General features: G+C 67.9%; 52 protein-coding genes (1 of these 52 running past the window's edge). 22 read left to right on the forward strand and 30 right to left on the reverse strand.

The features are described from left to right. Positions 1 to 180 precede the first annotated feature (180 nt). Positions 181 to 2,181, forward strand: a complete 2,001-nt coding sequence (locus H7H34_RS19470) for a M23 family metallopeptidase (protein WP_208996835.1) — start codon at positions 181 to 183, stop codon at positions 2,179 to 2,181. A 98-nt stretch (positions 2,182 to 2,279) separates the two neighbouring features. On the opposite strand, the gene clpB is transcribed toward H7H34_RS19470, so the two are convergent. From clpB to H7H34_RS19500, 6 genes are all read right to left on the reverse strand, one after another. Beyond that, positions 2,280 to 4,880, reverse strand: a complete 2,601-nt coding sequence (gene clpB / locus H7H34_RS19475) for an ATP-dependent chaperone ClpB (protein WP_120270247.1) — start codon at positions 4,878 to 4,880, stop codon at positions 2,280 to 2,282. Positions 4,881 to 5,113: 233 nt separating this feature from the next. Beyond that, entirely contained in the window at positions 5,114 to 5,905 is a 792-nt protein-coding gene (locus H7H34_RS19480) for a DUF4167 domain-containing protein (protein ID WP_185926160.1), read from the reverse strand. A gap of 405 nt (positions 5,906 to 6,310) precedes the next feature. Then, positions 6,311 to 7,192, reverse strand: coding sequence for a peptide chain release factor N(5)-glutamine methyltransferase (prmC, locus tag H7H34_RS19485; RefSeq protein ID WP_371811430.1), 882 nt, complete (start codon positions 7,190 to 7,192; stop codon positions 6,311 to 6,313). Further along, positions 7,189 to 8,262, reverse strand: a complete 1,074-nt coding sequence (gene prfA, locus H7H34_RS19490) for a peptide chain release factor 1 (protein ID WP_185926161.1) — start codon at positions 8,260 to 8,262, stop codon at positions 7,189 to 7,191. The genes prmC and prfA overlap by 4 nt, the downstream gene beginning before the upstream one ends. Before the next feature lie 73 nt (positions 8,263 to 8,335). Further along, positions 8,336 to 10,603: a phosphoenolpyruvate--protein phosphotransferase gene (gene ptsP, locus H7H34_RS19495; RefSeq protein WP_185926162.1), complete on the reverse strand. Its 2,268-nt coding sequence runs from the start codon at positions 10,601 to 10,603 to the stop codon at positions 8,336 to 8,338. An 85-nt stretch (positions 10,604 to 10,688) separates the two neighbouring features. Further along, positions 10,689 to 11,939, reverse strand: coding sequence for an aspartate kinase (locus H7H34_RS19500; protein ID WP_120270178.1), 1,251 nt, complete (start codon positions 11,937 to 11,939; stop codon positions 10,689 to 10,691). A gap of 166 nt (positions 11,940 to 12,105) precedes the next feature. On the opposite strand from H7H34_RS19500, the gene ubiG reads away from it, so the two are divergent. Both ubiG and H7H34_RS19510 read left to right on the forward strand, forming a co-directional pair. Beyond that, a complete protein-coding gene (gene ubiG, locus H7H34_RS19505) occupies positions 12,106 to 12,870 on the forward strand; it encodes a bifunctional 2-polyprenyl-6-hydroxyphenol methylase/3-demethylubiquinol 3-O-methyltransferase UbiG (protein ID WP_120270177.1) in 765 nt (254 codons plus the stop codon). A 38-nt stretch (positions 12,871 to 12,908) separates the two neighbouring features. Further along, positions 12,909 to 13,604 carry an alpha/beta fold hydrolase gene (locus H7H34_RS19510; protein WP_185926163.1) on the forward strand — a complete coding sequence of 232 codons (696 nt, stop codon included), beginning with the start codon at positions 12,909 to 12,911 and terminating at the stop codon, positions 13,602 to 13,604. A 16-nt stretch (positions 13,605 to 13,620) separates the two neighbouring features. Here the strand turns inward: H7H34_RS19510 and H7H34_RS19515 are convergent, their stop codons facing one another. From H7H34_RS19515 to H7H34_RS19525, 3 genes are all read right to left on the reverse strand, one after another. After that, positions 13,621 to 14,097: a VOC family protein gene (locus H7H34_RS19515; protein WP_185926164.1), complete on the reverse strand. Its 477-nt coding sequence runs from the start codon at positions 14,095 to 14,097 to the stop codon at positions 13,621 to 13,623. Positions 14,098 to 14,171: 74 nt separating this feature from the next. Then, the gene (locus H7H34_RS19520) at positions 14,172 to 14,525 is read right to left on the reverse strand and encodes a DUF1428 domain-containing protein (RefSeq protein WP_120270175.1); all 354 of its coding nucleotides are present in this window, start codon (positions 14,523 to 14,525) and stop codon (positions 14,172 to 14,174) included. 66 nt (positions 14,526 to 14,591) lie between these two features. Next, entirely contained in the window at positions 14,592 to 15,002 is a 411-nt protein-coding gene (locus tag H7H34_RS19525; protein WP_120270174.1) for a VOC family protein, read from the reverse strand. A gap of 116 nt (positions 15,003 to 15,118) precedes the next feature. On the opposite strand from H7H34_RS19525, the gene H7H34_RS19530 reads away from it, so the two are divergent. Next, complete coding sequence (locus H7H34_RS19530) at positions 15,119 to 15,571, forward strand: MarR family winged helix-turn-helix transcriptional regulator (protein ID WP_185926165.1); 453 nt, start codon at positions 15,119 to 15,121, stop codon at positions 15,569 to 15,571. Positions 15,572 to 15,608: 37 nt separating this feature from the next. Here the strand turns inward: H7H34_RS19530 and H7H34_RS19535 are convergent, their stop codons facing one another. The 4 genes from H7H34_RS19535 to H7H34_RS19550 all read right to left on the reverse strand — a co-directional run bounded on the left by H7H34_RS19535 (position 15,609) and on the right by H7H34_RS19550 (position 18,217). Further along, positions 15,609 to 16,109 carry a DUF1178 family protein gene (locus H7H34_RS19535; protein WP_185926166.1) on the reverse strand — a complete coding sequence of 167 codons (501 nt, stop codon included), beginning with the start codon at positions 16,107 to 16,109 and terminating at the stop codon, positions 15,609 to 15,611. Then, the gene (locus H7H34_RS19540; protein WP_120270171.1) at positions 16,106 to 16,984 is read right to left on the reverse strand and encodes a carbon-nitrogen hydrolase family protein; all 879 of its coding nucleotides are present in this window, start codon (positions 16,982 to 16,984) and stop codon (positions 16,106 to 16,108) included. The genes H7H34_RS19535 and H7H34_RS19540 overlap by 4 nt, the downstream gene beginning before the upstream one ends. A gap of 47 nt (positions 16,985 to 17,031) precedes the next feature. Then, the gene (grxC, locus tag H7H34_RS19545; protein WP_067224747.1) at positions 17,032 to 17,301 is read right to left on the reverse strand and encodes a glutaredoxin 3; all 270 of its coding nucleotides are present in this window, start codon (positions 17,299 to 17,301) and stop codon (positions 17,032 to 17,034) included. Between the two features lie 106 nt (positions 17,302 to 17,407). After that, a complete protein-coding gene (locus H7H34_RS19550) occupies positions 17,408 to 18,217 on the reverse strand; it encodes a ComF family protein (RefSeq protein WP_371811456.1) in 810 nt (269 codons plus the stop codon). 217 nt (positions 18,218 to 18,434) lie between these two features. On the opposite strand from H7H34_RS19550, the gene H7H34_RS19555 reads away from it, so the two are divergent. Continuing rightward, on the forward strand, positions 18,435 to 19,361 hold the full coding sequence (locus tag H7H34_RS19555) for a methyltransferase domain-containing protein (protein WP_185926168.1): 927 nt from the start codon (positions 18,435 to 18,437) through the stop codon (positions 19,359 to 19,361). A gap of 73 nt (positions 19,362 to 19,434) precedes the next feature. Here H7H34_RS19555 and H7H34_RS19560 read toward each other — a convergent pair whose 3' ends face one another. The 5 genes from H7H34_RS19560 to H7H34_RS19580 all read right to left on the reverse strand — a co-directional run bounded on the left by H7H34_RS19560 (position 19,435) and on the right by H7H34_RS19580 (position 22,590). Then, positions 19,435 to 19,650 (reverse strand): Flp family type IVb pilin, encoded by a 216-nt coding sequence (locus H7H34_RS19560; RefSeq protein WP_245165134.1) that lies wholly within the window; start codon positions 19,648 to 19,650, stop codon positions 19,435 to 19,437. 55 nt (positions 19,651 to 19,705) lie between these two features. After that, entirely contained in the window at positions 19,706 to 20,104 is a 399-nt protein-coding gene (gene mutT / locus H7H34_RS19565; RefSeq protein ID WP_120270169.1) for an 8-oxo-dGTP diphosphatase MutT, read from the reverse strand. After that, positions 20,101 to 20,961, reverse strand: a complete 861-nt coding sequence (locus tag H7H34_RS19570) for a GNAT family N-acetyltransferase (protein WP_185926169.1) — start codon at positions 20,959 to 20,961, stop codon at positions 20,101 to 20,103. The genes mutT and H7H34_RS19570 overlap by 4 nt, the downstream gene beginning before the upstream one ends. Positions 20,962 to 20,975: 14 nt before the next feature. After that, positions 20,976 to 22,208: a bifunctional glutamate N-acetyltransferase/amino-acid acetyltransferase ArgJ gene (gene argJ / locus H7H34_RS19575; protein WP_185926170.1), complete on the reverse strand. Its 1,233-nt coding sequence runs from the start codon at positions 22,206 to 22,208 to the stop codon at positions 20,976 to 20,978. A 73-nt stretch (positions 22,209 to 22,281) separates the two neighbouring features. After that, positions 22,282 to 22,590, reverse strand: coding sequence for a putative antibiotic biosynthesis monooxygenase (locus tag H7H34_RS19580; RefSeq protein WP_245165135.1), 309 nt, complete (start codon positions 22,588 to 22,590; stop codon positions 22,282 to 22,284). 277 nt (positions 22,591 to 22,867) lie between these two features. Between H7H34_RS19580 and H7H34_RS19585 the strand changes: the two genes are divergently transcribed. Then, positions 22,868 to 23,533, forward strand: a complete 666-nt coding sequence (locus H7H34_RS19585) for a TetR/AcrR family transcriptional regulator (protein ID WP_245165137.1) — start codon at positions 22,868 to 22,870, stop codon at positions 23,531 to 23,533. Between the two features lie 13 nt (positions 23,534 to 23,546). Here H7H34_RS19585 and H7H34_RS19590 read toward each other — a convergent pair whose 3' ends face one another. Continuing rightward, positions 23,547 to 24,422: a peptidylprolyl isomerase gene (locus H7H34_RS19590; protein ID WP_185926171.1), complete on the reverse strand. Its 876-nt coding sequence runs from the start codon at positions 24,420 to 24,422 to the stop codon at positions 23,547 to 23,549. A gap of 299 nt (positions 24,423 to 24,721) precedes the next feature. Between H7H34_RS19590 and secA the strand changes: the two genes are divergently transcribed. Then, positions 24,722 to 27,499, forward strand: coding sequence for a preprotein translocase subunit SecA (gene secA, locus H7H34_RS19595; RefSeq protein WP_120270165.1), 2,778 nt, complete (start codon positions 24,722 to 24,724; stop codon positions 27,497 to 27,499). A 93-nt stretch (positions 27,500 to 27,592) separates the two neighbouring features. Further along, positions 27,593 to 28,774 (forward strand): adenylate/guanylate cyclase domain-containing protein, encoded by a 1,182-nt coding sequence (locus H7H34_RS23785; protein WP_185926172.1) that lies wholly within the window; start codon positions 27,593 to 27,595, stop codon positions 28,772 to 28,774. 79 nt (positions 28,775 to 28,853) lie between these two features. On the opposite strand, the gene H7H34_RS19605 is transcribed toward H7H34_RS23785, so the two are convergent. Both H7H34_RS19605 and H7H34_RS19610 read right to left on the reverse strand, forming a co-directional pair. Then, the gene (locus H7H34_RS19605; RefSeq protein WP_185926173.1) at positions 28,854 to 29,477 is read right to left on the reverse strand and encodes a L,D-transpeptidase; all 624 of its coding nucleotides are present in this window, start codon (positions 29,475 to 29,477) and stop codon (positions 28,854 to 28,856) included. 69 nt (positions 29,478 to 29,546) lie between these two features. After that, on the reverse strand, positions 29,547 to 30,476 hold the full coding sequence (locus tag H7H34_RS19610; RefSeq protein WP_185926174.1) for a sugar kinase: 930 nt from the start codon (positions 30,474 to 30,476) through the stop codon (positions 29,547 to 29,549). Between the two features lie 166 nt (positions 30,477 to 30,642). Here H7H34_RS19610 and H7H34_RS19615 point away from each other — a divergent pair, with 166 nt between their 5' ends. Further along, positions 30,643 to 31,425 (forward strand): alpha/beta fold hydrolase, encoded by a 783-nt coding sequence (locus H7H34_RS19615; protein ID WP_185926175.1) that lies wholly within the window; start codon positions 30,643 to 30,645, stop codon positions 31,423 to 31,425. Positions 31,426 to 31,508: 83 nt separating this feature from the next. Here H7H34_RS19615 and ppa read toward each other — a convergent pair whose 3' ends face one another. From ppa to H7H34_RS19635, 4 genes are all read right to left on the reverse strand, one after another. Continuing rightward, positions 31,509 to 32,045 (reverse strand): inorganic diphosphatase, encoded by a 537-nt coding sequence (ppa, locus tag H7H34_RS19620; protein WP_120270161.1) that lies wholly within the window; start codon positions 32,043 to 32,045, stop codon positions 31,509 to 31,511. A gap of 129 nt (positions 32,046 to 32,174) precedes the next feature. Further along, the gene (gene thpR / locus H7H34_RS19625; protein WP_120270160.1) at positions 32,175 to 32,768 is read right to left on the reverse strand and encodes an RNA 2',3'-cyclic phosphodiesterase; all 594 of its coding nucleotides are present in this window, start codon (positions 32,766 to 32,768) and stop codon (positions 32,175 to 32,177) included. Positions 32,769 to 32,944: 176 nt separating this feature from the next. Next, the gene (locus H7H34_RS19630) at positions 32,945 to 33,997 is read right to left on the reverse strand and encodes an aldo/keto reductase (RefSeq protein ID WP_185926176.1); all 1,053 of its coding nucleotides are present in this window, start codon (positions 33,995 to 33,997) and stop codon (positions 32,945 to 32,947) included. 142 nt (positions 33,998 to 34,139) lie between these two features. Beyond that, positions 34,140 to 34,775 (reverse strand): arylesterase, encoded by a 636-nt coding sequence (locus tag H7H34_RS19635; protein ID WP_185926177.1) that lies wholly within the window; start codon positions 34,773 to 34,775, stop codon positions 34,140 to 34,142. 101 nt (positions 34,776 to 34,876) lie between these two features. Here H7H34_RS19635 and H7H34_RS19640 point away from each other — a divergent pair, with 101 nt between their 5' ends. From H7H34_RS19640 to H7H34_RS19660, 5 genes are all read left to right on the forward strand, one after another. Continuing rightward, the gene (locus H7H34_RS19640) at positions 34,877 to 35,590 is read left to right on the forward strand and encodes an ABC transporter ATP-binding protein (RefSeq protein ID WP_185926178.1); all 714 of its coding nucleotides are present in this window, start codon (positions 34,877 to 34,879) and stop codon (positions 35,588 to 35,590) included. Between the two features lie 2 nt (positions 35,591 to 35,592). Then, complete coding sequence (locus H7H34_RS19645) at positions 35,593 to 38,175, forward strand: ABC transporter permease (protein ID WP_185926179.1); 2,583 nt, start codon at positions 35,593 to 35,595, stop codon at positions 38,173 to 38,175. A gap of 162 nt (positions 38,176 to 38,337) precedes the next feature. Next, a complete protein-coding gene (locus H7H34_RS19650) occupies positions 38,338 to 39,093 on the forward strand; it encodes a hypothetical protein (protein WP_120270155.1) in 756 nt (251 codons plus the stop codon). A 238-nt stretch (positions 39,094 to 39,331) separates the two neighbouring features. Next, positions 39,332 to 40,117: a Bax inhibitor-1/YccA family protein gene (locus H7H34_RS19655; RefSeq protein ID WP_185926180.1), complete on the forward strand. Its 786-nt coding sequence runs from the start codon at positions 39,332 to 39,334 to the stop codon at positions 40,115 to 40,117. 247 nt (positions 40,118 to 40,364) lie between these two features. Further along, positions 40,365 to 42,422, forward strand: coding sequence for a S8 family peptidase (locus H7H34_RS19660; RefSeq protein ID WP_185926181.1), 2,058 nt, complete (start codon positions 40,365 to 40,367; stop codon positions 42,420 to 42,422). A 164-nt stretch (positions 42,423 to 42,586) separates the two neighbouring features. On the opposite strand, the gene H7H34_RS19665 is transcribed toward H7H34_RS19660, so the two are convergent. Beyond that, on the reverse strand, positions 42,587 to 42,985 hold the full coding sequence (locus H7H34_RS19665; RefSeq protein WP_120270152.1) for a DUF2794 domain-containing protein: 399 nt from the start codon (positions 42,983 to 42,985) through the stop codon (positions 42,587 to 42,589). Positions 42,986 to 43,506: 521 nt separating this feature from the next. Between H7H34_RS19665 and H7H34_RS19670 the strand changes: the two genes are divergently transcribed. Continuing rightward, a complete protein-coding gene (locus H7H34_RS19670; RefSeq protein WP_185926182.1) occupies positions 43,507 to 44,028 on the forward strand; it encodes a GNAT family N-acetyltransferase in 522 nt (173 codons plus the stop codon). 30 nt (positions 44,029 to 44,058) lie between these two features. On the opposite strand, the gene H7H34_RS19675 is transcribed toward H7H34_RS19670, so the two are convergent. Continuing rightward, the gene (locus H7H34_RS19675) at positions 44,059 to 44,637 is read right to left on the reverse strand and encodes an NAD(P)H-dependent oxidoreductase (RefSeq protein WP_185926183.1); all 579 of its coding nucleotides are present in this window, start codon (positions 44,635 to 44,637) and stop codon (positions 44,059 to 44,061) included. Positions 44,638 to 44,737: 100 nt separating this feature from the next. Between H7H34_RS19675 and H7H34_RS19680 the strand changes: the two genes are divergently transcribed. The 4 genes from H7H34_RS19680 to H7H34_RS19695 all read left to right on the forward strand — a co-directional run bounded on the left by H7H34_RS19680 (position 44,738) and on the right by H7H34_RS19695 (position 48,387). After that, on the forward strand, positions 44,738 to 45,361 hold the full coding sequence (locus H7H34_RS19680) for a TetR/AcrR family transcriptional regulator (protein ID WP_185926184.1): 624 nt from the start codon (positions 44,738 to 44,740) through the stop codon (positions 45,359 to 45,361). Positions 45,362 to 45,497: 136 nt separating this feature from the next. Beyond that, entirely contained in the window at positions 45,498 to 46,532 is a 1,035-nt protein-coding gene (locus H7H34_RS19685) for a TRAP transporter substrate-binding protein (RefSeq protein ID WP_120270149.1), read from the forward strand. A gap of 20 nt (positions 46,533 to 46,552) precedes the next feature. Then, the gene (locus H7H34_RS19690; protein ID WP_120270148.1) at positions 46,553 to 47,071 is read left to right on the forward strand and encodes a TRAP transporter small permease; all 519 of its coding nucleotides are present in this window, start codon (positions 46,553 to 46,555) and stop codon (positions 47,069 to 47,071) included. Beyond that, positions 47,068 to 48,387, forward strand: a complete 1,320-nt coding sequence (locus H7H34_RS19695; RefSeq protein WP_120270147.1) for a TRAP transporter large permease — start codon at positions 47,068 to 47,070, stop codon at positions 48,385 to 48,387. Before H7H34_RS19690 ends, H7H34_RS19695 begins: the two co-directional genes overlap by 4 nt. Positions 48,388 to 48,431: 44 nt before the next feature. Here the strand turns inward: H7H34_RS19695 and H7H34_RS19700 are convergent, their stop codons facing one another. After that, positions 48,432 to 50,117, reverse strand: a complete 1,686-nt coding sequence (locus H7H34_RS19700) for an acyl-CoA dehydrogenase family protein (protein WP_185926185.1) — start codon at positions 50,115 to 50,117, stop codon at positions 48,432 to 48,434. 205 nt (positions 50,118 to 50,322) lie between these two features. On the opposite strand from H7H34_RS19700, the gene H7H34_RS19705 reads away from it, so the two are divergent. Further along, positions 50,323 to 51,180 carry a YihY/virulence factor BrkB family protein gene (locus H7H34_RS19705; protein ID WP_120270145.1) on the forward strand — a complete coding sequence of 286 codons (858 nt, stop codon included), beginning with the start codon at positions 50,323 to 50,325 and terminating at the stop codon, positions 51,178 to 51,180. A 15-nt stretch (positions 51,181 to 51,195) separates the two neighbouring features. On the opposite strand, the gene H7H34_RS19710 is transcribed toward H7H34_RS19705, so the two are convergent. Beyond that, positions 51,196 to 52,089 (reverse strand): DMT family transporter, encoded by an 894-nt coding sequence (locus H7H34_RS19710; protein ID WP_209006264.1) that lies wholly within the window; start codon positions 52,087 to 52,089, stop codon positions 51,196 to 51,198. A 241-nt stretch (positions 52,090 to 52,330) separates the two neighbouring features. Here H7H34_RS19710 and H7H34_RS23790 point away from each other — a divergent pair, with 241 nt between their 5' ends. Then, positions 52,331 to 54,292 (forward strand): methyl-accepting chemotaxis protein, encoded by a 1,962-nt coding sequence (locus tag H7H34_RS23790; protein ID WP_185926186.1) that lies wholly within the window; start codon positions 52,331 to 52,333, stop codon positions 54,290 to 54,292. A 218-nt stretch (positions 54,293 to 54,510) separates the two neighbouring features. After that, a complete protein-coding gene (locus tag H7H34_RS19720) occupies positions 54,511 to 55,695 on the forward strand; it encodes an NAD(P)/FAD-dependent oxidoreductase (RefSeq protein ID WP_185926187.1) in 1,185 nt (394 codons plus the stop codon). Between the two features lie 51 nt (positions 55,696 to 55,746). Here H7H34_RS19720 and H7H34_RS19725 read toward each other — a convergent pair whose 3' ends face one another. Beyond that, positions 55,747 to 56,062, reverse strand: partial view of a metallopeptidase family protein gene (locus H7H34_RS19725; RefSeq protein ID WP_185926188.1) — the 3' portion only. The gene runs 122 nt beyond the window's last position; only the last 316 of its 438 coding nucleotides appear in the window; its start codon lies off the right edge, out of view; the stop codon is at positions 55,747 to 55,749.

The raw sequence follows: 56,062 nt of genomic DNA on the forward strand, positions 1-56,062 counted from the left end.
GGCGCGGATTCTTTTGAAAGGTTCGGGCCCGCCCGGGAGACCTTCTCCCGCCGGCCCCCTCAAGGATAGGCATCGCGCCGGGCGCCGGGGCAGGCGTATGGCTGCGAGAAGCAGGGACGGGCCGCGAAACGCGGCCCGCAAGAAGGAACGTAGCGGCTGCTGCGCCGACGGGCGCTGGCGGTGGCTTTCGAGCACGACGAGAAGGACGGAATGCATCTCGGCGCGACACACCGCAATTCTCTGGACCTTGGCGACGAACCGCCGCTCATGGTCCATGACGAGCGCGACCAGCTTCCCGACCGCCGCAGGGTCAGCCTGCGCTGGCTGACCGGCTCGGTCCTGACCGGTCTCACCTCGGTGACCCTGATGGGCGGTGCCCTGTTCGCGGCGCTCGACGGACAGTACCAGGTCTCCGCAGCCCCCTCGCGGGGCGACCAGCCGGAAGCGACGACCTCGCGCGTTGTCGGCGGCAACGGGTCCACCAAGGGCGACCGCGTCATTCGCGCCGCCGCGCAATATTCCAACCGGCATGTCATCCCGGTCTCGACCCTCAACCGCATCGACGGCCGCGATCATATCAAGCTGCGCCCCTATGCGCTGGTCACCGCGACGCTGGCCACCCGCGCATCGCGCGAGGCCTCGGAGGAGATCCCTCCGTTCAATCCGTTGCAGCTGTTCTCCGATGCCAACGTGATCCCGGCCCGCGCCGTCAGCGATGCCGTCTATGACGCCCGTGTCGAAGGCGAAGTGACGATCAGCACCCGGGACTTTCCGGTCGACAATCCCCTGGCCACCACCGATGGCGGCTATGAGGAGCTGGAGATCGAGCAGTTCGTGCGCCAGTCGGCACACTTCCTGTCGGGCAACGCGGTGAGCGATGCCAGCGGCCCGGTCATCGACCCCGGCCGGTTCGACTTCAACCTGGCGCAGCAACCCGAACTGTCGCGCCTCAGCGTTCGGATCACTCCGGAAAACGTCTCCTTCGTCTCCAAGAGCGAAGCCTCGGACATTTATGCCGGCATGGAAGAGAAGATCGTGCCGGTAACGGGCGAAGAGAGCTTCCAGGAAGAGCTGATGGCGAACTATGCCACGGAGGAGGAAGCGGCCAGCATCGTCGACGCCTTCGCCCGCGAGTTCGGGATCGAGAAGCTCGACATGGGCCAGCGGCTGCGCATCGCCCTTGCGCCGAGCCCGGACGAGACCGGCCGCTTGCAGCCGCAGCGCGTCAGCCTCTATGCCGATACCGAGCACCGCGCGACGATCGCCCGCTCAGACACCGGCGAGTTCGTCTCCGCGCAGGCACCCGACACGTTCCTGGCGGACGCCTTTGCCGAGGCCGACCGGGTCGGCTATGCCGGCACCACCCCGACCATCTACGACAGTCTCTACCAGACGGCCCTGGAGCAGGAGATGCAGCCGGAGATGATCTCCGATCTGGTGCGCATCTTCTCCTTCGACGTCGACTTCAAGTCACGGGTCAAGCCGGGCGATTCCTTCGAGGTCTTCTACGGGCTCGAACAGGACAGCGACAACGTTCCGGCCGAAATCCTCTATACGGCACTGACCACGCGCAGCACGGCGCGCCGCTTCTACCGCTTCCGCACGCCCGACGACGGCTTGGTCGACTTCTATGACGAGACAGGAAAGAGCGCGAAGAAGTTCCTGATGCGCAAGCCGCTGTCCGGCGGCCAGTATCGTTCCGGCTTCGGCATGCGCCGCCACCCGATCGTCGGCGTGATGCGGCTGCACAGTGGCGTCGACTGGTCGGCTCAGCGCGGAACGCCGATCATGGCCGCCGGCAATGGCGTCGTGACCAAGGCGCGGTGGGTCTCCGGTTATGGCCAGCGCATCGAGATCCAGCATGCCAATGGCTACGAGACCACCTACAGCCACCAGACGAGCTTCGCCGACGGCATCCGCGAAGGCGTCAAGGTGCGCCAGGGCCAGGTAATCGGCTATGTCGGCTCGACCGGCCTGTCGACCGGCCCGCACCTTCACTACGAGGTCAAGGTGAACGGCCGCTTCGTGAACCCGATGCGTATCCGCCTGCCGCGCGGCCGCGTGCTGGAGGGCGACCTGCTGGCGGCGTTCCACCGCGAGCGCGAGCGCATCGACGCACTTGTCGAGCGTGCCGCCGGCCCTTCGCGCATCGCTTCGGCCTCGGCCTCGGCGATCAACTGACGCTCGGCTCCGCTCCGCGAGCCCATGATCGAGACATGCAAAAAGGCCCGGGCATCGCTGCCCGGGCCTTTGTCTTTGGTGCGCCGTGGAACGACCGGTCAGGCCGCGGCGCTCGCCGATCCCGCCACCTCGAAGAGCAGGCGGTCGGATCCAGCGCTCGCTTCGACCGTCTGGCCGTCGGCAACACGCCCGCCCAGGATCATCTCGGCCAGCGGATCCTGCACCTCGCGCTGGATCACCCGCTTCAGCGGCCTTGCGCCATAGGCAGGGTCGTAGCCCTTCTCGGCCAGCCAGTCGCGGGCGCTGGCATCGAGCACCAGTCCGATCTTCCGGTCGGCAAGCAGCGTCTCCAGCCGCTTGAGCTGGATGTCGACGATCGCTGCCATCTGCGAGCGCTGCAGGCGGTGGAACAGGATCTGGTCGTCCAGCCGGTTGAGGAATTCCGGCCGGAACGACGAGCGCACCACAGCCATCACCTGGTCCCGCACCGCCGAGGAGTCTTCCCCGTCCGGCTGAGCCACCAGATACTCGGCCCCCAGGTTGGAGGTGAGAACGATCAGCGTGTTGCGGAAGTCGACCGTCCGGCCCTGGCCATCGGTCAGCCGCCCGTCGTCGAGCACCTGCAGCAGCACGTTGAACACGTCGCCATGGGCTTTCTCGATCTCGTCGAACAGCACGACCTGATAGGGCCTGCGCCGGACCGCCTCGGTCAGCGCGCCGCCCTCCTCATAGCCGACATAGCCGGGAGGTGCGCCGATCAGCCGGGAAACCGAGTGCTTCTCCATGTATTCCGACATGTCGAGGCGGACCATCGCCGTCTCGTCGTCGAACAAGAACTCGGCCAGCGCCTTGGTCAGCTCGGTCTTGCCCACGCCGGTCGGCCCGAGGAACAGGAACGAGCCGATCGGCCGGTTCGGGTCCTGCAGGCCTGCGCGCGCACGGCGCACGGCGGTGGACACCGCATGCACCGCTTCCTGCTGGCCGATGACGCGCCGTGCCAGCTCGTCTTCCATGCGCAGCAGCTTCTCGCGCTCGCCTTCCAGCATCTTGTCGACCGGGATGCCGGTCCAGCGGGAGACCACATGGGCCACATGGTCCGTGGTCACCGCTTCCTCGACCATCGCCCCATCGGTGCCGCCGCGCTCCTCGGCCTCGGCAAGGGCCCGCTCCAGCCCCGGAATGACGCCATAGGCGAGCTCGCCCGCCTTCGCCAGGTCGCCCTGACGCTGCGCCTTCTCCAGGTCGATGCGGGCCTGCTCCAGCTGCTCCTTGAGCTTCTGTTCGGACGACAGCTTCTCCTTTTCGCCCTGCCAGCGGGTGGTGAGGGCATCCGACTCCTCTTCCAGGTCCGCCAGTTCGCCTTCCAGCTTGTCCAGCCGGTCGCGGGCCGCCGGGTCGGTCTCCTTCTTGAGAGCCTCGCGCTCGATCTTCAGCTGGATGATCCGCCGGTCGAGCTCGTCCAGTTCCTCCGGCTTGCTGTCGACCTGCATGCGCAGGCGGCTCGCCGCCTCGTCGATGAGGTCGATCGCCTTGTCGGGCAGGAACCGGTCGGTGATGTAGCGGTTCGACAGGGTCGCGGCCGCCACCACGGCCGAATCCGTGATTCGCACCCCGTGGTGAAGCTCGTACTTCTCCTTGATGCCGCGCAGGATGGATATCGTGTCCTCCACCGTCGGCTCATCGACGAAGACGGGCTGGAAGCGCCGCGCAAGCGCTGCGTCCTTCTCCACATACTTGCGGTACTCGTCGAGGGTCGTGGCACCGACGCAATGCAGCTCGCCGCGCGCAAGCGCCGGCTTCAGCAGGTTGGAGGCATCCATCGCGCCATCCGCCTTGCCGGCACCGACAAGCGTGTGCATCTCGTCGATGAACAGGACGATGCCGCCGGCCGCCGACTGAACCTCGGACAGCACGGCCTTGAGCCGCTCCTCGAATTCGCCGCGATACTTCGCACCCGCGATCAGCGACCCCATGTCGAGCGCAAGCAGCTTCTTGTCCTTCAGGCTCTCCGGCACGTCGCCGTTGACGATTCGCAGTGCGAGCCCCTCGGCAATGGCCGTCTTGCCGACGCCCGGATCGCCGATCAGCACCGGGTTGTTCTTGGTCCGGCGCGACAGGACCTGCATGGTTCGCCGGATCTCGTCGTCACGGCCGATCACCGGGTCGAGCTTGCCGTCCCGGGCGACCTGCGTCAGGTCGCGCGCATATTTCTTCAGCGCGTCGTACTGCCCTTCCGCCGAGGCGCTGTCGGCCTTGCGCCCCTTGCGCAGGTCGTTGATCGCCTCGTTGAGCCGGACAGCCGTGACCCCGCCATCGGCGAGCGCCTTGCCGGCAGCGCTGTCCTTGATGATCGCCAGCGCGACCAGCAACCGCTCGACGGTGACATAGGAATCGCCCGCCTTCTCGGCGAGCTTCTCGGCCTGGTCGAACACCTGCGCCAGAGCCGGCGCCAGATACAGCTGACCGCCGCCGCCCGAGACCTTCGGGAGACCGGCAAGCGCCTTTTCGGTGGCTGCCAGCACGTCGCGCGAGCGCCCGCCCGAACGGTCGATCAGACCGGCCGCGAGCCCTTCGGGATCGTCGAGCAGAACCTTCAAGAGGTGTTCGGGCGTGAACTGCTGGTGAGACTGTCCCAGCGCCTGGGTCTGCGCCGACTGGACGAAGCCCCTCGCCCGTTCGGTGTATTTCTCGAAATCCATCATGACCTCCAGATCCGGCCGCCCCCCGCAGCGAAGCGGCCTTTTCGGAATGCGGACCCGTCATGGCATCCGCACGGCCCCTCAAGGGCCGTACCCAGCATATAGTGTTGCATTTCGAGCACAAAAGAGGGGGAGAGTGCGGATAGCTGCGCCGCAACGCAAAAGGGCCGCAGCATGGTGCCGCGACCCTTTCGAAACTCTGGCGTCAGGGAGCCCTGGCGTACCGGCGAGGGTCAAGCCTCTGTCGCGGCCGGCTCGGCTTCCGCCGGCTTTCGGCTGCGCGGAGCGCGCCGGGCCCGCGGCTTCTTCTCTTCGGCAGCTTCGCCGGAACCTTCGGCCTCGGCCGCAGGCTGGGCACTGCCGTTCGCCGCTTCGTCCGAAGCATCGCCTTCGCCCTGGGCGGTGCGGCTGCGGCGCAGACCACGACCACGAGCACCGCGCACACGGCGCCGGCTGCGGTCGTCGCCTTCGCCCTCGCCCTCGGTGCCGTCATCGTCGCTGTCGGCGCTCTCGCCGGGCAGCGACTTGCTGTTGATCACCGGAATGTCGTCGACGAAAGGCTGCGGAGCATCCACCGGCATCACCGACTTGCCCGAAGGGGCTGCCGCCTCACGATCCCGGTCGCGGCGCTCACCGCGGTCATGACGCTCGCCGCGCTCGCTGCGCTCGGTGCGATCATGACGCTCGGCGCGCTCCGCACGCTCGTTGCGCTCCTCGAGCTCGTCCGCCTCGTCCTCTGCCTCGTCGCCACGCGGCAGAACCACGGGCTGATGCATGCTCTGCTGAGCTGCGGCGATGATGCGCAGGTAATGCTCGGCGTGCTGGAGATAATTCTCGGACATCACGCGGTCGCCGGCAGCGGCGGCGTCGCGCGCCAGCTGCTGGTACTTCTCGGCGACATGGTGCGCGGTCCCGCGGATCTTCACATCGGGGCCGTTGGACTCATAGGTCCGCGAAAGCGGATTCGGTCCCTTGCGGCCACCACGACCGCGGATGCGCTTGTTGCTCTGATTTCCTGGTCTCATTCTGCCGTTAACTCTCAAGAACGGCGACCGGCAAATCCGGTCAGGAGTCCGGTCCACCATCGGGACCGGCGCCATGAAACGCAACTGCACAAGGCCTGTGTTGCGTGGGCCGATCAAGACAGACCTTCGGCGGGACGCGATACGACTGACGCCGTTCATTCCCGCTGGATTTTAAGGGTTCATCTTGAACAGACCGATGCCGAGCAACCCCGGGACCATCTGGTCCACCGGGCATCTTTGCCGACGGTTAGTTCCGTCGTGCGATGCGAGATCTGGCCGGAACGAAAACTATCGTACTGCCTACCCGTGGCTTCGAATGCCACCCCCGTCGGGTCTCGGCGAGGTGAACCTAGCCCTTTCCGCCAGGTTTTCCAAGCGTCTTTTTCACAAGCACTGTATCTGCCGCTATTTTGCAACACATGCTGCGCGCACAACCCGATCCTGCCCGGCAAGATCTTGAAATACTTGAATATCCTCAAGACCGGCCGATCTGGCCATTTCCGACACGGCCCCTGCCTGCGATGCACCGATTTCCAGAAAAAGCGGCGCGAATCGTCCAAGCAGTGCCCGCGTCTGAGGCAGGATCACCCGGTAGGCATCCAGACCATCTTCGCCGGCAAACAAGGCAGCGCGGGGATCGTGGTCCCTCACCTCTCGGGAGAGCTGAGATTCTTCCGTAAGGGAAATATAGGGCGGATTCGAGACAAGGAAATCCATGCCCGGCGCGAGCATCGAGGCAAAGTCTCCCAGACACGGCAGGAACCGCTCGCCGACGCCGTTCCGCACGGCGTTGTCGCGGGCCGTTGCCAGCGCCCCCGGCGCCATGTCCGTGGCCACGGCAACCGCGTTCGGCAGCTCGCTGAGCAGGGCGATGGCGATAGCCCCGCTTCCCGTGCCCAGATCCGCGAACCGGTAGGGATGCTCACGCCCCTGCGCGCCTGCGCACCAGTCGAGGACCGCCTCCACCAGGCGCTCGGTGTCGGGACGCGGCTCCAGCACGTCGCACGACAGGGCGAAGGTCAGCCCCCAGAATTCGCGAAGGCCCAGGATGCGGCCGACCGGCTCGCCAGCCAGCCGCCGGGCGATATGACTGAGCGCCCGCGCGAGCTCCTCGTCTGTGAGCTCGCGGTCGGGATCGGTAAGGGGAACGACCGGCTCCACACCGGCGGCTGCGGCAACCAGAAGCCGCGCGTCCAGCGCCGCCGTCTCCACGCCCGCCGCCACAAGGCGCGCCCGCGCCTCGCGGCAGAGCGCGCCGATCCGACGGTCGTCCGGACCTGCGCTCACAGTCCTTCCGCCGCCAGCAGGGTTGCCTGATGGTCGAGCGCCAGCGGCTCGATCACATCGTCCAGCGCCTCGCCGCTGACCACCTCGGGGAGCTTGTAGAGCGTCAGGCCGATCCTATGGTCGGTCACCCGGCCTTGCGGAAAGTTGTAGGTGCGGATGCGTTCGGACCGGTCGCCCGACCCCACCTGCAGCCGGCGCGCCTCGGTCCGCTCGCTCGCCAGCCTTGCGCGTTCCTCGTCGAAGATGCGGGCGCGCAGCAGCTGCAAGGCCTTGGCCTTGTTCTTGTGCTGCGAGCGCTCGTCCTGCACCGCCACCACGATGCCGGTCGGCATATGAGTGATGCGCACGGCCGAATCGGTGGTGTTGACGTGCTGGCCGCCGGCGCCCGAGGCGCGGAACGTATCGATGCGCAGATCCGCATCGTTGATCTGGACGTCGACGTCCTCGGCCTGCGGCAACACCGCCACCGTCGCCGCCGAGGTGTGGATGCGCCCGCCCGATTCCGTCTCCGGCACGCGCTGCACCCGGTGGACGCCCGATTCGAACTTCAGCCGGGCGAAGACCTGGTCGCCGGTCACCGACGCGATCACTTCCTTGAAGCCGCCAACCTCGCCCTCGCTCGCCGAAACGATCTCGACCTTCCAGCCTTTCAGCTGCGCATAGCGCTGATACATGCGGAAAAGATCGCCGGCAAAGAGCGCCGCCTCGTCGCCGCCGGTTCCAGCCCGCACCTCGAGGATGACGTTGCGATCGTCCGCCACATCCTTGGGCAGAAAGCCGATGCGGACCTCCTGCGCCAGCGCCTCGACGCGTTCGCGCAAGTCGTCCAGCTCGAGCTCGGCAAGCTCGCGCATTTCCGCATCCGCCGCCGGATCGGTAAGCATCGCCTCCACGCCCGCCAGCTCTTCCTCGGCCTTGCGCAGCGCCGTGATCCGCGCGGCCAGCGGCTCCAGTTCGGCATAGTCGCGCGACAGGCGGACATAGGTCTGCGGGTCCGGATTCTGGCTCATCCGGTATTCGAGTTCGGCGACGCGCGTCAGCAGCGCATCCAGTTTTTCCGCCGGGATCATGGCGTTACGATCCTCAAGGTTCGGGAAAAGAAGCCCTTGCGGGCAAGGCAGGCCCTTCGGGGAGGCAGCCTCGCTACAAGGCAACGTCCGTGTCGGACGCAAAGGCGCGCAGGAAGCCACGGATATCGGCGGCGGCCGCCGGCTCGTCGAGACGCGGCAGCAGGCGCGTCGCCAGCCGGCCGACATCGAGCGTGCGGACCATCGCCTTTACCGGGCCGAGAGCCGACGCCGACATCGAAAGGCTGCGATAGCCCAGCGCCGCGAGCGCCATCGCCTCCAGCGGCCGTCCGGCGATCTCGCCGCACAGCGTGACCGGGGTGGCATAGGCCTTGGCCTTGTCGACGATATGCTTCAGCGCCCGCAGGAAAGCAGGGCTCATCGTGTCAAAGCGGCCCGCAACCCGGGTGTTGCCCCGGTCGACGGCACTGAAGAACTGGAACAGATCGTTCGAGCCGATCGAGACGAAGTCCACCGCCTGGAACAGCTCGTCGAGCTGGTAGAGGAGCGAAGGCACCTCGATCATCACCCCGAGCATCAGCCGCTCGGGAACCGGATAGCCGTGGCGGCGCAGGTGCTTCATCTCGCGCTCGACCACGCCGCGGGCGCGGTGGAACTCGGCAACCTCGGTCACCATCGGGAACATCAGCTTCAGATCGCGCCCGGCAGCGGCATGCAGCAGGGCCCGGACCTGGGTGCGCAGGATCCCCGGACGATCAAGGCCGAAGCGGATCGCCCGCCAGCCCATGGCCGGGTTCTCTTCCTGGATCGCCCGCAGGTAAGGCAGTACCTTGTCGCCGCCGATATCCAGCGTGCGGAAGGTCACGGGCCGTCCACCCGCTGCATCCAGCACCTGGCGGTAATAGTCGCGCTGCTCGCTCATCCGCGGAAAGGCGGAGGCGACCATGAACTGCAGCTCGGTGCGGAACAGCCCGACGCCGCTCGCCCCCGATTCGGCAACCGCCGGCAGGTCGACCAGCAGGCCGGCATTCAGCTGCAGCGAGACATCCACCCCGTCGCGGCTGATCGAGGGCTTGTTGCGCAGCCGCCGGTACTGGGCCTGCCGGCGAGCGCGGAAGCGGACCTTCTCCGCATAGGCATTCTCGATGTCGGTTGCCGGCCGCAGATGCACCTGGCCGCTCTCGCCGTCGACGATGATCGGATCGCCGGCCTCGGCGAGGCTGACGAGATTGTCCGCAAGTCCCACCGCCGCGATGCCCAGGGCCCTCGCGACGATGGTGACATGGCTGGTGGGACCGCCCTCCTCCAGCGCGATGGCGCGCACCCGGTCGCGGCCGTAGTCGAGCAGCTCCGCCGCGCCCATGTTGCGGGCGATGATCACCGCGTCCTGCGGCAGGCTCTCCGACAGCGGCCCGTGCTGGCGGCCCATGAGCTCGCGGATCAGACGATGCGCGAGATCGTCGAGATCGTGCAGACGCTCGCGCAGATAGGGGTCGGTCTGGCGCAGCATGCGCGCGCGCGTGTCCGACTGCACCTTCTCCACCGCCGCCTCTGCGGTCAGGCCGTTGTTGATCGCTTCCTCGATCTTCCGGATCCAGCCCCGGTCATGGGCGAACATCCGGTACGCCTCGAGCACGTCGCGATGCTCGCCGTGCTGGGCGAAGTCGCCGGAATTCAGCAGATCGTCGAGCGAGATCCGCAGCCGGTTGATAGCCCGCTCCAGCCGCTCCAGCTCGGCGCCCGCATCCTCGGCGATCAGATTGGTGACCACGACGCGCGGCTCGTGCAGCACCACATGGCCAAGGCCCACGCCGTCGGACAGGGCAACGCCCTGGAAATGCATGGGACGGGTCAGGTCGAGCTTGGTGCCTTGCTGGACGATGGCTTCCAGCTCGCCGGCGGCGACCATCTCGGCGATCACCATCGCCGTGGTCTGCAGCGCCTCCACCTCGTCCTCGAAATAGGTCCGGTGCGACTGGTTCTGGACGACGAGCACGCCGAGCGTCCGCCCGGCGCGCAGGATCGGCACGCCGAGGAAGGAGTTGTAGGCCTCCTCACCCGTTTCCGGGCGATAGGCAAAGGCGGGATGCGCCTGGGCGTTCGGCAGGTTGAGCGGCCGCGCATCGGCGGCGATGAGGCCGACAAGGCCTTCGCCGACCTTCAGGCTGGTCTTGTGGACGGCATCGCGGTTGAGGCCCTCGGTGGCATAGAGCTCGAGGACGCCATCGGCACGCAGGATATAGACCGAGCAGACCTCGGCCACCACGTTGGCCGCGATCAGGACTACGATCTTGTCGAGCCGCTCCTGTGCGTTGATCGGCTCCGCCATGACCTCGCGGAGGCGCCGCAACAGCACGCGCGGCCCTGCGAGAGTGCTCCGCATCACCCGTCAGATCCTTTCCGCACCACCGTCATGGGCCCGCGGGCCCGAAGGCCCGCGTCGCGAGGCGGCAGGTGCCGCGGATCGCTTACCCGTCCAGATCGTATAGCGAATGGAGAGTCCGCACCGCAAGCTCGGTATAGGCGGAATCGATGAGAACCGAGATCTTGATCTCCGACGTCGTGATGGCGCGGATGTTGATTCCCTTCTCGGCAAGGCCCTGGAAACAGCGCGCGGCGATGCCCGCATGCGAGCGCATGCCGATGCCGATCACCGACACCTTGACCACGTCGCGCGCGCCCTCGACCGCCTGGTAGCCGATCAGGTCCTTCTTGTCGCGCAGCACCGAAAACGCGCGGTCGTAGTCGCTTTCCGGCACCGTGAAGGTGATGTCGGTGGTGCGCCCGTCCGGCGAGATGTTCTGGACGATCATGTCGACATTGATGTTGGCATCGGCCAGCGAGCCGAACACGGCACTGGCGACGCCGGGCTTGTCGGCCACGTTGCGGATGGAAATCTGCGCCTCGTCCTTCGCGAAGGCGATGCCGGTTACGACTTGCTGTTCCACGATCTCGTCCTCGTCGCAGATGAGTGTTCCCGGGGGCAGGCCGCCCGCGCCGAGCTGCGGCGCATCCGGGTCGTCGAAGCTGGAGCGCACGAAGGTGCGTACTCCGTGTACCATGGCCATCTCGACCGAGCGCACCTGCAGCACCTTTGCGCCGAGCGACGCCATTTCGAGCATTTCCTCGAAGGCGATGCGCTCCAGGCGGCGTGCACGGGGCACGATGCGCGGATCGGTGGTGTAGACGCCGTCGACATCGGTGTAGATGTCGCAGCGGTCGGCACGGATGGCCGCGGCCAGCGCAACCGCGCTGGTGTCGGAGCCGCCGCGCCCGAGCGTCGCGATGCGGTTGTCCGGGGCAACGCCCTGGAAACCGGCGACCACGGCCACCTGACCCTTTTCCAGCCGCTCGATCAGCTTGCCGCCGTCGATATCCGTGATACGGGCGGCGCCATGCTGGGAATCGGTCTTAAGCGGGATCTGCCAGCCCTGCCAGGACCGGGCCTCGACGCCCATGTCCTGCAGCACGATGGCCAGAAGGCCGCTCGTCACCTGCTCGCCGGACGACACCACCGCATCGTATTCGCGGGCGTCGTGCAGCAAGGAGGCCTCGCGGCACAGGCCGACCAGCTTGTTGGTCTCGCCCGACATGGCGGAGACGACGACCGCCACCTGATGGCCGGCGTCGACCTCCCGTTTCACATGCCGCGCCACATTGCGGATGCGTTCGAGATTTGCGACGGACGTGCCGCCGAACTTGAGAACCAGACGGGCCATGAGCTGTGTTAAGTCGTCTTCGAGAAGGTGAAGGTCGGCCGCCGGGACAGCGGGCCGGATCGGGCGACATCCATACAGACTGCGGCCCGCCGCCGCAACTGCCACGCTTGACAAAGAGCCTGCGACACTTGACCAAACCTTCGGGGAAAACCGAAAGGACAGCAGCATGAGCGCCGCAGAAACCGTCGCCGGCGGATCCGGCACCACGATCGATGATGCCGAGGTCGCCCGTTTCTCGGCCATGGCCGCCGAATGGTGGGATCCGGCAGGCAAGTTCCGCCCGCTGCACAAGTTCAATCCGGTGCGCCTTGCCTATATCAAGCGCCAGGTCTGCGCCCATTTTGGCCGCGACGAAAAGGCGCCGGATGCCTTTGCCGGACTGCGCCTGCTCGATATCGGCTGCGGCGGCGGCCTGCTCAGCGAGCCGATGGCCCGTCTCGGCGCGCAGGTGACCGGGGCCGACGCCTCGGCCACCAATATCGAGGTGGCAAAGATCCACGCCGCGAGCTCCGGCCTTGCCATCGACTACCGCGCCACCACGGCGGAAGCTCTGGCGGCGGCAGGCGAGCAATTCGATGTCGTCCTCAACATGGAAGTGGTCGAGCACGTCGCCGACGTGCAGCTCTACCTCGACGCCTGTGCGCAGCTGGTGAAGCCGGGCGGGCTGATGTTCGTCGCCACGATCAACCGCACGCTGAAGGCCTACGCCCTGGCGATCATCGGCGCGGAAGTCGTCCTGCGCTGGCTGCCGCGCGGCACCCACACCTACGAGAAGCTGGTGCGCCCGCAGGAACTGCTGGAGCCGCTGGCGGCGGCCGGCCTGCAGGAGATGGAGCGTTGCGGCGTCTCCTTCGATCCCCTGCGCGACCGCTGGCAGGAAACATCGGACACCGACGTCAACTACATGATGCTCTTCTCGCGGCCGGCCTGACGCCTCGCCGCTGACCGGCCGACACAAGGACACAGCCGATGGATCCCCTCGTTCTCGTTCCCGGTCTGCTTTGCACCGAGGCGCTGTTTGCACCGCAGATCGGCGAGCTGGCGCGCGACGGGGTCCAGGTGCAGGTCGCCGATCACCGGCAGGACGAGACGATCGCGGCCATCGCCACCCGGCTGTTGGCCGAGGCACCGCCCCGGTTCGCTCTCGCCGGCCTGTCGATGGGCGGATACGTCGCGATGGAGGTGATGCGCCGGGCGCCCGACCGGGTGACGCGGCTGATGCTGCTGGATACCTCGGCTCGGGCCGACACCGCCGAGCAGACGGCGAACCGCCGCCGCCTGATGGCCCTTGCCGAAAGCGGCAAGTTCGACCAGGTGACGCCGTCGCTGTTTCCGCTCTTCGTGCATGAGGACAGACAGGACGATTCCGCGCTGCGCGCGCTCGTCATGCAGATGGCGGCAGCAACCGGTCCCGGCGCCTTCGTACGGCAGGAAAAGGCCATTCTGGCCCGCGAGGATTCGCGTCCCTTCCTCGGTGCCATCGCCTGCCCGACCACCATCGTCGTTGGTACGGGCGACCGGCTGACACCGCCGGAGTTGGCGCGCGAGATGCAGAACCTGATCCCGCGCGCCCGTCTCGAGACGGTGGTCGGCGCGGGACATCTTCCCACGCTCGAGGCACCGGACGCCGTCACCGGCCTGATGCGCACCTGGCTGGGCGCCTGACCGGCCGGACCGGGTCCTAGTTGCCGGCCGCGGCCGCCTCGAGCCCGGCGATGTCCATCTTGACCATGGACAGCATGGCTTCCGAAACCCGCTTCACGACCGCCGGATCGGGATCGTCCATCAGTTCTCGGAGCCGTCGCGGCGTGATCTGCCAGCTGAGGCCCCAGCGGTCGCGCAACCAGCCGCACTGTTCGATCTCGCCCCCTTGCGAGAGCCCGTCCCACAGGCGGTCGATCTCGGCCTGATCCTCGCACTCCACCATCACCGAGAACGTGTGGTTGAAGCCCCAGGGCGCGGCCGCCTCGAAAGCCCTGTAGCGCTGGTCGCCGAGCCGGAAGGCGGCGATCTTCACGCTGCCGGGCGGGCCCGATGGCGATTCCGCCTGCAGTGCCGATGTCCATTCGATTGCCGAGCCGGGAATCAGCCGGGTGTAGGTTTCAAGCGCCCCGGCCATGTCCTCCCGGAACCAAAGATGCTGGATGATCGTCGCCATGGCCTCCTCCGAGCCGTTGGATGAAAGCGCCTTGCGCCCGCCGCCGGCCGGCATGCGAGCGCAAGGCCAGGTCGTCACGCGTCGAGGATCGGCGCGAAGCCGCCGAAGATCATCCGCTTGCCGTCGAAGGGCATGGTGTCGCCCATCTCCTTCATGCGCGGATCGCTCATCATCTTCTGGACCGCGGCGTCGCGGATCTCCTTGGACGGATATTCGATCCAGCTGAACACGACGATCTCGTCTTCCGTCGCTTTCACGGCGCCCCGGAAATCCGTGACCTTGCCGTCCGGCACATCGTCGCCCCAGCACTCGACCACGCGGCTGGCGCCGAATTCGCGGAACAGTGGGGCAACCTTCGCCGCCAGCTTCAGATAGCTGTCCTTGTTGGCCGCCGGTACCGCGACCACGAAACCATCGACATACCCCATTGCAACCATATCCGTGTCTCCCGTTTGTTTGCTCGTTGGGGGAATTTCCAGGAAACGGTCAGCCGCCTACGATTGCGCCAGCGCCGCCTGATCCATCCAGTAAAGTTCGAAGATGTGGCCGTCCGGGTCTTCGCAGCTGCGGCCATACATGAACCCGTGATCCTGCACCGGCCCCGGGTCTGCCCGCCCTCCGGCCGCGACCCCGGCGGCCACCAGCGCATCCACCTCGTCGCGGCTACCGACGGACAGTGCGAACAGGCCCTGCACCTGGGTGCGGGCATCGATGATGGCTTTGTCGGTGAAGTCCGAGAACCGCTCGTGCGTCAGCAGCATCACCACGAAGCTGTCCGAATGGACCATCGCCGCCGCCCGATCGTCGGAAAACTGCATGTTCTGCGTCGCGCCCAGCGCCTGGTGGAACCCGATGGCAGCGCCGAGATCGGATACCGGCAGGTTGAGAAACATCATCTTGGTCACGCAGAATTCCTTATTTTGCCGCTTCGCACGGCACCATGCTTGCGAAGCCTGTGAACAAACGCATCCGGAGTGTCGGATTCGCTTGACTAAAAGGTTGATATCAACATATTTAGATCATGTCAAACAGGCTACCCTTCGAAACGACGATAGAGGTGCGCGACACCTGCCTGTGCCTGCACGCACAGCGGGCCGCGCGGGCGCTTGCGCGCCGCTTCGACGAGGCTCTGAAGCCCTTCGGCCTCACCAACGGACAGTTTTCGCTGCTGATGTCGCTGAACAGGCCCGACCCGCCGCCGCTCGGCCCGGTCGCACGCCTTCTGGCGATGGACCGCACGACGCTGACCGCCGCGCTCAAGCCGCTGGAGCGCAACGGCCTCGTCGCCTCCCGTCCCGATCCGAAGGACCGGCGCAGCCGGCTGCTGATCCTCACCGAAAAGGGGCACGAGACCTTGATCGCCGCGGTCCCCGTCTGGCGTTCGGTCCATGCGGAGATCGACGCGTCGCTACCCGGCGACGGGCCGGATCAGGCGCGCAGGTTGCTGGGGGCTCTGGGAAATATCGGAAGCTAGGAGAAACCGTGCACAAGGCGCGATCCGTACAGGACCGTCAGTTCCGGTCCTCGGGCAACACCGGCAGCGGCAATACCGGAATGCCTTCTTCCAGCAACTCGCCGACATCCTCGCGCGAGGCCGCGCCGAAGATGCCGCGCGCTTCCGCCTCGCCATAGTGGATCTTGCGCGCCTCTTCCGGAAAGGCTGTCCCGACATCCTCGGCATTGGCGGTCAGTTCCGCCCGCAGTGCCCGCAGCTTCTCCATCAGCGCCGCCTGCTCCGGCGAGCGCGCGGCGGCGATCGCCGGCACCTGTGCCGGCTCCGCCCCTTCTGCCGCGGCCGCCTGCCGCACGGAGGCCGCCGCCTTCTCGACCCGCGCCTCCTTGCTGCGCGAGGTGGAGACAGCCGGCGCCATCAACGCCTTGTCGACGTCGCTGGACCCGCAGGCCGGGCAGGCAAGAAAGCCGCTTGCCTTCTGCTTCTCGAAGTCCTCAAGCCCGCGAAACCAGCCCTCGAACGCATGACCGGCCTTGCAGCACAGCGCGTAGCGGATCACTCGGCAGCCTCCGTCCTGGCCGTGCCGCCCTGCGGGGCGACAACGGTGAAGGTCCGCTGGTTGGCGATGGCCGGGATCCGCTGGCGCGCCTCATCGGCTTTCTCGAGCTCGAGCGTGGCCAGCGCGTAGCCCGGCTCGTCGCCATCCACCTCGGCGATCACCTCGCCCCAGGGCGCGACGATCAGGCTGTGGCCGTAGGTCTCGCGCCCGTCCTCGTGGCGGCCGCCTTGCGCAGCCGAGACCACGAAGGCGCCGTTCTCGATCGCCCGCGCCCGCTGCAGCACATGCCAATGCGCTTCGCCCGTCTGCCGGGTAAAGGCGGCCGGCGCGGTGAGCACCCGCGCGCCCGCGCCCGCCTGGGCACGGAACAGGGCCGGAAAACGAATGTCGTAGCAGATGCCGAGCCCGACCAGCGTGCCGGCGGCCGGCACCACCAGGGCCTCGCCGCCCGGCTGGTACGTTGCCGATTCGCGCCAGCTCTCGCCGTTGGGCAGATCGACGTCGAACATGTGGATCTTGTCGTAGCGGGCAAGCATTGCCCCGTCGGACCCGAACAGGAACCCGCGATTGGCAGCCTTTTCCGCGCCCGTGCGGATCGCCAGCGAGCCGATATGCAGCACGATGCCGAGCTCGGCGGCCAGCGCCGAGAAGGCGGCAACGGACGGATCCTCGGCCTCAGGCGAAATCTTGGCGAAAAGATCCGCCCGGCTGCGCTCCAGCAGGTTGGTCATTTCCGGCGTCTGGACATAGGTAGCGCCGTCCGCCGCGGCCTGCCGTATCAGCTGCGTTGCCGCGTCGATATTGGCCGCAACGTCCCGCCCGCTGCGCATCTGGATCACAGCCGCGACGACTGTGCCGCCCGTTGCCTTGCTCATGACGTCCGTCCCGTTCTCGGTCTTCCGGTTTTCGTGCCCGGCGCGACTCAGTTCGCCGCGAGCAACGCGTCGAGCCGGCCTTCGCGCTCCAGCGCCATCAGGTCGTCGCAGCCGCCGACATGGGTATCGCCGATGAAGATCTGCGGAAAGGTCGTGCCGCCGCGCCCGGTGCTGGCCCGCTGGATCATCTCCTTGCGCAGCTCCGGGCTGTAGGTGGCGTCGAACTCGCGAAACGCCACCTCCTTCTTCTGCAGGAGCTGCTTGGCCATGGCGCAATAACCGCACAGCTGCCGCGTATAGATCTCCACTGCCATGATATCCGTCCTGCCGTCCCCAAGCTTGCGCGCCGACTGCATCCTTGCGAAGCCGGCACGGGTTTTCCTCCCTTGCATATATTGACCATTTCGCGTTCGCCGCAAGTCGTCAGCCGAGCGGGGTGTCCGCCCCCGCATGCGCGAAGACCATGACATCCACGGCCGCCGCGCCCTCGCGCAGCAAGGCGCGGGTCGCCGCGCCGACCGTCGCGCCCGTCGTGTAGACGTCGTCGACCAGCACCACCCGCCGCCCGGAGATCGCCATCAGCCCTTCCAGCGTGAGCGTAAAGGCGCCGCTGACATTGCGCGCCCGCGCCGCCGCATCCAGCCCGACCTGCTGCCGGGTACGCTTGCTCCGGACCAGCGCCTGCGGCGCGACCTCCAGCCCCACGGCCCGGCCCATCTCGCGCGCCAGCAGTCCGGACTGATTGTAGCGCCGGCCCCACAGCCGCAGGCGGTGCAACGGCACCGGCACGATCACGGGCGGCCCTGCCTCGTCTTCGCGCGGCGCAAGCAGTTCGCTGCCCGCCCGCGCCATCCACTGCCCCATGGCACCGGCCATGGACGGCCGGTCGTAATATTTCAGCCGCGACACCAGCACCCGCGCCGGCCCCTCATAGGCCGCAACGGCCCGCAGCCGGTCGAAGGCCGGCGGCCGCGCGATTGCCTGCGGCGACAGGGCGCCGGGTCCAAGATCATAGGCGAAGGGCAGACCGAGACGCTCGCACCAGGGCGGCGCCAGGAACGGCATCCCGTCCCAGCATGACGGGCAGAGCGTCGCCTCCTGCCCGACGATGGCATCGCAGGCAAGGCATGTCGGCGGCAACAGAAGATCCAGCACGCGCCGCCCGGCGGCAGCGAAGGCGCCCGCCACAGCCTTGCCGCCGACCCGCCTGCCGATCCGGTCGCCGTCTGCTATCGCTTCGCTGCCCGCCATTCTCCCGCCTGCCTTGCCGCCCGAGCTTTTCCGGCACAAGTGAACGCGCAAGCGGCGCGCAATGCAATCGAAACGCGAACCGGCTTCTGGCCCTTTGGAAGCAAACACGCCGCCCCCTTGATCCCTCGCCCTTCCCGGCGCTACCAGTGGCACGCTGCCGACGTGGCGGCCGGGCCACCCGCACAGGACTTGAACAGCCGTGTCACACAGCCAGCGACCTGAGATCTTCGACCGGCGCCTGTTCGCCCGCCGCCGCGCCCGCGCGCTGGAGCGCCTTGCCGCCACCTCGGGCGATGCGGATTTCCTGCTGGCCAATGCTGCGACGGACCTCGGCGAACGGCTGGCCGCGGTCAGCCGCGACTTTCCGCTTGCCGTCGATCTCGGCGGCCATCGCGGCCATGTCTCGGCGGCCCTTGCCGCTTCGGGCCGGGTCGGCGCCGTGCTGCGCGCCGATCTTCTGGTCGAGGACCGCTCGGTGCCGGGTGCTGCGCTCGTCGCCGACGACGCCTTCCCGCCCTTTGCCGATGCCTCGCTCGATCTCGTCGCCTCGGCCCTGTCGCTGCATCTCGTCAACGACCTGCCCGGCGCGCTGATCCAGATCCGACGGACCCTGCGCCCGGACGGCCTGTTCCTTGCCAACCTGCTCGGCGGCGACACGCTGTTCGAGCTGAAGGACGCTTTCATGCTGGCAGAGCTGGAAACGCTGGGAGGGGCGACGCCCCATGTCGTTCCCTTCGCCGATACGCGCGCGCTCGGCGCGCTGCTGCAGCGTGCGGGCTTTGCCCTGCCGGTTGCCGATGTCGACCGCCTGACGGTGCGCTACGCCGACATGTTCGCCCTCATGCGCGACCTGAGGGCGATGGGCGCGGCCAACATTCTTGCCGACCGCAGCCGCGCGCCGCTGTCGCGTGCCACTCTCGCGCGCGCCGCAGAAATCTATGCCGAGCGCCACGCCGACCCGGACGGGCGGATCCGTGCCACGTTCGATCTCGTCTCCTTGTCGGGATGGGCGCCGCACGAGAGCCAGCAAAAGCCGCTGAAGCCGGGATCGGCCAGGACGAGCCTTGCCGACGCCCTGTCGGTCATCGACGCGGAGCGCAAAAACAACGACCCGCAGCCGGATTGACGGCGCGGGTCTTTCGTTCGTCGAAACGCGGGCGGGGCTTGCGCGGCCGCATCGCGGCGACCGGCGGCCCTGATCAGATGTTGGAGATGGCGGAGGCGACCACCGCGAACACATCGTCTCCCAGCACCCCCTGGATGCTCAGCAGCGCTCCGATGATCGCAAAGGAGACGAGCCCCATGATGAGGCCGTATTCGATTGCGGTGGCGCCCGCCTCGTCGCGGCGCATGGTGCCCGCGAGGTCGGCGAACTGGTCGCTACGATCGCGCAACTTGTCGAACTGTCCGTGCATCTGCCGCGTCCCGTGCTGACTGCGTCAACGGTGGCGGCTGCGGATCTTCCGCTTGTCAGGCCAGATCGATCAGATGCGGGATCAGGGGTTCGTCCGCCGGCGGCATCGGATAGTCCCGAAGCCTCACCGCTCTCACCCACTTGATCGCCTGACCTTCCCGGCCCGCCACCGTGCCCGACCATCGTCGGCATACGAAAAGTGGCATCAGCAGGTGAAATTCCTCATAAGCGAAACTGGCGAATGTGAGAGGTGCGAGGCACTCTTTCTTAACCGTGATACCGAGCTCTTCCGCCAATTCGCGGATGAGCGCTTCCTCCGGACGCTCGCCCGGCTCGACCTTGCCGCCGGGAAATTCCCACAAGCCGGCCATCGCCTTGCCCTCGGGTCGCTGGGCGATCAGAACGCGGTTGTCGGCATCGAGCAGCGCGCAGGCCGCGACAAGCAAAAGTTTCATCCGTTTCCCCGTTCCGTTTCGGGACGCTGCCGCAAGGTTTTGCTCACCATGCCGGACGCTTCCTGCGGCACGCGGTAGTGATAGCCGTAGCCGTGACGAAAGCCCATCCGCCGATAGAGCGCTCGCGCCGGCTCGTTTTCCGCCGTCACCTGGAGCCAGGACAGCCGGCAGCCGCGCGCCGCGCCCTCGGCAAGGCAGCGGGCAACGAGCCGGGCGCCAAGCCCCTGGCGGCGGGCTTCCGGCCGCACCGCCAGATCGTAGATGCCGAGCATGCCGCGCTCGGCAACCGCCAGCACCACGCCGAGCGGTGCCCCGGTCTCGTCCTCGGCAAGGAAGGTCAGCCGCGCGACCGCGACCCGGCCCAGTGCATCGGACAGCCGTTGCAGGGCGGCGCCCGTCGCCGCCTCCGCCCGCGTGCCGCCGATCGTGCCGAAGGCGGTGATGAAGGCATCGAGATCGACGGGCCGGATGCCGTCGGCTCCCTCCCCCGCATCGATGCCGGCCGGTAAAGCGTCCTGATCGCGCACCCAAACATCCGCATCGCCCGCGCGCGTCCAGCCCTCGCTGTCGGCGATCTCCGCAAGTGCCAGTGGCGTCAGGGGCGTATGGCGCAGATGGAACGGCACGCCGTTGCGGGCATAGAGCACCTGCATTTCGGCAAGCCGGTGCCGCGCCTCCCTCCCGTCGAGCGGGTCCATCACGTTGAGCGAGTTCACCCGCCGGGCCGGATTGCCGGGAGAAAGCCGTGCCACCCAGGCCCCGTCGACAACGCTGCGCTCGCTCGGGAAGCCGTTGAGATTGGCTTCCTCGAGCGCCTTGAGCCTTGCAAGGTCCAGCGAAGGGGCGTCACCCGGCATGCCAGGCGTCCGCCTCAGGACCGGTAGTCGCCGTTGATCGCGACATATTCCTTGGTGAGATCGCAGGTCCAGACCGTGGCCTCGCCCTCGCCCAGACCCAGATCGACGCGGATCGCGATCTCCTCCTCGCGCATGGCGGCGGAGGCAGCGTCTTCCGAGTAGCCCGGGTCGCGCTCGCCGTCGACGGCCACGCGCACATCGCCGAACCAGATCGCCAGCCGGTCGCGGTCGGCCGGCTCGCCGGCCTTGCCCACCGCCATGACGATGCGGCCCCAGTTGGCGTCCTCGCCGGCGATTGCGGTCTTCACCAGCGGCGAATTGGCGATGGAAAAACCGATGCGCTTGGCCGAGGCGTCGCTTTCCGCCCCCGTCACGGTGACGGAGACGAACTTGCGTGCGCCCTCGCCGTCCTTGACGATCCAGTGCGCGAGTTCGCGCATCAGCTCGCCGAGCGCCTGGCGGAAACCGGCAAGCCGGGGATCGTCCGCCCGCTCGACCCGCTCGCCGCCGGCCTTTCCGGTCGCGAACAGCAGCACGGTGTCGGAGGTGGAGGTGTCGCCGTCGATGGTGATGGCGTTGAAGGTGCCCCCGACCTGCTCCGACAGGAGCTCCTGCAGGACGGGCGCGGCAATCGGCGCATCGGTGAAGAGGAAGGAGAGCATCGTCGCCATGTCGGGGGCGATCATGCCCGCGCCCTTGGCGATGCCGTTGAGCGTGACGGTCTGGCCGCCGAGATCGACGCTGCGCGAGGCAGCCTTGGGGAACGTGTCCGTCGTCATGATGGCGCGCGCCGCGCCCTGCCAGTCGCCGGCTTCCGCATCGCTGACCAGCGCGTCGACGACGCCGGCGAACTTCTCCGCCGGCAGCGGCTCGCCGATCACGCCGGTGGAGGCGAGGAACACCTCGCCCATGGCGCAGCCGGCGGCTTCTGCCACATAGCGGGCCGAAAGCTCCGTCGCTTCGCGGCCCTTGCGTCCGGTGAACGCGTTGGCATTGCCGGAATTGACCAGGAGCGCGCGGGCGCGGCCGCCGGCGAGATTGTCGCGGCACCAGTCGACCGCGGCCGACGGGCAGCGCGACTTGGTGAACACGCCGGCGACATCCGCGCCCTCGTCGAGCAGCACCATCAGGACGTCGGTGCGGCCCTTGTACTTGATCCCGGCCTGCGCCGTTGCGAAGCGCACGCCGGCGACAGCGGGCAGCGCCGGATAGGATTTCGGGGCGAGCGGCGAGACGGCCGTGGACATCGGTCACTCCCATGAAAAGCGGGCCGGAAAGACTGTCGCGAGCCTTGCCCCATCGCTACCGCTCGCGCAAGCCCTATCCTGCCGACGGCTTGCGAACCGGGTGGAGGAAGGCGGAAAAGCGCCGGTGCAGGAAGGGGATGAGCCCCCAGACCATGGTCACGACCACGACCGGAACGATCACCAGCGTCTGCTGCCAGAACGTCCAGCCGCGGGTCAGCGGCGCGACCAGATAGAGCAGCGCCGTCACCAGCGGATAGACGCCGGCAAAGACCAGCACAGCAAAGCGGGGGCGCGACAGGATGCGCGGCGCGATGGCCGCAGCGTCTGACGCGCCCGCAGCAGGCGACTGGGGAGAAAGGGCGGAAGCAAGCGGTGTGGACATCGGGCAGGTCTCCTGGTTCGCGGGCCCTCGCAATGAGCCGCCCGGCCGGAACGGTCCGGAGAAGGCAGCTCCGTCGCCGGGGCAGGCGGGCAGCCCCCCCGCGATCGGCTAGAATATACGAAACGACCCGTTTCGTTTCGCATTATCTAAACGGGCCGTTTCGTTTAGTCAAGCCCTGTGCTAAGGCTCAAATCAACAAGAGAGCCGCATGACCAGCGCGCCTTTTCGAGGCGCCGCCAGGACGGCGGGCGAATGACGGGACGCTTGAGGAAACCGGATGGGGGATCACGACATGACGGACGACGAGGCGAAGGGCGCCGCCGGGACCCGCGCCGGCGACGCATCGCCCCCTGCCCGCCCCTCGACCGGAGCACGGCGCAATCCGGCGAGCGCCGATGCGATCCGCCAGGCCGCCGCCGACATTCTCGCGGAAGAGGGCTATGCGCGCTTTTCCATCGAGGCGGTCGCCCGCCGGGCGCGGGCCGGCAAGCCGACGATCTATCGCTGGTGGCCGAGCAAGGCGGCCCTGCTGCTCGACGTCTATCACCGCCAGAAGCACGGTGTCGTCGCGCCCGACACGGGCGATCTGGTGGAAGACCTGACCGCCTTTCTCGACTCGCTCTTCCGTCACTGGCGCGATACGCCGACGGGTCCGGTCTTCCGCTCGGTCATCGCCGAGGCCCAGAGCGAGGAAAGCGCCGCCGAGGCGCTCGGCGCCTATATGGAAGAGCGCTTCGCCCATTCCGCGCAGATGATCGAGCGCGCCCGCCAGCGCGGCGAGATCGGCGCCCATGTCGACCCGCGCCTCGCCATCGAGCTGGTGGTCAGCTTCGCCTGGTGCCGACTGCTGACCGGGCGGCTGGATATGGAAACGGCCGCCCTGAGGGCGGCCGTCTGCCTGTTCGTGGAAGGTTGGCGCGCGGCACCGGCAAGGCCGGCCTGACGCCAGATCCGGCTTACTCGGCCTTCGGCGCCTCGGCCGGAGCCTCGCCGGCTTCGGCCGGGGCTTCCTCGGCCATCACCTCGATGGTGGTCTTGGCCTTCAGGTCTGCCAGCACCTCGGCATAGCGGGCGCGCAGCAGCTGCTGGCGCAGCTGGTCGCGCACATCGGCCAGCGCCGGCGCCGGCTGCTTGCGGGCCTCCTCGACCTTGATCACGTGCCAGCCGAACTGGGTCTCCACCGGCTCCTTGGTATAGGCGCCGACCTCAAGCGCGAAGGCCGCGTCCTCGAATTCCTTGACCATGCGGCCGCGGGTGAAATAGCCGAGGTCGCCGCCATTGGGGCCGGACGGACCGGTCGACTTGGCCTTCGCCACGTCCGCGAAATCGGCGCCGCCGTCGAGCTCGGCGATCACCGCCTCGGCCTCTTCCTTGGTCTTCACCAGGATGTGGCGGGCCTTGCGCTCGTCCTCGCCCTCGAAATTGGCGAATTCCTTGTCATAGGCTTCCTGCACCGCCTCGTCGGTGATCTTGCCCTCGATCTCGCGGGCGAGATAGGCGTTGCGCAGCGCGCGCATGGTCAGGAACTCGACCTGGCGCTTGAACGCCTCCTCGTCCTGAATGCCTGCTTCGCGCGCGGCATTGGCCAGGACATTCATGTCGACGACCACATCGGTCAGGATCTTGCGCCACTGGGTCGGCGGCACCTGGGAGAGCTGATCCGCGAAATCCTGCGAGGCAAAGGCGATGTCCGCCTCCGTCACTTCGGTGTCGCCGACCTTGGCGACCACGTCGCCCGGCTCCTGCGCCAGCGCGCCGGAAGTGGCCAGGCCGCCGGCCAGGAGCGCGGCAAGCGCGGTGCGGCGCGCCGTTGCGGCAAAAAAGCGTGTCATGCTCTGTTTCCCTGTTATCTCGTGTTCTGGCGGGCGCCTCTACGGCAGTCCGCCTCTCGCCGGTCGCCCGTGCGCCCGCCGACAGACGGTTTGCGCGACGTTGACAACCTCCGGACCCCCTCTTATCTGTCGAGCGTCCCCCTTGGAAGGGCTGGACGCTCCCAGTCGAGCGTGCGTTCGTCTCGCCGCAATGCGGCGGTTGTGAGGCCTGCGCATGTCCGTACCGTCAATCCGATCTCCGGGTTGCTGCCAGGACAGGATGCCCCGGCGCGGCCTGACCAAACGATAAGGACCGCCACATGGTCGGCCTCGGCGCACTCGCCAAGAAGCTCTTCGGTTCCGCAAACGACCGCCTGGTCAAGCAGCTGCGGAACCGCGTCACGGCAATCAATGCGCTGGAGGACGAACTCCGGGCCCTCAGCGACGACGACCTGCGTGCGCGCACGGAAATGTTCCGCCGCCAACTCGCCGAAGGGACCAAGCTCGACAGCCTGCTGGAGCCGGCCTTCGCCACGGTCCGCGAGGCGGCCCGCCGCGTTCTCGGCCAGCGCCACTACGATGTGCAGCTGATCGGCGGCATGGTCCTCAATGCCGGCCAGATCTCCGAAATGCGCACCGGCGAGGGCAAGACCCTGGTCGCGACCCTGCCGGTCTATCTCAACGCGCTGACCGGCAAGGGCGTGCACGTCGTCACCGTCAACGACTATCTGGCCAGCCGCGACGCGGAATGGATGGGCCGCGTCTACCGCTTCCTCGGCCTGTCCGTCGGCGTCATCATCCACGGTCTGACCGACGAGGAGCGCAAGGCCGCCTACGCCGCCGACGTGACCTACGGCACCAACAACGAATTCGGCTTCGACTACCTGCGCGACAACATGAAGTACGAGCGCGGGTCGATGGTCCAGCGCGGCCACAACTTCGCGATCGTCGACGAGGTGGACTCGATCCTGATCGACGAGGCGCGCACGCCGCTCATCATTTCCGGTCCGCTGGAGGATCGCAGCGAGTTCTACAACACGGTCGACGCGCTGATCCCGCACCTGACTTCGGATGATTACGAGCTCGACGAGAAGCAGCGCTCGGCGACCTTCACCGAGTCCGGCAACGAGAAGCTGGAAGGCCTCCTGCGCGAGCTGGATCTCCTGAAGGGCGACAGCCTCTACGACGTGGAAAACGTCTCGGTGGTCCACCACCTGCAGCAGGCGCTGAAGGCGCACAAGCTGTTCCAGCGCGACAAGGACTACATCGTCCGCAACCGCGAAGTCGTCATCATCGACGAGTTCACGGGCCGCATGATGCCGGGCCGCCGCTATTCGGAAGGCCTGCACCAGGCGCTCGAGGCCAAGGAGAAGGTGCAGATCCAGCCCGAGAACCAGACGCTGGCCTCGATCACCTTCCAGAACTACTTCCGCCTCTACACCAAGCTTGCCGGCATGACCGGCACCGCCCAGACCGAGGCCGAGGAGTTCGCCAACATCTACGGCCTCGAGGTCGTCGATATCCCGACCAATGTCGGCGTGAAGCGCATCGACGACGACGACGAGGTCTACCGGACCGTCGACGAGAAATACAACGCGATCATCGAGCTGATCGAGGACTGCCGCAAGCGCGCCCAGCCGGTGCTGGTCGGCACCACCTCCATCGAGAAGTCCGAGTTGCTCGCCGCCCGCCTCAAGGCCGCCGGCTACAAGCAGGCCGACGTCTCCTCGCCGGCCGCCTTCGAGCCGCTGTTCGCGGGCACCGGCAACGCCGAGCGCATCTTCACGGTGCTGAACGCCCGTTACCACGAGCAGGAAGCATCGATCATCGCCCAGGCCGGCCTGCCGGGCGCCGTCACCATCGCCACCAACATGGCCGGCCGCGGCACCGACATCCAGCTCGGCGGCAATGCCGACATGCGCATCGAGGACGAGCTCGCCGACATGCCGGCCGGCCCGGAGCGCGAAGCCCGCGAGGCGGCGATCCGCGCTCAGGTCGAGGAGCGCAAGCAGCAGGCGCTCGCCGCCGGCGGTCTCTACGTCATCGGCACGGAGCGCCATGAGAGCCGGCGCATCGACAACCAGCTGCGCGGCCGTTCCGGCCGCCAGGGCGACCCCGGCCATTCCAAGTTCTTCCTGTCGCTGCAGGACGACCTGATGCGCATCTTCGGGTCCGACCGCATGGACGGCATGATGCAGAAGCTCGGCCTCAAGGAGGGCGAGGCCATCGTCCATCCCTGGATCAACCGGGCACTGGCCAAGGCGCAGCAGAAGGTCGAGGCGCGCAACTTCGACATCCGCAAGAACCTGCTGAAGTTCGACGACGTCATGAACGACCAGCGCAAGGTCGTGTTCGACCAGCGCATCGAGCTGATGGACGGCGAGGCGGTTGCCGAGGCGGTGATCGACATGCGCCACGACGTGATCGAGGATCTCGTCGCCAAGCACATTCCGGAAAAGGCCTATGCCGAGCAGTGGGACACCGAGGGCCTGCAGGCCGAGGTGCGCCGCCTGCTCAACCTCGACCTGCCGGTCGCCGACTGGGCCAAGGAAGAGGGCATCGCCGAGGAGGAGGTGACCGAGCGCCTGAAGAAGGCCGCCGACGAGGCCATGGCGCGCAAGGTCGGCCAGTACTCGCCGGACATCATGCGCCAGGTCGAAAAGGCGGTGCTGCTGCAGACGCTCGACCACCTGTGGCGCGAGCACCTGGCCAATCTCGACCACCTGCGCTCGGTGGTCGGCTTCCGCGGCTACGCCCAGCGCGATCCGCTGCAGGAGTACAAGACCGAGGCCTTCACCCTGTTCGAGAGCATGCTGGTCAACCTGCGCCAGGCGACCACCGCGCAGCTGATGCGCGTGGAACTGGTGCAGGAGCAGCCGCCCAGCCTGCCGGGCGACGGCGACCTGCCGCCGATGCATGCCGAGCACCGCGATCCGCTGACCGGGGAGAACGAGTTCGACGAGGCCTACCAGGCCACCGCCCCCGGCACGCCGCGCGACCCGCAGAATCCCTCGACCTGGGGCAAGGTCGGCCGCAACGAGGTCTGCCCCTGCGGCTCGGGCAAGAAATACAAGCATTGCCACGGGGCCCTTGCCTGAGGAACTCTGGCAAGGATCCGGATCGGAACGCTAGGAACGGCGGGCTGCTCGGCCCGCCGTTTTTTTATCCAAGGCAGGTCCTGGAGGTGAGGCGTGAGAACCAATTCGACGCTTGAGGCAATCGAGGACTGGCTGATCCGCGAGGCGCTCGGCCAGCCGGACATCGGCGAGATGTTCTCCGGTTTCTGCGAACGTCTCGTCGCCGCCGGCATCCCGGTCGAGCGGGCCATGCTCACCTGGGCGACCCTGCATCCGCTCGTCGAGGCCGAATCGGTTCTGTGGCGGACCGGCCTGGAAGCGCAGCTCGCGCAATATCGCCACGACGCGGAAGAAACCGACGACTGGCTGCGCAGTCCCATCCGCGCGGTTCTGGAAGGGCGCGAAACGCGCCTGCGCCGCAATCTGGCCGGCGCCAACGCCGCCGGCGACTTCCCCATCCTGGCGACGCTGAAGGCGGAGGGCTTCACCGACTATCTGGTGCTGTCCACCCCGTTCGAGCTGCCGACCTCGAAGGACTTCGGTCCCTCCGGCATGATCGTCACCTGGGCAACGCGCGCGGAAGGCGGCTTTTCCGACGAGGCGGCGGAGGGGCTCGACTACCTGCAGATCCGTCTGGCGCTGGCCTGCCGGGCAACCATCCAGTCGCGGATCGCCCGCACCCTGGCCGAGACCTATCTCGGCGCGCGCGCCGGATCCCGGGTTCTGTCCGGGCTGATCCGCCACGGCGACGGCGAACGCCTCGACGCGGTGATCTTCTATTCCGACCTGCGCGGCTCCACCGCCCTTGCCGACCGGCTGGCGCCGGACGTCTACATGACGCATCTCAACGCCTATTTTGACGCAACGGCCCGCACGGTGATGGCGCATGGCGGCGAGGTGCTGGACTTCATCGGCGACGCGGTGCTCGCGGTCTTTCCCATCGAGGCGGGCGGGTTCGACGCCGCCGCGACCCGTGCTCTCCAGGCTGCCGATGCGGTCCTGGCGCGGCTGGAGCAGGCGCAGGCCGCCACCGAACACCCGCTCCTGTGCGGCATCGCCCTTTCCTCCGGCGACGTGATGTTCGGCAATATCGGCATTCCCGAACGGCTGACCTTCTCGGTCATCGGCCGCACGGTGAACGCTGCCGCGCGCATCGAGGCGATGACGAAGACGCTCGGGCGGCCTCTTCTGGTCACCGCCGATATCGCCGCCCGCGCGCCCGGCGCCTTTACCCCGCTCGGCAGCTTTCGGCTTGCCGGCTTCGGCGAGGAAGTGGAGCTGCACGCCCCCGCATAAGAGAAAGGGCGCCGGACCTTACGGTCGCGGCGCCCCATCAAAGACCTGTCGCAAGGTCGGCTTTGGCGGCGAACCCGCCTTACATCACCGTGACCTGCGCTCCAACGGACACCCGCTCGTAGAGATCCTCGACATCCTCGTTGAGCATGCGGATGCAGCCCGACGAGACGGCCCGGCCGATCGACCAGTCCTCATTGGTGCCGTGGATGCGGTACTCGGTCGCCCCGAGATAGAGCGCGCGGGCACCCATCGGGTTCTTCGGGCCGCCGGGCATGAAGGCCGGCAGCTTGCGGCCGTTCTTGCGCTCGCGAACGATCATTTCCGGCGGCGGCGTCCAGCCCGGCCACTTGGCCTTGCGCGTCACCTTCTCGGTGCCCGACCAGGAAAAACCCTCGCGCCCGACGCCGATGCCGTACCGCACGGCCTTGCCGCCCGGCAGCACGTAGTAGAGATAGCGGTCGCTCGTATCGACGATCACCGAGCCCGGCTTCTTGTCGGTGCGATAGCGCACCTCGGTGCGCTTGTACTTCTCGCGCACGATCTTGCCGGCGGCCTCCGGGGTGATCCGGTAGGTCTGCCAGCTCCGGCTCACCGGATCGTAGTAGCGCTCCGTCTGCGCCTTGGCAGCGGTGCCGCCCGCCACTACAGCCGCCAGAACCAGCCCGGCCAGTCCCGCGAAAACCCGTCCAGCAAAGATCCGCATGTCGCCTCCCCATGCCGGCAGGACCGCGCCGCCGGCTGATTCGAACCCGGAGGAGAATTTACACGCCCCTCAGGCGCCGCGCTTCTGCTCATTGGCAAGCAGGGCAAGGACATCGGCGCGATGTGGCAGGGGGGCAACAGCGCCGAACCCGCACACCGCGAGCGCCGCCGCCGCATTGGCGTGGCGTGCCGCCGCCAGCCCGTCGCCGCCGGCCAGGAATTCGGCAAGGAACGCCCCGTCGAAGGCATCGCCCGCACCGGTCGCGTCCACCGCCTCGACCGGGTGCGGGGCGATCGTCTCGGTCCCTTCCGGCCCTGCATAGAGCACGCCCTTGTCGCCGAGCGTCAGCGCCACCCGTGCCGCGCCCTTCGCCCGGTAGTGGTCGGCGATCTCCTGCGGGCTCTCCAGCCCGGTCAGCTTGCGCGCATCGTCGAGACCGGGCAGCAGGATGTCGGCCATCGCCGCCGTCGCCTCGACCACCGCCCGTGCCCGCGCCAGCGGCCAAAGCGCCAGCCGCAGGTTGGTGTCGTAGGAGATCAGCCCGCCGGCCGCCTTCACTTCCTCGATGGCCGCGAACACCGTGTCGCAGGCGCTTGCCGAGATCGCCTGGCTGATCGCCGAGATGTGCAGGATCCTGGCCTTGCGCAGCAGCTCGAGCGGCAGGTCCTCCGGGCGCATCAGGCTCGCCGCCGAACCGGCCCGGCGATAGGAGAACATGTGCCCGGTCGGCCCGTGCGTGACGAAGTAGATGCCCGTCGGTGCCTGCGCCATCCGCAGCACGCCGGTGGTGTCGACGCCCTCGCCCTGCCACAGCCCGTCGAACAGGTCGCCGAACACGTCGCGCCCCGTCGCGCTGACATAGCCGACGCGCGCCCCCTGCCGGGCCGCGGCAATTGCCGCATTCGACGTGTCGCCGCCGAACCCTTGTACATAAGGCCCCCCCGGCGCCGTCTGGTTGAACTCGATCATCGGCTCGCCGAGGCAAAGAAGCTCGCTCACTCTGGTGCGCTCCCGTCATTTCAATCGATTTAAGTCCATGCGATGCGACCCCTCGTCTGTCAAGTGCGCGGTGCCTGCGAAGGTCCCGCCGCGCGCACCTCCCCTCTCGCATCCTCAGGCTGTGCATGCGAAAAGAGGCGAAAGACCATCCAGCGGAGCAACGCCCATGTCCGAATTGCCGCCCTCGATCCTGCCCGTCACCGCCAGCGGCCCGGACAGTCCGGAGCCGGTGGTGCTGCTGCACGGGTTCGGCAGCGACGCGCGCGGTTTCGCAACGCTCCAGGGCGAGCTGTCGCGCAGCCGCCGCACGCTGGCCTTCGACCTGCCCGGCCACGGCCGCGCGCTCGGCTGGCCGAAGATCGGCGGCGCCGTCGTCGCCTCGCGCGCCGTGCTCGGCTCGCTGGAGGCGCTGGGGCTCACCCGTGTCCATCTGGTCGGCCATTCCATGGGCGGGGCGGCGGCCGCCCTTGTCGCGCTGAAGGCGCCGGAGCGGGTGGCAAGCCTGACGCTGCTCAGTCCCGGCGGCTTCGGACGCGAGATCAACTCGACCCTGCTGCGCCGCTATGCGGCGGCCAGTTCACCGGTCGAACTGGAGCTCCTGCTGGAGCAGTTCTTCGGCCTCGGCTTCGACCTGCCGCGCCTCGTCGTGCGGCAGGCGGTGGAAACGCGCGCCCGTCCCGGCGTCTGCGAGACCTTGATCGAGATCGTCGAGACCCTGCTCGACGGCAAGGATCAGAAGACCCTGCCGATTGCCGAGATCGCGGCGCTCGGCCCCCCGGTTCGGCTGATCTGGGGCGCCCAGGACCGCGTCCTGCCGGCCAGCCATGCCCGCGGGCTGCCCGGCGACATCGCCGTCCAGGTGTTCGACGGCGTCGGCCACATGCCGCATCTGGAGATCCCGCAGCAGGTCGCGCGCGCCATCCGCGCCCAGACCGGCGACAGCGCCTGACACCCGCAAACGCCTGAGGCTAAAAACGCAAAAGGCCGCGTCCTTTCCGGACGCGGCCTTGAATTTTCAAGCCGAAGCGATGCTCAGGCCTTCGCGGCCTTGGCGCGCTCGATCGATTCCTCGATGATGCGCTTGGCCTCGTCCGGACCGCCGAAGCCGGTGATCTTCACCCACTTGCCCGGCTCCAGGTCCTTGTAGTGCTCGAAGAAGTGCTTGATCTGCTGGATGGTGATGTCCGGCAGGTCCTCGTAATGGACGATGTTCTCGTAGCGGCGTGTCAGCTTGTTGGACGGAACCGCGATAATCTTCTCGTCCTGCCCCGCCTCGTCTTCCATGAACAGCACGCCGATCGGACGGCAGTTCATGATCGCGCCCGGCACGATCGGGCGCTGGTTGGCCACGATCACGTCGACCGGGTCGCCGTCGCCGCACAGCGTATGCGGCACGAAGCCGTAATTGCCCGGATAGCGCATCGGCGTGTAGAGGAAGCGGTCGACGTACATGGCGCCGGCTTCCTTGTCCATTTCGTACTTGATCGGCTCGCCGCCCACCGAGACCTCGATGATGACATTGATGTCTTCGGGCGGGTTCTTTCCGATCGGAACGGCGTCGATACGCATGGATGGGGCTCCTCTTTGGATGTTGGCGGCTGTATCGCAAGCGCCGTGTCCAAAGGCAAGCCGGAACTTGTTGCACTGCAACTTAAGGCCAAGCGCCGCCTGGCCCCGTGCTGCTGCGCCCCGTGTTCCTCAGCGGGAGTGGTCGACGAAATGCGCCGCCCCTTCCGGAAGGCCGTAGCCGCCGCCCTGCCGGTCGAGCGGATAGGCCTCCTCGACCAGGTAGGGGCCGCCCCCGACGCTGGCGCGGGAGGAGAACAGTGCAAAGCGTCTGACCGTGAAGCTCTGGGAGTAGAAATCGCCGTGCTCGGCGAGCCAGCGCGCCACGTCCTGGTTGCTGCAGGTGCGGCAGCGCGCCAGCGTCACATGCGGCACGTATTTGCGTCGCTCCGCCGGCAGCCGCAGCCGCTGCAGGATGCGCTCCTGCTCCGCCTGAAGCTCCATCAGCTCCGGCGTCGGCTCCACCCTTGCGAAGACCGCATGCGGCTTGCCGTTGGCGAAGGCGCCGAGCCCCGTCAGCCGGATCTCCACCGGATCGCGGCGGATGCGGTCGAGCGCGTCCGCCACCTCGTCGGCCATGCGGTCGTCGATGTCGCCGATGAAGCGCAAGGTGATGTGATAATTCTCGGGATCGATCCAGCGGACGCCGCGCAGGCCGCCGCGTATCAGGGAGAGCATGAGGCCGGTCTGGGCCGGAATCTCAAGCCCGGTGAACAGTCGAGGCATGGTCAAACCCTCCGCTGTCGCCGAAGGACTTCATCAGGACGGGTTTTTCGCTGCACCGCAAGCAAAAACGGAACGCGCTGATTTGCCAGCGCATTCCGCCTCATGCCGGCATTTTTGCCGAGGTGGTCGGCCCGCACCGTGGCGGCGCGGGCGACCTGTCGTGATTCGCCCGGCCCTTACGGGCAGGGGCTGCCGTGGTGCTGGAAGAGCGTGTTGATCCGCCCCTCGATCTCCTCGGTGATTTCCAGATCGAGCGCGCCCATATCGTGCTCCAGCTGCGCCAGCGAGGTCGCGCCGAGGATCACCGAGGTGGTGAAGCCGCGCGACAGCACGAAGGCGATGGCCAGCTGCGAGGGCGACACGCCGAGTTCCTCGGCAAGGTCGAGATAGGCGTTGATCGCTGGCTCCGCGCCCGGCTTCTCGTAGCGCTGCAGCCGGTCGAACAGGGTCTTGCGGGCACCGGCCGGCAGCGCGCCATTGCGGTACTTGCCGGTCAGGTAGCCCTGGCCCAGCGCCGAATAGGCAAGCAGGCCCACCTGTTCCCGGTGCGTGATCTCGGCAAGGCCGCCCTCGAAGGTGCGGTTGACGAGATTGTAGGCGTTCTGGATCGACACGACTCGCGGCCAGCCGTTGCGCTCGGCCAGCTCGAGAAAGCGCATCGTGCCCCAGGGGCTTTCGTTCGACAGGCCGAGCTGGCGGATCTTGCCGACCTTCGCCAGCCGGTCCATCGCCTCCAGCGTCACCTCGATCGACGTCTCGTCGTCGCAGGCCTTGGGCTCCTTCCAGATCGTCGGGTTGGAGCCGAAGCCGGAGACGTTCCGGTCCGGCCAGTGGATCTGGTAGAGGTCGATATAGTCGGTCTGCAGCCGCTTCAGGCTCTTGTCGACGGCTTCCTCGATCTGGGCGCGCGTCAGCCGGCCCTCGCTGCCGTCGTTGCGGAACCAGGTGTTCTCGGTGCGGCCCACCACCTTGGTGGCGATCACCACCTTGTCGCGGTTGCCGCGCGCCTTCAGCCAGGTGCCGATGATTTCCTCGGTGCGCCCCTGGGTCTCGGCCTTGGGCGGGATCGGATAGAGCTCGGCGGCGTCGAAGAGGTTGATGCCCCGGTCGAGCGAGAAGTCGAGCTGGGCATGGCCCTCGGCTTCGGTGTTCTGCTCGCCGAACGTCATCGTGCCGAGCGACAGGCTGGAGACATGAATGTCCGTGCGTCCAAGACGGCGCTTTTGCATGGGCGGATCTTTCTGCTGCGATAACTGTCGAAATTAAGGAGGGTGGCGGGACCTTGACCGCTCGCACGCGCGACGTCAACCGCCTGCGGCCAGGCGCGGGTCGGGCAGCCGCACAGGGCTCCGGCGGGGGCGGGAGCCCGCCTCAGCCGCGCGCCGCGCCGGCCCGCTCGATCAGCTTTTCGACCTGGGGCAGGATGCGCTCGACGATGATCGCCACGCCCTTTTGCGTCGGATGGATGCCGTCGGGCAGCACCGTCTCGGGCGAGATCGGGATCCCTTCGAGGAAGTTCGGATAAAGGATCGCGTCATGCTCGGCCGCGATCTCCGCGTACATGCGCTCGAACTCGGCGACATACTCCTCGCCCATGTTGCGGGGCGCGGCGATACCGGCAAGCAGCACCGGAATGCCGCGCTCGGACAGGCTTGCGACGATCTTGTCGAGGTTCGCCCTGGCCGAGGCCGTCGGCAGCCCGCGCAGCGCATCATTGGCGCCGAGTTCGACGATCACCGCGTCCGCTCCCTCGCCCAGCGACCAGTCGAGCCGGGCAAGGCCGGCCGCCGTGGTGTCGCCGGAAACGCCGGCATTGATCACGATCACGTCATGACCGCGCGCCTTCAGCGCCGCCTCCAGCTGTACCGGGAACGCCGCCTCGGCAGGCAGCTGATAGCCTGCGGTCAGGCTGTCTCCCAGCGCCAGGATGCGCAGCGGCTCGGCCCTTGCGGGCAGTGCCGCAAAAATGCCGGCGAGGGCGATAAAAACTGTAACGAAACGTATCATGTCGGCTGATCCTCTGGACGCTCCCTGCGTAACCTCCCATATCGCGAGGAAGGCGTGCAGCGCGGCATGCTGCGCATTCGACCCGTTCATATAGGCAGAGCATGACCGACGGAACAGTCCCGCCCCCCATCGTTTCCCTGTCCGGCGTCCATCTCAGCCTTGGCCACGATGCCGGCCGCGTGCACATCCTCAAGGGTGTGGACCTCGACATCGCCGCCGGCCGCCGGGTCGGCATCATCGGGCCGTCCGGCTCCGGCAAGTCGACCCTTCTCATGGTGATGGCCGGACTGGAGCGCGCCGACAAGGGCTCGGTCACCGTCGGCGGATCGGAGCTGACGGGCATGTCGGAAGACCAGCTCGCCCGCTTTCGCGGCGGCTCGGTCGGCATCGTCTTCCAGTCCTTCCATCTCATCCCCAACATGACGGCACTGGAAAATGTCGCCGTGCCGCTGGAGCTGGCCGGCGTGCCGCGCGCCTTCGAGGCCGCGCGCGAGGAACTGGCCGCCGTCGGCCTTGCCGAGCGCACCTCCCACTACCCCTCGCAGATGTCCGGCGGCGAGCAACAGCGCGTTGCCATAGCCCGCGCCCTCGTCACCCGCCCGCCGCTGCTTCTGGCCGACGAGCCGACCGGCAATCTCGACGAGACCACCGGCGCCCAGATCGTCGACCTGATGTTTTCCGCCACCCGCGATCGCGGCATGACGCTGGTCATGGTCACCCATGATGCGGCGCTCGCCCGCCGCTGCGACGAAACGATCCGCGTGCGCTCCGGCCGGATCGAGACGCTGGAACCCGTCTTCGCCGGGGAGGCGTGAGCATGCACGGTGTCCTGCCCGCCCCCTCGCAGCGCCGCGCCCGCCCGCCCCTCGGCCTTGCCTTCCGCTTCGCCCTTCGCGAGATGCGCGGCGGGCTGAAGGGGTTCTACGTCTTTATCGCCTGCATCGCGCTTGGCGTTGCCGCGATTGCCGGCGTTGCCTCGGTTTCGCGCGCCCTTGTCGAGGGCATCGCCGCCGAAGGCACCTCGATTCTCGGCGGCGACATGTCGGTGCGCCTGATCCACCGCACCGCAGACGAGCAGGAACTCGCCTGGCTCGACAGCCTCGGCGACCTCTCGCGCATTGCCACCTTGCGCGCCATGGCGCGCGTCCCGGACAGCGGCGAGCAGACCCTCGTCGAGCTCAAGGCCGTCGACAACGCCTACCCGCTTTATGGCGAGATGCAGCTTTCAGGCGGCGAGGCGCTGGATGCGGCCCTAGCCCAACAGGACGGGCTTTACGGCGCCGTGGTGGAACCGGAGCTGCTGGTGCGCCTCGGGCTGGAAAAGGGCGACACGCTGGTTCTCGGCCGCGCCAGCCTGCGCATCGCCGACACCATCGCTGCCGAGCCGGACCGTCTCAGCGACGGCATCAATTTCGGCCCCCGGATGATCGTCTCCGATGCCGCGCTGGAGCAGACCGGCCTCGTGCAGCCCGGCAGCCTGGTTCGCTGGCTCTATCGCATCCGCCTTCCCGAGGGCACCTCCACCGCCGCCATCGAGACCCTGGCCAAGGAGGCCAACCAGCGCTTCCCGCTCGCCGGCTGGCGGGTGCAGTCGCGTGCCAATGCCGCGCCCGGTTTGCAGCGCAACATCGACCGCCTGGCCCAGTTCCTCACCCTTGTCGGCCTGACCGCACTGGTGGTCGGCGGCGTCGGCGTCGCCAATGCGGTGCGTTCCTATCTCGACGCCAAGCGCCCGGTGATCGCCACCTTCCGCTGTGTCGGCGCCGACGGCGACTTCGTCTTCCGCGTCTATCTCATCCAGATCCTTTGCCTTGCCGCACTCGGCATTGCCGCCGGTCTTGTCCTCGGCGCACTGATCCCCTTTGTCGCCACCGGCTTCATCACCGCCGTGCTGCCGGTCAAGGCGGTCACCTCGATCTACCCGGCCGAACTCGGCCTCGGCGTGCTCTATGGCGGGCTGACCGCGCTTGCCTTTGCGCTCTGGCCGCTGGGCCGCGCCCATGACGTGCCGCCGAGCCTGTTGTTCCGCGACGATGCCTCCGCCACGCGCACCTGGCCGCGCAAGCGCTACATCGTCGCCACCGCCGCCGCCGTCCTGCTGCTCGCAGGCCTTGCCATTGTGCTGGCCGGCGACCTGCGCATCTCGCTCACCTATGTCGGCGCGACGGCGGTCGTCTTCGTGCTCTTGATGCTGATCGCGCGCGGCATCATGGCCGCGGCCCGCCGCATGCCGCATCCGCGCGGCGCGGAGCTGCGCCTGGCGCTGGCCAACATCCACCGCCCCGGCGCACTGACCCCGTCGGTCGTGCTCTCGCTCGGCCTCGGCCTGTCGCTGCTGGTCGCGCTGGCGCTGATCGACGGCAACCTGCGGCGCGAGCTCGGCACCACCATCACCCAGAACGCGCCGAGCTTCTTCTTCCTCGACGTGCAGCAGTCGGAGCGCGAGGCCTTCGACGCCCTGCTCGCCCGCGAGGCGCCGGGCGGTACCATCGACGGCGCGCCGATGCTGCGTGGCCGCATCGCGGCGGTCAACGGCGTGCCGAGCGACCAGATCGTCGCCCCGGAAGGCGGCGGCTGGGTCCTGCGCGGCGATCGCGGCATCACCTATGCCGCCGAGAAGCCGGCCAATGCCGAGCTGACCCAGGGCAGCTGGTGGGCTCCCGATCACAGCGGCACGCCGCTCGTCTCCTTCGAGGCCGATGCCGGCGCCGATCTCGGCCTGAAGATCGGCGACACGATCACCGTCAACGTGCTCGGCCGCGAACTCACCGCCGAGATCGCCAATTTCCGAAGGGTGGAGTGGGAGTCGCTGGCGATCAACTTCGTCATGGTGTTCTCGCCCAACACCTTCGCCGGCGCCCCGCACACCCATCTGCGGACCCTCGCCTATGCCGATGGCGGCGACGAGGCCCGTGGGCTGGCGCTGCTCAAGACCCTCTCCCAGGAATTTCCGACCGTGACTGCGGTGCGGGTCAAGGACGCCATCCAGCAGGTCAACAACCTGGTGGAGCAGCTCGCCTGGGCGATCCGCGCGGCCGCCTCCATCACGCTGGTCGCCTCGGTCCTGGTGCTGGGCGGCGCGCTCGCCGCCGGCCACCGGCACCGGGTCTATGATGCGGTGATCCTCAAGACCCTGGGCGCCACCCGCGGCCGGCTGATCGCCAGCTTCTCGATGGAATATGCGATCCTCGGTCTCGTCACCGCCGCCTTCGCGGTGATCGCCGGAGCGCTTGCCGCCTCCTTCGTGCTGGTCGAGATCATGGACGCGACCTTCACCTTCCTGCCCGTGACCGCCTTCGGCGCGGCCCTTGCCGCACTCGTGCTGACGGTCGGATTCGGCCTGATCGGCACCTGGCAGGTGCTGGGACGCAAGCCCGCACCGGTGCTGCGCAACCTTTGATCGGACGTCGGGGAACGGGCGGGGGAGCGCACCCGCCGCCCACCCGTTCTCCCCAGGCGCGCGGCAAAAGGGTTCCAATACACGCATATCGCGATAGTCTCGCCGGGATCCGGCCTGCGTCTTGCGGGCATGGATGACATGAGATCCCCGGGGGACAAGAACATGACGAAGACCCGCCTGCGCGCCGTGCGCGCCGCCTTTCTCTCTGCCGCCATCGCTCTCACCGGCACTGCCGCCCAGGCCGAGTCGCCCTTCCACACCGGCGTGTGGCAGGTCAACGAGCCGACCGGGCCGACCGGCCTCGTGGTCAGCGACTGGCTGGTCTTCGAGGACGGACTGCCCAAGCGCTGGCTCTACCGCCGCGCCGGCACCAACGACCAGAACCAGTTCGACTTCCTCGTCCGCAATATCGGCGAGAGCACCTATGCGCCGGTGCAGATCCGCGTCTATCGGACCGGCGAGCACGAGATGAAGTACACCACCTTCGTCAAGGGCGCCGAGCCGGTGGAGCATCCGGCCAAGCGCCTGTCGATCCCCAACTACAAGAACTCCTGCCTGTCGGTCGAGAACAAGGGCGAGCGCCTGTTCGGCACCTGGTCGGGCACGTCCGCCTCCAGCTTCAAGCGGCTTCGGCTTTCCAAGACCAAGCTGACCATCGACGGCAAGTCCCGCACCGTCGAGGTCGCTCCGGTGCGCGTCGGCCGCCTCGGCATCGTCGAGAACGGCCAGCCCATCGCCTTCCTCACCGATGCAGGCGGCGACTATGCGGTGCTCCAGTGGTTCAAGCCCGGCGTCGACACCGCCACCATGGGCGATCCGAAGAAGGAGATCCTCGACTTCGCCCGCGAGGAGGTCGTACGCTGGCCGGGCGGCACCTGCGATCGGCAGATCCAGTCGCGCCTGAAGGCGATGAAATAGGCGGTTTCGACCGTTAACCCCCGCCGGAAAATGACAGAACGGTAATGTTGGCCGGGCGGATTGCACCTTGTGGGCTGCCCGGCTTGTGCCCATATTCAGGGGGACGTGCGTGCAAGCGGCGCGAAACGCGGCGTTTGCAGGACTGGCACGGGGTTGCGCAAGGGGCACGAAGGCTCTCGGCGCGGCCGGGAGACCGCCCAAAAAGGGCAACCGCATTCAAGGGATAGAGAGGATTTCGATGTCGACCTTCGACCGCAATTCCAACATGAGGTACGCTGCGGCCGGCGCAAACGCACAGGCCGGCGTCTATGATGAGGGCCTGCGCGCCTACATGCTGGGCGTCTACAACTACATGGCCCTCGGCCTCGGCATCACCGGTGTGCTGGCTCTGGCCACTGCCTATTTCGCCACGACGCAGGATCCCGCCCAGGCGGCCGCCACGCTCGGCAACGGCACCCTGCTGACCCAGCTCGGCGTCACGCTCTACGGCAGCCCGCTGAAGTGGGTGGTGATGCTCGCCCCGCTCGCCATGGTGTTCTTCCTCAGCTTCCGCATCCAGTCGATGAGCGCCTCCACCGCCCAGACCACCTTCTGGGTCTATGCGGCGCTGATGGGCGTGTCGCTGTCCTCGATCTTCCTCGTCTATACGGGCGGGTCGATCGCACGGGTGTTCTTCATCACCGCGGCTTCCTTCGGTGCGCTGAGCCTGTACGGCTACACCACCAAGAAGGACCTGTCGGGCTGGGGTTCGTTCCTGTTCATGGGCCTGATCGGCATCATCATCGCCTCGCTGGTCAACCTCTTCCTTGCCTCTTCGGCGCTGCAGTTCGCCATCTCGGTGATCGGCGTGCTGGTCTTCGCGGGCCTGACCGCCTACGACACCCAGCAGATCAAGGAAATGTACCATTCGGGCGACGGCTCCGAGATTGCACGCAAGAAGTCGATCATGGGTGCCCTGCGCCTGTACCTCGACTTCATCAACCTCTTCCTCATGCTGCTGCAGCTGTTCGGCAACCGCGAGTAATCGCGAGCCGAACACGCTTCGGACAGTTCGACGAGGGCGCGGCGAAAGCCGCGCCCTTTTCGTTTGTCCCTTTGGCAGCGCCCCCCGACCGCCCGGTTTGCACAGCGTCCGCCGCCGCCTTCACTGCGTCCATTTTTGCAGCGCACGGCCGCAAACCCCTGTTTTTCAAGGGGGACCCCGATTGACGGGACCGGCCCCGGCAAGATTATCTCGCCCCGTTCTGAACTCCCCTCACGGAACGGATCCCATGTCCTGCGTTGCCAGAAGACTTGCCCGCGCTATCCGCGCCTCCACCTGCCTGACCGTCCTTCCCCTTGCCGCAGCCGCCTGGACGCCGGCCGCCGCCGACGAATACTCGGCCCAATGGGGCCTTGGCATGATCGGCGCCCGCATCGCCCACGAGCGCGGCTGGACCGGTCGCGGCGTCACTGTCGGCGTCGTCGACAGCGGCATCATCGCCGGCCACCCCGACCTTGAGCCCAACGTCACCCCGCAGTCCTTCAGCGGCCACACGCTCGGCCCGTCCGACGGCGATGTCGTCGGCCACGGCACCCATGTCGCCGGCACCATCGCCGCGCTCGCCAACGGCGTCGGCATGGTCGGCGTCGCCCCCGGCGCGCAGGTGACCTCGCTGCAGCTGTCCGGCCCGACCGGCGACATCGACGAGACCCGTCTCGACAGCATCGCCGCCTCGGCCATTTCCTACGGCCTCGACCAGGGCATCGAGTTCTTCAACAACTCCTGGGGCTCCGACCCGATGATGCCGGAGGGCGGCAGCGACCTCGAGACGGTCCGCACCTACTTCCTGAACGAACGCCCGCAGATGATGGCGACCTTCCAGCGCGTCGTCGACCAGGGCGCGGTGCTGGTCTGGGCCAACGGCAACGACGGCTTCCCGAGCGTTGCGCTGGAGCCCGGCCTGCCGCACATCTTCCCCGAGCTGCGGGCCAACTGGCTGTCGGTCGCGGCCGTCGGGCGCGACGGCACGCTCGCCGACTATTCCAACCGCTGCGGCCTTGCCATGACCTGGTGCCTGTCGGCGCCGGGCGGCGGCGACGACCAGGATGCGGACGGCATCTACTCGACCTCCAACACCGGCGGCTATGTCAACATGTCGGGCACCTCGATGGCCGCCCCGCATGTGACGGCGGCACTCGCCATTGCCCGCGAGATGTTCCCCGATGCGCCCGCCACCGAGCTGGCGCAGCTGGTGCTGGCGACCTCGCGCGATGTCGGCGCGCCGGGCATCGACAGCGAATACGGCTGGGGCCTTCTCGATCTTGCCAACCTGACCGCCACGCGCGAGGGCAGCACCGCCTCGGTGTTCAGCCAGTCGCAGACCGCCCAGGCCTCGACCCTGTCGCAGATCGCCGGCACCATCTCGAACCTGGCCGCCGCACACGGATCGGGCAAGGCCATGCCCGGCACGGTCAGCCTGTCGAGCCATGGCGCCGCCCCCGGAGAAGCCGCCCGCTACCGGCTGTGGGGGTCGATGCTCGGCAGCTTCTCCGGCACCTCGGCAAACGCCGGCTCCCCCGGCAGCATCAGCCGCACCGGCGGCATGCTGACCGGTATCGACGTCACGCTGGCCGACGGCATCGGCGGCGGTGTCGGCATCGGCTTCACCTCGGGCAACAGCCAGGGCGGCGGCAACACCGCGCGTGCGACCGGCCTACATGCGGTGGCCTATGGCAGCTACTCGGCCGGCGGCTTCTTCGCCGACGCGGCCGGCGGCCTGACCCGCTTCGAGACGAGCCGCACCCGCAACGCCATTGCCGGCGCCGGCGGCGCCGTCGCCTTTACCGGATCGAGCAACGCCGTCGATGTCGGCGCCTGGTCGAATGCCCGCGTCGGCATGACCTTCGAGACGATGGGCGCGACCGTGCAGCCCTATGTGCAGGCCCGCCTCGTGCATCAGTGGCTGGGCAGCTCGACCGAGACCGGCGCCGGCGTCTTCTCGCTTGCCGCTCCGTCCGCAAATGCCAGCCAGTTCGATGCCGGCGCGGGTGTGCGCGTTGCCGCGCCCGCGATGGCGCTCGGCACCGTGGCAACGGTCGCCCCGGTGATGGACGTTGCCTATGCCCGGGCCATCGGCTCGCTCGGCGACCGCCGCAACGCCACCATGCTGGGCGCCCCCGTCACCGCCACCGGCAACGGAATCGGTCGCGACATCGCCCGCCTGTCGGCCGGCGTCGAGGTCAATTCCGCGACCAACGGCCTGTCCGGCACGCTCACCTATGCGGGCGAATACCGGGCACGCGCCCAGTCGCACGCCCTGGCCGCGCGCATGTCCTACAAGTTCTGAAGGTTCGACGGTTCCGTGCTCGCAATCCCTGCGGCACTTCCTTGCGGAGGCCAGCCTGTCTGGCCTCCGCCTTTTCTCATCAGTTGGGGCCAGCCTGTCTGGCCTCCGCCTTTTCCTCGTCAGTTGGGGCCGACCTGTCCGGCCAGCGCCTTTTGCTCGCCGGTTCACACCAGGCTGAGGTGACGCTTCTTCTCGAAGACCTTGAGCACCTGGGCAAGGTCGCCGCCGCGCTTGAGGATCACACCGCCCGTGCCGACCACGGCATAGGCGCCCTGCCGCTTGGCGTTGCGCGGCACTTTCTCGATGCGGAACAGCGGCATTTCGGAGCTGCGGCGGAAGACAGAGAACACCGCCCGGTCCTTCAGGTGGTCGATGGCGTAATCCCGCCATTCGCCCGAGGCCACCCGGTGGCCATAGACCCGCAGGATCAGATCGAGTTCGCGCCGATGAAAGGAAACAAGCGCGGGGACAGGCGGTGCGCCGGGACTGCGGGCAGTCGCAAGGCCGGAGATCGGCGCCGGCTCCGCCCCGGCCCTGGATGCGTCTTCATCGAACTCGCTCATCGCGCCTTCTGCCTCGCCGCCCTGTCATCCGCCTGTCATGATGGGCCGCCCTCTTCGCCTTTTGCAAGTCCCGGCGGCGGAGCGGGCGCGCGCAGGCGCATTCAGCCCGGCGCAGGAGCACGCCAGGCACCTTGCCAAGACCTTGCAAAACATGGCGTTTCGGCCTCCCTGGGGCCCCTCGCCGGGCCTTTTTCGAGGCCCGTGTCGATTTCATAGTTTCGCCCCATTGCAGCCCAGACGGTGCCATCTTGACCGGCGAAATTCGCATCGTTGCATAAGGAACTGACGACAAGGCTTCGGTACGCAACAGCCCCCCAGCCCCCCGGGGTTTTGTCGCAGATGTTCCCCGGTCCGCAAGGACTGAGACTGCAACCGGAAGGGCCGGCTCCAACGCCGGCCCTTTTCCGTTTCTGCAGCTCCCCTCCCCGCTTCTCCGCGTTTTCCACCTCGTGCACGACTGGCTGTGACCTGGTCATGCGCAACGGCTTTTGTCCGCCGCCGAAGGGCGCTATCATGGTTCCATGAGTATCGGCCTGACAGCCCTGCGCCCAGCGCGCCACGACGATGCCGAAGCGCTCGCCACCATCCACGAGGATGCCTGGCGGTCGACCTATCGGGGTATCATCGACGGCCTGGAACTGGAGCGGATGATCTCCCGCCGCGGGCCGAAATGGTGGCGTACCGCCTTGTCGCGCGGTGTCCAGATCCAGATCCTGCAGGTCGCCGGCATTCCCGCCGGCTATGCCACCTGGGGCCGCAGCCGCATGCGCGAGCTGCCCTTCGAGGGCGAGATCTACGAGCTCTATGTCCGGCCGGACCATCAGGGCCTCGGCTTCGGCAGCGAGCTGTTCACCGCCACCCGCGCCGCCCTGACCCGCGCCCGTCTCGACGGCCTTGCCATCCGGGTGCTCAAGGACAATGACGAGGCGGTCCGCTTCTACCAGCGACGCGGCGGCCAGATCCTGATGACCAGCCGCGAGCGCATCGCCCAGACGACCCTCGATCTCACGGTCTTCGGCTGGTTCCCCGAAGAGCGTTACTGAACGCCTCGACCCAAGGGGCTGCTGCCGCGCTCAGGCCACCTCCCCGTATTTTCCTGCCTTCTCGATCCAGCCCTTGCGCTTTTTCTCGTCCGAGCCCTGCACCGGCGCGAAGGTGCGGAAGCGCACGGGCGAAAAGCCGCAGAACTCCAGGATCTGCTTGCGCATCGCCCGGAAGCCGGGCGTCCACAGCAGGAAGCGCAGGTACCATGGCGGCGTGTCGGAGGTGACCAGCACTTCGGCCGAACGCCCCTTCAGCAGCTTTGCCGGCACCATCTGGCCGGGCTCGTAGCGAAAGGCGTAACCGGGCAGCAGAACCCGGTCGATCAGCCCCTTCAGCTTGGCCGGCATCAATCCCCACCACAGCGGATGCACGATCACCAGATGCTCGCACCAGGTGATCGCCGCCTGCACCTCGGCAAGGCACGGCTCCAGCACCTTTGCCGGCTTGAAACCCGGCCCCATGTCCGGGTCGAACTGCATCTGCGACAGGCGCAGCAGCTTCACCTGATGTCCGGCGCGCGTGGCGCCCTGGACATAGGAGGCGGCCAGCGCCCCGCACAGGCTGTCCGGACCCGGATGCCCGTCCAGCACGAGAATACGTTTCGCCATTGTCGGCTTTCCTGTTTCGTGACTAAAGTTGACCGCGGTCAAGAATTGATGCCGTATTTTATGACCACGGTCAATAAATGAATCCACAAGAAGGCACACCATGGTCGGACGGCCCCAGAAGCGCACCCGCGAAACCCGTGACAGGATCCTCGCCGAGGCGGCCCGCCTCTTCTCGGGCCAGGGGTTCGAGGCGACCAGCGTCGATGCGATCGCCGAGGCAGCCGGCGTTGCCAAGGCAACGGTCTTCGCCCACTTCGCCGACAAGACCAGCCTGCTGATCGCCGCGCGCACGGCCGATCTCGAGCAGCTTGAGGTCGCCATGCGCGCCCATGTGGCCCGCACGCCGATCGGCGAGACCCGCGACTACATTGCCGGCATCTTCCGCCCCTGGCTGGCGCTCTACCGCTCCGATCCGGACTTCGCCCGCCTCTATCTCGTCCAGTCGACCCTGCGCGACGGCCCGTGGACGCGGCTGTTTCTCGGCGTCTGTCAGGCGATGGAAGAGTGCGCGCTCGAGGGGTTTCGCCGGCTGTCGCGCGAAGGGCGCCTTGTGCGCGGTGCGGACCCGGATCTTCTGGCCCAGGGCGTGCTCGCGTTCTTCTATCACATGATCGTCGGCCACAGCCTCGGCACCCTTGCCGGCGAGGACGCGCAGCTCGCCCTGTTCGACGGCCTGCTCGCCGCCTGGCTTTCGACCGGCGCGGCAGAGGCACAGGATGTTTGATCCGGCCGACGGTCCCGCATAGCCTGCCCCAGGGTTGCAACTGCCTTGACGCCGCGTCGGTTTCCTGAAAAAGTTGCAATTGAAACTAATATCCGGCGGCAACAGGCTTCGCCCGGCCGGAACATGGGAGGAAAACATGCGCTTCACGGTGAAATCCGCCGGGTTCGGCCTTGCCGCGCTCGCTTGCAGCCTCGTTGCCGGCCTTGCCGGTGCCCGCGCCGACACCACTCTGGTCATGTCGTCCTGGCTGCCGCCCAAGCACCCGCTGGTCGAGAACGCCATGAAGCCCTGGGCCGACGAGGTCGAGAAGGCGACGGAAGGCCGCGTCAAGGTGCGCGTGCTGGCCAAGCCGCTCGGCGCTCCCCCGGCCCATTACGACATGGCCCGCGACGGCGTTGCCGACATCACCTACGGCCTGCATTCCTTCACTCAGGACGATCGGTTCCTGCGCTCGCGCATCGGCCAGTTCTCCTTCCTCGGCAATGATGCGGTCTCGGTCTCCAAGGCTTACTGGAAGGTCTATGCGGGCACGCTGGATGCTGCGGCAGAGCACGAGGGCGTCAAGCTGCTCTCCGTCTTCGCCCATGGCCCCGGCATGGTTCACAACAACCAGCGCAAGATCGAGAAGCCCGAGGACTTCGCCGGCCTCAAGCTGCGCACGCCGGGCGGTTATATCGCCGACCTGATGCAGGATCTCGGCGTCGTCACCCAGTTCATGGGCCCCGGCGAGGTCTACGAGAAGCTTTCGCGCGGCGTCATCGACGGCGTCACCTTCCCGATGGAGGCGCTCAAGGCCTTCCGCCTTGCCGATCATCTCTCCTACACGCTGAAGGTCCCCGGCGGCATCTACAACACCTCCTGGTTCCTGGTCATGAACCAGGCCAAGTGGGACGAGATCTCCGACGCCGACAAGGCCGCCATCGAGAAGCTCTCGGGCGCCGCCTTCGCCGAAAAGGCCGGCGCGGTGTGGGATGCGGCCGATGCCGGCGGCATCGCGCTCGTCGCCGAGACCAAGATCGAGGTGCACGAGGCCAACGACGCCGTGCTGGCCGCCATCCGCGAGCACGCGGGCAAGCATGAGGCGGCCTGGGCCGAAGCGGTCAAGGCGCAGGGCTTCGACGGCGCTGCCGCTTTGGCCGAACTGCGCGCCGAGACCGGCATCTCCTTCTGAGCCGGCGGGACGCTGCGCCTATGTCGCCAACAACGGACAAGGGGGGCCGGCCGCCGCGCCGGTCCCTCGCCCATGCTCTGGAGACGCTGCTCTCGGTGGCCTCCGGCGCGCTGCTCCTCGCCCTCACCCTCGTCACCTGCATCGACGTGGTCGCCCGCTACTGGTTCAACGCGCCTTTGGCCGGCGCCTATGAGCTGACCGAGATCTTCCTCGCCTCGCTCGTCTTCCTCGCCCTGCCGGTGACCACCGCGCGCGGCGAACATGTCGAGGTCGACCTCATGGACATGACGGCGGGCGGGCGTATCACCCGTGCCGTGCGCCCGGTTACCGGCCTGCTGGTGGCCCTGGTCCTTGCCGTCTTTTCCTGGCGGCTGTTCCTGCACGGACAGCGGCTTGCCGAAGATGGCGCGGTCAGCGACTCCCTGTCGCTGCCGCTGGCGCCGGTCGCTTTCCTTGCCGCTGCGGGCTGCGCGCTCGCCTGCATTGCCGCCGTCCTGCGGGCGCTTCGCCCGGACGTCTCACGACGGGATCCCACATGACGGAATCGCTGATCGGCTTCGCCGTCCTGCTTGCCCTCATCTTCCTGAAGATGCCTGTGGCCTTCGCCATGGCCCTGGTCGGCATGGCCGGCTTTGCCTGGATGCGCGGGCTCGACGCCAGCCTGGCCATGACCGGCACGCTGGTCTTCGACGCCGGCCTTGCCTACTCGCTCTCGGTGGTGCCGCTGTTCATCTTCATGGGCAACGTGCTGGCCCGCTCCGGCGTCGCCCACGGGCTCTACGCGGTCGCCAACCACGCGACGGCGCGCATGCGCGGGGGCCTTGCCATGGCCTCGGTGATCGCCTGCGGCGGCTTTTCCGCCGTCTGCGGCTCCTCGCTCGCCACCGCCGCCACTATGTCGCGGGTGGCGATGCCTTCCATGCGCCGCTTCGGCTATGCCGACAGCCTCGCCGCCGGCTCCATCGCCGCCGGCGGCACGCTCGGCATTCTCATTCCGCCCTCGGTGATTCTGATCATCTACGGGCTGCTGACCGAGTCCGACATCGGCAAACTGTTCATCGCCGGCGTGGTGCCGGGCATCGTCGGCCTGCTGTTCTATCTCGCCGCCGTTCAGGTCGCCGTGTGGCGCAATCCCGAGCTCGCCCCGCCGGCGACCGAGGCCGAACCGCTGACCCGGCGCGACGTGCTCGGCGTCGTCGCCCTGATCGTCCTGTTCGCCATCATCATGGTCGGCATCTATGGCGGCTTCTTCACCCCGACCGAGGCCGCCGGCATCGGCGCAGGTGCCGCCCTGCCGCTCTCGGCCCTGTTCGGCCGGCTCGGCTGGCGCGCCCTTGGCGAGGCCATCGGCGAAAGCACCCGCGCCACCGCGATGATCTTCGCCCTGATCATCGGCGCCGACATCTTCACCAATTTCGTGAATTTCGCCGGCCTTCCGGATGCGCTGTCCGATGCCGTGTCCGACCTCGACGTCAGCCCCTGGCTGGTGATCCTGGCGATCGTCGCCGTCTACATCCTGCTCGGCTGCGTGCTGGAAAGCCTGTCGATGATCCTGCTCACCGTGCCGGTCTTCTATCCGCTGGTGACGACGCTGGATTTCGGCTCAGGCCTGCTCGCCGATCCCGAGCTGGTGCTGATCTGGTTCGCCATCGTCGTCGTGGTGGTGACCGAGATCAGCCTGATCACCCCGCCCGTCGGCCTCAACGTCTTCGTGCTGCGCAGCGTGCTGGAAGACGTCAGCCTGACCACGATCTTCCGGGGCGTCACGCCCTTCTGGATCGCCGACATCTTCCGCCTTGCCCTGCTGATCGGCGTGCCATGGATCTCGCTCTGGCTGGTCGTCGCCATGGGGTGAGGCGCGAACGCCCCACACCTTAAGTTGCCGGCTGAGGCCCCGCCTCAGCCGCGCTCTTCCAGTACCCGCCGGGCGATGACCTGCGCCTGGATTTCCGCCGCGCCCTCGAAGATGTTGAGGATGCGCGCGTCGCACAGCACCCGGCTAATCGCGTATTCCAGCGCGAAACCGTTGCCGCCGTGGATCTGCAGCGCATTGTCCGCCGCCGCCCAGGCAACGCGCGCGCCGAGCAGCTTGGCCATGCCCGCTTCCAGATCGCAGCGCCGGCCGGAGTCCTTTTCCAGCGCCGAGAAATAGGTCAGCTGGCGCGCCGCCATCAGCTCGGCCGCCATCATCGCCAGCTTGTCGGAGACGCGCGGGAAGGCGATCAGCGGCTTGCCGAACTGCACCCGCTCCTGCGCATAGCGCAGCCCCAGGTCGAGCGCGGCCTGCGCAACGCCCAAGGCCCGCGCCGCCGTCTGGATGCGCGCGCCCTCGAAGGTCTGCATCAGTTGCTTGAAGCCCTGCCCCGGCACGCCGCCCAGCAGGTTCTCATGCGCCACCTCGAACCCGTCGAAGGCGATCTCGTATTCCTTCATGCCACGATAGCCGAGCACCTCGATCTCGCCGCCGGACATGCCCGGCGCCGGGAACGGATCGGCATCCGTGCCGCGCGGCTTTTGCGCGATGAACATCGACAGACCCTTGTAGCCCGGCTCCGACGGATCGGTGCGCGCAAGCAGGGTCATGATGTCGGCGCGCACCGGATGGGTGATCCAGGTCTTGTTGCCGTAGATCTTCCACACATCGCCCTGGCGCACGGCGCGGGTCTTCAGCGAAGCAAGGTCGGAGCCGGTGTTCGGCTCGGTGAAGACCGCCGTCGGCAGCACCTCGCCGGAGGCGATCCTCGGCAGCCAGGTCTGCTTCTGCACCTCGGTGCCCCCGCACAGGATCAGCTCGGCGGCGATCTCCGAGCGGGTGCCGAGCGAGCCGACGCCGATATAGGCCCGGCTCAGCTCCTCCGAGACGACGCACATGCTCTCCTTGCCGAGGCCGAGGCCGCCGTACTCTTCCGGGATCGTCAGGCCGAAGACGCCGAGCTCGGCCATCTCGCCGATCACCTCCAGCGGGATATAGGCGTTCTTCAGATGCCACTCATGCGCATGCGGCACCACCTTGTCGGCGGCGAAGCGGCGCATTTCCTCGCGCACCTGCTCGTAGGTCTCCTCTAACCCGGAGGTGCCGAAGATCGAATTGCCCTCCTGCTGGCGGATCAGCCCGGCCAGCCGCGCCCGCACCGCCGGCGTGTTGCCGGTGGCGATCAGCTCCTCCACCGCCGCGCTGCGGAAGGAAGCGGCTGCCTCCGTCCCGAGCCCCAGATCGGCGAGGCGCACCACCTCGCCCTGGTTCATCGGGATGCCGCCGAAGACCTGCGCCAGGTATTCGGCAAAGACGAGGCGCACCAGGAGCTCTTCCGTCTCGCCAAAGCTGCCTGCATCCTCCAGCCGTCCGGCATAGGCGGCGAGCTGGCGCAGCGCCTCCACATAGGTCGCAAGCCATGCCAGCCCGTGGGTCGCCCGCTGCTCGGCCTCCAGCCTGTCCGCCGACAACCGGCCGTCCACCGACACGCGGGCCCGCACGCTTCCCGCCGCCGCATCGAGCAGCGCGCCCAGCGTCTCCACCGCCTCGCCCGTCAGCGCCGTCAGCCGCGTTTCCCGTGCCTCGTGACCGAATTCGCTCGCCAGGGACATGCCTTCCTCTCCATTGCCGTTTCCCGCCGCACCCTCGCCCCTCCCGACGAGCGATGCTGCAGCGCAAACAATATCGCGCCGCCTTCGCGAAGCAATGCTTCTTTTGAAGGAGGCGAAAAGCAATAATATTTCATGGATTTCGCGACGCAGCATGAAACGCCGGCCGCGTCTTGACCCGCGGCGATGCCTCCCGCAAAAGCGGCGGATGAACCCGTTCCGCCTGCTGCGCTCCGCGATCGCGACCATCTACGACGCCGTCATGCACATGACGAACGACGACGGCTTCGCCCTGGCGAGCCATGTCGCCCTGTCCTCGCTGCTGGCCCTGTTCCCGTTCCTGATCTTCGTGGCCGCGCTCACCGGCTTTCTCGGCATGTCGGACATGGCCGACCGCATCGCCACGCTGCTCTTCGATGTCTGGCCGGAAGAGGTCGCCCGTCCCATCTCCAGCGAGATCCACGTGGTGCTGACCCAGCCGCGCGGCGACATCCTCACCTTCGGCATCATCGCCGCGCTGTGGTTCGCCTCCAACGGCGTGGAGGCCCTGCGCGTTGCGCTCAACCGCGCCTATGGCGTCGGCGAGACCCGCAATTACTTCTACCTGCGCGCCCAGGCCCTGCTCCTGGTGCTGTTCGGCACCTTCGTGCTGATCAGCTTCGCCCTGCTGATCGTCTTCGCGCCGCTGGTCTGGCGTGCCGTTGTCGCCCATGCGCCGCTGCTTGAGCCCTTCACCGCCCGGCTCAACATCTCGCGCTATGTCATCGCCACGCTGCTGACGCTCGGCGGCCTGTTCATCGCCCATGCGGTGCTGCCGGACGGCCGCCGCCGGCTGCTCGACACGCTTCCCGGCGTTGCCGCCACCTTGCTGCTGTGGCTGGCCTCGGGCATGGCCTTCGGTGCCTGGCTTGCCGGCTTTGCCGACTATGTGTCGACCTATGCCGGCCTTGCCGGCGCCATGACCGCGCTGATCTTCCTGTATCTGATCTCGATCTGCTTCGTCTTCGGCGGCGAGCTCAACGCGGCGATCCTGCGCCGCCGCGCCCGCAAGCTCGCCAGCGCCTGACGGGACGGGCGTTGGTCAGGCGGGCGTGCGCCGCGTGCCGATCCGTCTTTCGCGGATGATCAGCAACGCCCCGACCACCAGCGCCGCACCCACGACCTGCACAAGGGACAGCGTCTCGCCGAACAGCAGGTAGCCCTCCACGGCGGTTGCCACCGGCGCGAGATAGAACAGGCTCGACACCCGCGAGGCGCTGCCCCGCTTGATCAGCACCATCAGCAGCAGCACCGCACCGATCGACAGCACCAGCACCAGCCAGGTCATGGCGATGATCAGCTCGCCGGTCCAGGCGATCTGCCAGTCCTCCAACGTCGACAGCGGCATGACCAGCGCCAGCGCGCCGAAATACTGCAGCAATGTCCCCGGGATCAGGTCGATGCCGACGACGAAGCGCTTCTGGTAGATCGTGCCGACCGCGATGCCGGCCGCCGCCGCCAGGCAGGCCAGCACGTTGACCATCGACAATCCCGACGTGTCCCCGCCGATGCGCGGGCCCACCACCAGCAACAGGCCGATCGCGCCGACGGCCAGCCCCAGCCAGTGGCGCGGCGCCACCTTCTCGCCCAGCACCGGCCCGGCCAGCAGCGCCGTCAGCAGCGGCTGCAGCCCGAGGAACAGCGCCGAAATGCCTGCCGGCATGCCGTTGTCGATGGCATAGAAGATCCCGCCCAGATAGACACCGTGGATCAGCACGCCGGCGGCGAAGCAATGCGCCCATTCCGACCCCCGCCGCGGCCAGTGGGCGCGCAGCACGATGGCCAGCGCCAGCATCACCGGCAGCACCAGCGCGAAGCGGATCGTCAGGAAGACGAAGGGCTCGATGTGAGGAGCCCCCAGCTTGGAGCCGATGAAGCCGGTCGACCACAACAGGACGAAAATGCCGGGGACGGCCTTGTCGAAAAACGCACGCACGAACGATCCAGTTCAAACGGTTGCAAGGGCCGGCGCGCCTCGCGCCAGGCCTGTACGGCCCCTGCCGCGACGACCGGGGTAAGGTTCCCTTGACTAAGGGGAAGGCAACATAGGCCAGGTCAGGGGAATATTAACTTCGCTGGTGGACTTTTGCACAAGGAAGGGACTGACCAGTCGAGGTATGCCCGTGCTGCATTTTCGAGGTTTCGCGTCGGTATCGACCTTAGTCGGCCGACTATCCGTGCGCACCAGGATTTTTCTTCTGATCGCCGTCACCATGACAGGCCTTGCCGCCATCGGCAGCGTCTTCTGGTGGAGTCAGGCCAGCGTCGAAAGCGCCTTCGCACGATCCGAGGGCTTTTCCGACCTTGCCGGCACGGTCGCCGATCTCTCTTCCACGGCCGGGACCCTGCGGATCGCCGAGAAAACCTATCTCGCCGCCCCCTCCGCCGCCGCCTACCAGGCCTTTACCTCGCAGATCGCCGTGGCACGCAGCCAGCTCGGCACGGTCCGCACCCTTGACGTCGCCGCGCCCTACGGCGCCGAGATCGACCAGGTCGACCGCGCCCTTTCCGACATCGAGGCGACGTTCCAGGACCTCCACGCCACCCAGCAGCGCCTCGGCCTTGCCGATACCGAAGGCGGGGCGCGCGGGGCGCTCGCCGCCAACGGCGATGCGCTCGTCGGCAGCGTCCAGAAGCTTGCCCGTTTCAAGCGCGGTCCCGAGACCGAGCGCCTGGCCTTTGCCGGCGTCGACCTGCAGCGCAGCGAAAAGGCCTATCTCCTCGACCGCAGCGACGTGAACCTCGGCAGTTTCGAGGTCGCCGCCGCGCGGCTCGAGCGCGCGCTCTCCCGGGCCAAGCTTGAGGAGGCGACAAGCGCCGAACTCACCGGCTTCCTCACCTCCTATCGCGAGGCCTTCGACACCTTCACCCGCGCCGGCGGCGAACGCACCGCCCATGTGGAGAAGCTCGAGGCCTTCTTCGACGTGCTGCCGCCCTATCTCGCCCAGCTTCAGGCCGCGGCCAAAAGCGGCCAGGCCGAGGCGGCAGGCACCCTCGCCGACAACCGGGCCATCGCCGCCATGACCATGCTGGCGATCATGGCCGTCACGGTTGCCGTCCTGCTTCTGGCCGGCCTCCTCATCGGTGCGTCGATTTCCAGGCCGCTGGCCGTGCTGCGCCTCGCCATGGACCGGCTCGCCGCCGGCGAGACCGATATCGACCTGCCGGAAGCGCGCGGCCGCACCGAGCTCGATGCGATGGCCGCCAGCGTCGCCGTCTTCCGCGACAACGCGCTGGAGCGCGAGGAACTTGCGGCAACTCAGGAAGCTGAAAACGCCGCCCGCGACAGCCGCATGCGCCATCTCGACCAGCTGATCGCCGGGTTCGAGTCGACCGTGGGCGATGCCCTCTCGCGCCTCGACGGTGCTGCCGAGGAACTGGCCGGCGCCTCCGGTGCCCTGGACCAGGCGGCCGGACACGCGGCCGAGGAAGCGGGCACCGCCGGCAATGCGGTGCGGGTCGCCGCCGAAAGCGTCACCTCGGCGGCCTCCGCCTCCGAGGAGCTCAACGTCTCCATTGCCGAGATCGCCGACCAGGCCAACCGCTCGACCCAGGTCGCCGAAAAGGCCGTCACCAGCGCCCGCGACACCGGCGCCAGCATGAGCGCGCTGTCGCGCACCGCCGACCGGATCGGCGAGGTCATGGGCCTCATCCGCGACATCGCCGAACAGACCAACCTTCTGGCGCTCAACGCCACCATCGAGGCCGCCCGCGCCGGCGAGCACGGACGCGGCTTTGCCGTCGTCGCCGCCGAGGTCAAGGAGCTTGCCAGCCAGACCGCAAAGGCGACCCAGGACATTGCCCAGCAGGTCGAGGCGATCCAGCAGGCCTCCGCCAGCGCGGTCATGGCCATCGGCGATGTCGAGCAGATCATCGTCCAGATGAACGAGATCGCCGGCTCGGTCGCCGCCGCCGTCGGCCAGCAGAGCATCGCCCTGCGCGAGATCACCGAGAATGTCGCCCGCGCCTCGGAGCGCTCCGGCACCGGTGCCGAGGCGATGGACCGGGTTTCCGGCGCCACCGACCGTGCCCGCGGCACCGGCACCATGGTCGGCGAGCTCTCCGGCACGCTCGGCGAGCAGGCCCGCCTGCTGCGCAAGGAGATCGCCTGCTTCCTGGAGGGCGTGCGCGCCGCCTGACGGTGCGCCGCCCCGCCTCTCGCCTTACGGGCATTCCCCCTATTGCCACTGCCGGCAATCTCGCCACATAACGCGTGCAGATCTCACGACGGCAGGGGCGGTGCGAAAGCCGCCCTCGCCTCCCGCCAGCCACGCGCAAGGGCCGCCGGCTCCCAGCCGGTCTCGTCGAAAAGCCCCGCCGTCGGCCAGCCGCACGCCAGTTTGCCGAAGGAATTCCCATGCAGGACAGCATCGTCATCGTCGGAGCGGGCCAGGCCGGCGCCCAGGCCGTTCAGTCGCTGCGCACAGGCGGCTTCGGCGGCCGCATCGCCCTTGTCGGCGAGGAGCCGCATCCGCCCTACCAGCGCCCGCCCCTGTCCAAGAAGCATCTTTCCGGCGAGATCGACGACGAGGCGCTGCACCTGCGCCCGCTCGGCTTCTACGAACAGAACGCCATCGATTGCCATTTCGGCAAGGTGGTCGAGGCCATCGACCGCGAGTCCCGCGCCGTGCTGCTCGCCGGCGGTGAGCAGCTTCCCTATGAGCGGCTGATCATTGCCACCGGCACCCGGCCGCGCGCCCTGCCGATCGCCGGCGCCGAGCTGCCGGGCGTGGTGACCCTGCGCAAGATTTCCGATGTCGAGGCGATGCGCCCCCTGCTGCGCACGCCGGGCCGCGTTGCCATCGTCGGCGGCGGCTATATCGGGCTGGAGGTCGCCGCCGTCGCCCGGACCATGGGCCACGAGGTCACCGTCATCGAGGCACAGGACCGGGTGATGAAGCGGGTGGTCTCGCCCGCCGTCTCCGCCTGGTTCCAGGAGCTGCATGCGGACAAGGGTGTGCGGCTGATGCTCGACACCGGCATCACCGGCTTTTCGGGAAGCGACCGCGTCACGGGCGTGCAGCTGGCCGGCGGCGGCGAGGTTCCCTGCGACATCGCGCTGGTCGCCGTCGGCGCGGTGCCCAACGATGAGCTGGCAGCCGCCTGCGGCCTTGCCACCGGCGACGGCATCCTGGTCGACGATAGCGCGCTCACCTCCGATCCGCTTGTCCATGCGGCCGGCGACTGCACCCGCTTCCATTCCGCGCTCTACGGCCGCTCGATCCGGCTGGAAAGCGTGCAGAACGCCATCGACCAGGCCAAGGCCGTCGCCGCTTCGATCCTCGGCAACGAGGTGCATTACGACCCGGTGCCGTGGTTCTGGTCCGATCAGTATGCGGTCAAGCTGCAGATCGCCGGCCTGTCGCAGGACCACGACGAGGCCCGCACCTTCGGCGATCCGGCCTCCGGCTCCTTCTACGTCGCCTATCTCGGCGGCGGGCGCCTGCTTGCCGTCGACAGCATCAACCACCCGCGCTCGCACATGATGGCACGCCGGGCGATCGGCAAGGCGTTCGAGGACGGGCTCCTGCCGCCGGCCTGAACCGGATGGGTGTCTGAAACGGATATCGAGGCCGTAGATAGGGCCGGCGGCTCAGTCGTCGGCCGCCGCCTCGATGCTCTCCATGTCGTCGTCCGACAGGCCGAAATGGTGGCCGATCTCGTGGATCAGCACATGCGCGATGACGCCGCCCAGCGGCTCGTCATAGGCGCACCAGTAATCGAGGATGGCACGGCGGTAGAGCCAGACGCGGTTCGGCATGCGGCCGCTGAAGGCCTCCGCCCCGCCCTGCGCCAGTCCGATCCCCTCGAACAGGCCCATCAGCTCGAACGGGTCCTCCACGCCGACCGAATCGAGCGCATCGTCGTCGGCGAAATCCGCCACGCGGATCTCGATGTCGCCGCACAGC

Source organism: Stappia sp. 28M-7, assembly GCF_014252955.1.
Taxonomy (GTDB): domain Bacteria; phylum Pseudomonadota; class Alphaproteobacteria; order Rhizobiales; family Stappiaceae; genus Stappia.

Excerpts from the sequence above, each read along its gene's own strand:
- H7H34_RS19615 (WP_185926175.1), top strand. The coding sequence starts at position 30,643 with ATGTCCGAATTGCCGCCCTCGATCCTGCCCGTCACCGCCAGCGGCCCG.
- ubiG (WP_120270177.1), top strand. The coding sequence starts at position 12,106 with ATGAGCGCCGCAGAAACCGTCGCCGGCGGATCCGGCACCACGATCGAT.
- H7H34_RS19530 (WP_185926165.1), top strand. The coding sequence starts at position 15,119 with ATGTCAAACAGGCTACCCTTCGAAACGACGATAGAGGTGCGCGACACC.
- mutT (WP_120270169.1), bottom strand. The coding sequence starts at position 20,104 with ATGAAACTTTTGCTTGTCGCGGCCTGCGCGCTGCTCGATGCCGACAAC.
- H7H34_RS19720 (WP_185926187.1), top strand. The coding sequence starts at position 54,511 with ATGCAGGACAGCATCGTCATCGTCGGAGCGGGCCAGGCCGGCGCCCAG.
- H7H34_RS19690 (WP_120270148.1), top strand. The coding sequence starts at position 46,553 with ATGTCGCCAACAACGGACAAGGGGGGCCGGCCGCCGCGCCGGTCCCTC.
- H7H34_RS19670 (WP_185926182.1), top strand. The coding sequence starts at position 43,507 with ATGAGTATCGGCCTGACAGCCCTGCGCCCAGCGCGCCACGACGATGCC.
- thpR (WP_120270160.1), bottom strand. The coding sequence starts at position 32,768 with ATGCCTCGACTGTTCACCGGGCTTGAGATTCCGGCCCAGACCGGCCTC.
- H7H34_RS19520 (WP_120270175.1), bottom strand. The coding sequence starts at position 14,525 with ATGGGGTATGTCGATGGTTTCGTGGTCGCGGTACCGGCGGCCAACAAG.
- H7H34_RS19515 (WP_185926164.1), bottom strand. The coding sequence starts at position 14,097 with ATGGCGACGATCATCCAGCATCTTTGGTTCCGGGAGGACATGGCCGGG.
- H7H34_RS19665 (WP_120270152.1), bottom strand. The coding sequence starts at position 42,985 with ATGAGCGAGTTCGATGAAGACGCATCCAGGGCCGGGGCGGAGCCGGCG.
- ptsP (WP_185926162.1), bottom strand. The coding sequence starts at position 10,603 with ATGCGGAGCACTCTCGCAGGGCCGCGCGTGCTGTTGCGGCGCCTCCGC.
- H7H34_RS19685 (WP_120270149.1), top strand. The coding sequence starts at position 45,498 with ATGCGCTTCACGGTGAAATCCGCCGGGTTCGGCCTTGCCGCGCTCGCT.
- argJ (WP_185926170.1), bottom strand. The coding sequence starts at position 22,208 with ATGTCCACGGCCGTCTCGCCGCTCGCCCCGAAATCCTATCCGGCGCTG.
- H7H34_RS19580 (WP_245165135.1), bottom strand. The coding sequence starts at position 22,590 with ATGTCCACACCGCTTGCTTCCGCCCTTTCTCCCCAGTCGCCTGCTGCG.
- H7H34_RS19570 (WP_185926169.1), bottom strand. The coding sequence starts at position 20,961 with ATGCCGGGTGACGCCCCTTCGCTGGACCTTGCAAGGCTCAAGGCGCTC.
- H7H34_RS19640 (WP_185926178.1), top strand. The coding sequence starts at position 34,877 with ATGACCGACGGAACAGTCCCGCCCCCCATCGTTTCCCTGTCCGGCGTC.
- ppa (WP_120270161.1), bottom strand. The coding sequence starts at position 32,045 with ATGCGTATCGACGCCGTTCCGATCGGAAAGAACCCGCCCGAAGACATC.
- H7H34_RS19655 (WP_185926180.1), top strand. The coding sequence starts at position 39,332 with ATGTCGACCTTCGACCGCAATTCCAACATGAGGTACGCTGCGGCCGGC.
- H7H34_RS19650 (WP_120270155.1), top strand. The coding sequence starts at position 38,338 with ATGACGAAGACCCGCCTGCGCGCCGTGCGCGCCGCCTTTCTCTCTGCC.
- H7H34_RS19660 (WP_185926181.1), top strand. The coding sequence starts at position 40,365 with ATGTCCTGCGTTGCCAGAAGACTTGCCCGCGCTATCCGCGCCTCCACC.
- secA (WP_120270165.1), top strand. The coding sequence starts at position 24,722 with ATGGTCGGCCTCGGCGCACTCGCCAAGAAGCTCTTCGGTTCCGCAAAC.
- H7H34_RS19680 (WP_185926184.1), top strand. The coding sequence starts at position 44,738 with ATGGTCGGACGGCCCCAGAAGCGCACCCGCGAAACCCGTGACAGGATC.
- H7H34_RS19630 (WP_185926176.1), bottom strand. The coding sequence starts at position 33,997 with ATGCAAAAGCGCCGTCTTGGACGCACGGACATTCATGTCTCCAGCCTG.
- H7H34_RS19605 (WP_185926173.1), bottom strand. The coding sequence starts at position 29,477 with ATGCGGATCTTTGCTGGACGGGTTTTCGCGGGACTGGCCGGGCTGGTT.
- clpB (WP_120270247.1), bottom strand. The coding sequence starts at position 4,880 with ATGGATTTCGAGAAATACACCGAACGGGCGAGGGGCTTCGTCCAGTCG.
- H7H34_RS19585 (WP_245165137.1), top strand. The coding sequence starts at position 22,868 with ATGGGGGATCACGACATGACGGACGACGAGGCGAAGGGCGCCGCCGGG.
- H7H34_RS19635 (WP_185926177.1), bottom strand. The coding sequence starts at position 34,775 with ATGATACGTTTCGTTACAGTTTTTATCGCCCTCGCCGGCATTTTTGCG.
- H7H34_RS19590 (WP_185926171.1), bottom strand. The coding sequence starts at position 24,422 with ATGACACGCTTTTTTGCCGCAACGGCGCGCCGCACCGCGCTTGCCGCG.
- H7H34_RS19500 (WP_120270178.1), bottom strand. The coding sequence starts at position 11,939 with ATGGCCCGTCTGGTTCTCAAGTTCGGCGGCACGTCCGTCGCAAATCTC.
- H7H34_RS19700 (WP_185926185.1), bottom strand. The coding sequence starts at position 50,117 with ATGTCCCTGGCGAGCGAATTCGGTCACGAGGCACGGGAAACGCGGCTG.
- H7H34_RS19705 (WP_120270145.1), top strand. The coding sequence starts at position 50,323 with ATGAACCCGTTCCGCCTGCTGCGCTCCGCGATCGCGACCATCTACGAC.
- H7H34_RS19510 (WP_185926163.1), top strand. The coding sequence starts at position 12,909 with ATGGATCCCCTCGTTCTCGTTCCCGGTCTGCTTTGCACCGAGGCGCTG.
- prfA (WP_185926161.1), bottom strand. The coding sequence starts at position 8,262 with ATGATCCCGGCGGAAAAACTGGATGCGCTGCTGACGCGCGTCGCCGAA.
- H7H34_RS19645 (WP_185926179.1), top strand. The coding sequence starts at position 35,593 with ATGCACGGTGTCCTGCCCGCCCCCTCGCAGCGCCGCGCCCGCCCGCCC.
- H7H34_RS19675 (WP_185926183.1), bottom strand. The coding sequence starts at position 44,637 with ATGGCGAAACGTATTCTCGTGCTGGACGGGCATCCGGGTCCGGACAGC.
- H7H34_RS19560 (WP_245165134.1), bottom strand. The coding sequence starts at position 19,650 with ATGCACGGACAGTTCGACAAGTTGCGCGATCGTAGCGACCAGTTCGCC.
- H7H34_RS19540 (WP_120270171.1), bottom strand. The coding sequence starts at position 16,984 with ATGAGCAAGGCAACGGGCGGCACAGTCGTCGCGGCTGTGATCCAGATG.
- H7H34_RS19480 (WP_185926160.1), bottom strand. The coding sequence starts at position 5,905 with ATGAGACCAGGAAATCAGAGCAACAAGCGCATCCGCGGTCGTGGTGGC.
- H7H34_RS19695 (WP_120270147.1), top strand. The coding sequence starts at position 47,068 with ATGACGGAATCGCTGATCGGCTTCGCCGTCCTGCTTGCCCTCATCTTC.